This is a genomic window from Streptomyces sp. NPDC107454 (assembly GCF_055582885.1).
Window position 1 is genome coordinate 229327 of record NZ_JBVJPA010000012.1, and the last position, 57355, is coordinate 286681.

The 57355-nt window shown below is 70.2% G+C and carries 46 protein-coding genes and 2 pseudogenes (2 of these 48 running past the window's edge); 29 read left to right on the top strand and 19 right to left on the bottom strand.

Annotated features, from left to right (window positions below):
* A protein-coding gene (helR, locus tag ACZ69M_RS30275) for an RNA polymerase recycling motor ATPase HelR (protein ID WP_470054733.1) crosses the window boundary here: on the bottom strand, positions 1 to 1166 show its 5' portion. 1003 nt of this gene lie to the left of the window's left edge; only the first 1166 of its 2169 coding nucleotides appear in the window; it begins with the start codon at positions 1164 to 1166; the stop codon falls past the left edge of the window.
* Between the two features lie 411 nt (positions 1167 to 1577).
* Between helR and ACZ69M_RS30280 the strand changes: the two are divergent.
* Both ACZ69M_RS30280 and ACZ69M_RS30285 read left to right on the top strand, forming a co-directional pair.
* A pseudogene (locus ACZ69M_RS30280) lies at positions 1578 to 1745 on the top strand (SigE family RNA polymerase sigma factor); the annotation flags it as partial.
* Positions 1711 to 2190, top strand: coding sequence for a hypothetical protein (locus ACZ69M_RS30285; RefSeq protein ID WP_470054735.1), 480 nt, complete (start codon positions 1711 to 1713; stop codon positions 2188 to 2190). The pseudogene ACZ69M_RS30280 and the gene ACZ69M_RS30285, both read left to right, overlap by 35 nt.
* Here ACZ69M_RS30285 and dapA read toward each other — a convergent pair whose 3' ends face one another.
* Positions 2191 to 3117 carry a 4-hydroxy-tetrahydrodipicolinate synthase gene (gene dapA / locus ACZ69M_RS30290; protein ID WP_470054737.1) on the bottom strand — a complete coding sequence of 309 codons (927 nt, stop codon included), beginning with the start codon at positions 3115 to 3117 and terminating at the stop codon, positions 2191 to 2193.
* A 168-nt stretch (positions 3118 to 3285) separates the two neighbouring features.
* Here dapA and ACZ69M_RS30295 point away from each other — a divergent pair, with 168 nt between their 5' ends.
* The 4 genes from ACZ69M_RS30295 to ACZ69M_RS30310 all read left to right on the top strand — a co-directional run bounded on the left by ACZ69M_RS30295 (position 3286) and on the right by ACZ69M_RS30310 (position 5589).
* Complete coding sequence (locus ACZ69M_RS30295) at positions 3286 to 3432, top strand: hypothetical protein (protein ID WP_470054739.1); 147 nt, start codon at positions 3286 to 3288, stop codon at positions 3430 to 3432.
* The gene (locus ACZ69M_RS30300) at positions 3429 to 4097 is read left to right on the top strand and encodes a hypothetical protein (RefSeq protein ID WP_470054741.1); all 669 of its coding nucleotides are present in this window, start codon (positions 3429 to 3431) and stop codon (positions 4095 to 4097) included. Before ACZ69M_RS30295 ends, ACZ69M_RS30300 begins: the two co-directional genes overlap by 4 nt.
* Before the next feature lie 77 nt (positions 4098 to 4174).
* Positions 4175 to 4834: an ArsR/SmtB family transcription factor gene (locus ACZ69M_RS30305; RefSeq protein ID WP_470054743.1), complete on the top strand. Its 660-nt coding sequence runs from the start codon at positions 4175 to 4177 to the stop codon at positions 4832 to 4834.
* 20 nt (positions 4835 to 4854) lie between these two features.
* A complete protein-coding gene (locus tag ACZ69M_RS30310) occupies positions 4855 to 5589 on the top strand; it encodes an SRPBCC family protein (protein WP_470054745.1) in 735 nt (244 codons plus the stop codon).
* A 99-nt stretch (positions 5590 to 5688) separates the two neighbouring features.
* Here the strand turns inward: ACZ69M_RS30310 and ACZ69M_RS30315 are convergent, their stop codons facing one another.
* Entirely contained in the window at positions 5689 to 7515 is a 1827-nt protein-coding gene (locus ACZ69M_RS30315; RefSeq protein ID WP_470054747.1) for an endonuclease/exonuclease/phosphatase family protein, read from the bottom strand.
* Positions 7516 to 8476: 961 nt separating this feature from the next.
* Here ACZ69M_RS30315 and ACZ69M_RS30320 point away from each other — a divergent pair.
* The 5 genes from ACZ69M_RS30320 (at position 8477) to ACZ69M_RS30340 (ending at position 16024) form a co-directional block, all read left to right on the top strand.
* A complete protein-coding gene (locus tag ACZ69M_RS30320; protein ID WP_470054749.1) occupies positions 8477 to 9904 on the top strand; it encodes a hypothetical protein in 1428 nt (475 codons plus the stop codon).
* A gap of 811 nt (positions 9905 to 10715) precedes the next feature.
* The gene (locus tag ACZ69M_RS30325; protein WP_470054751.1) at positions 10716 to 12167 is read left to right on the top strand and encodes an alkaline phosphatase PhoX; all 1452 of its coding nucleotides are present in this window, start codon (positions 10716 to 10718) and stop codon (positions 12165 to 12167) included.
* A 508-nt stretch (positions 12168 to 12675) separates the two neighbouring features.
* Positions 12676 to 14259, top strand: coding sequence for a TROVE domain-containing protein (locus ACZ69M_RS30330; RefSeq protein ID WP_470054753.1), 1584 nt, complete (start codon positions 12676 to 12678; stop codon positions 14257 to 14259).
* A gap of 84 nt (positions 14260 to 14343) precedes the next feature.
* On the top strand, positions 14344 to 14994 hold the full coding sequence (locus tag ACZ69M_RS30335; RefSeq protein WP_470054755.1) for a GntR family transcriptional regulator: 651 nt from the start codon (positions 14344 to 14346) through the stop codon (positions 14992 to 14994).
* A gap of 13 nt (positions 14995 to 15007) precedes the next feature.
* Positions 15008 to 16024: a 1-aminocyclopropane-1-carboxylate deaminase gene (locus tag ACZ69M_RS30340; RefSeq protein WP_470054757.1), complete on the top strand. Its 1017-nt coding sequence runs from the start codon at positions 15008 to 15010 to the stop codon at positions 16022 to 16024.
* Here ACZ69M_RS30340 and ACZ69M_RS30345 read toward each other — a convergent pair.
* A complete protein-coding gene (locus ACZ69M_RS30345; protein ID WP_470054759.1) occupies positions 16021 to 17463 on the bottom strand; it encodes an MFS transporter in 1443 nt (480 codons plus the stop codon). The two genes, ACZ69M_RS30340 and ACZ69M_RS30345, sit on opposite strands and share 4 nt — an antisense overlap.
* A 137-nt stretch (positions 17464 to 17600) precedes the next feature.
* On the opposite strand from ACZ69M_RS30345, the gene ACZ69M_RS30350 reads away from it, so the two are divergent.
* Positions 17601 to 18167 carry a TetR/AcrR family transcriptional regulator gene (locus ACZ69M_RS30350; protein ID WP_470054761.1) on the top strand — a complete coding sequence of 189 codons (567 nt, stop codon included), beginning with the start codon at positions 17601 to 17603 and terminating at the stop codon, positions 18165 to 18167.
* Here the strand turns inward: ACZ69M_RS30350 and ACZ69M_RS30355 are convergent.
* The 9 genes from ACZ69M_RS30355 to ACZ69M_RS30395 form a co-directional block, all read right to left on the bottom strand.
* Complete coding sequence (locus ACZ69M_RS30355; RefSeq protein ID WP_470054763.1) at positions 18085 to 19557, bottom strand: TIR domain-containing protein; 1473 nt, start codon at positions 19555 to 19557, stop codon at positions 18085 to 18087. The two genes, ACZ69M_RS30350 and ACZ69M_RS30355, sit on opposite strands and share 83 nt — an antisense overlap.
* Positions 19554 to 22880, bottom strand: coding sequence for an FxSxx-COOH system tetratricopeptide repeat protein (fxsT, locus tag ACZ69M_RS30360; protein ID WP_470054765.1), 3327 nt, complete (start codon positions 22878 to 22880; stop codon positions 19554 to 19556). The genes ACZ69M_RS30355 and fxsT overlap by 4 nt, the downstream gene beginning before the upstream one ends.
* 72 nt (positions 22881 to 22952) lie before the next feature.
* A complete protein-coding gene (locus ACZ69M_RS30365) occupies positions 22953 to 24158 on the bottom strand; it encodes a TerD family protein (protein ID WP_470054989.1) in 1206 nt (401 codons plus the stop codon).
* Between the two features lie 103 nt (positions 24159 to 24261).
* Positions 24262 to 25251: a zinc-dependent alcohol dehydrogenase family protein gene (locus ACZ69M_RS30370; RefSeq protein WP_403692992.1), complete on the bottom strand. Its 990-nt coding sequence runs from the start codon at positions 25249 to 25251 to the stop codon at positions 24262 to 24264.
* Positions 25248 to 26099 carry a carbohydrate ABC transporter permease gene (locus tag ACZ69M_RS30375; protein ID WP_067364318.1) on the bottom strand — a complete coding sequence of 284 codons (852 nt, stop codon included), beginning with the start codon at positions 26097 to 26099 and terminating at the stop codon, positions 25248 to 25250. Before ACZ69M_RS30375 ends, ACZ69M_RS30370 begins: the two co-directional genes overlap by 4 nt.
* On the bottom strand, positions 26096 to 27034 hold the full coding sequence (locus ACZ69M_RS30380; RefSeq protein WP_470054768.1) for a carbohydrate ABC transporter permease: 939 nt from the start codon (positions 27032 to 27034) through the stop codon (positions 26096 to 26098). Before ACZ69M_RS30380 ends, ACZ69M_RS30375 begins: the two co-directional genes overlap by 4 nt.
* Complete coding sequence (locus ACZ69M_RS30385) at positions 27031 to 28398, bottom strand: ABC transporter substrate-binding protein (RefSeq protein WP_470054770.1); 1368 nt, start codon at positions 28396 to 28398, stop codon at positions 27031 to 27033. Before ACZ69M_RS30385 ends, ACZ69M_RS30380 begins: the two co-directional genes overlap by 4 nt.
* Positions 28399 to 28476: 78 nt before the next feature.
* The gene (locus tag ACZ69M_RS30390; RefSeq protein ID WP_060902183.1) at positions 28477 to 29238 is read right to left on the bottom strand and encodes a DeoR/GlpR family DNA-binding transcription regulator; all 762 of its coding nucleotides are present in this window, start codon (positions 29236 to 29238) and stop codon (positions 28477 to 28479) included.
* Between the two features lie 403 nt (positions 29239 to 29641).
* Positions 29642 to 30466, bottom strand: a complete 825-nt coding sequence (locus ACZ69M_RS30395; RefSeq protein ID WP_470054772.1) for an NAD-dependent epimerase/dehydratase family protein — start codon at positions 30464 to 30466, stop codon at positions 29642 to 29644.
* Between the two features lie 253 nt (positions 30467 to 30719).
* Between ACZ69M_RS30395 and ACZ69M_RS30400 the strand changes: the two genes are divergently transcribed.
* Positions 30720 to 31739 carry a 5-dehydro-4-deoxyglucarate dehydratase gene (locus ACZ69M_RS30400; RefSeq protein WP_470054774.1) on the top strand — a complete coding sequence of 340 codons (1020 nt, stop codon included), beginning with the start codon at positions 30720 to 30722 and terminating at the stop codon, positions 31737 to 31739.
* Positions 31736 to 32908, top strand: coding sequence for a hypothetical protein (locus tag ACZ69M_RS30405; RefSeq protein ID WP_470054776.1), 1173 nt, complete (start codon positions 31736 to 31738; stop codon positions 32906 to 32908). The genes ACZ69M_RS30400 and ACZ69M_RS30405 overlap by 4 nt, the downstream gene beginning before the upstream one ends.
* On the opposite strand, the gene ACZ69M_RS30410 is transcribed toward ACZ69M_RS30405, so the two are convergent.
* The gene (locus ACZ69M_RS30410) at positions 32842 to 33402 is read right to left on the bottom strand and encodes an MFS transporter (RefSeq protein ID WP_470054778.1); all 561 of its coding nucleotides are present in this window, start codon (positions 33400 to 33402) and stop codon (positions 32842 to 32844) included. The two genes, ACZ69M_RS30405 and ACZ69M_RS30410, sit on opposite strands and share 67 nt — an antisense overlap.
* Positions 33403 to 33852: 450 nt before the next feature.
* On the opposite strand from ACZ69M_RS30410, the gene ACZ69M_RS30415 reads away from it, so the two are divergent.
* From ACZ69M_RS30415 to ACZ69M_RS30480, 14 genes are all read left to right on the top strand, one after another.
* Entirely contained in the window at positions 33853 to 34509 is a 657-nt protein-coding gene (locus ACZ69M_RS30415; protein ID WP_099940729.1) for a GntR family transcriptional regulator, read from the top strand.
* Positions 34506 to 35414, top strand: coding sequence for a dihydrodipicolinate synthase family protein (locus ACZ69M_RS30420; RefSeq protein WP_470054780.1), 909 nt, complete (start codon positions 34506 to 34508; stop codon positions 35412 to 35414). The genes ACZ69M_RS30415 and ACZ69M_RS30420 overlap by 4 nt, the downstream gene beginning before the upstream one ends.
* On the top strand, positions 35411 to 37162 hold the full coding sequence (araD, locus tag ACZ69M_RS30425; RefSeq protein ID WP_470054782.1) for an L-arabinonate dehydratase: 1752 nt from the start codon (positions 35411 to 35413) through the stop codon (positions 37160 to 37162). Before ACZ69M_RS30420 ends, araD begins: the two co-directional genes overlap by 4 nt.
* 162 nt (positions 37163 to 37324) lie before the next feature.
* On the top strand, positions 37325 to 38260 hold the full coding sequence (locus tag ACZ69M_RS30430; RefSeq protein WP_075026190.1) for a carbohydrate ABC transporter permease: 936 nt from the start codon (positions 37325 to 37327) through the stop codon (positions 38258 to 38260).
* A complete protein-coding gene (locus tag ACZ69M_RS30435) occupies positions 38257 to 39159 on the top strand; it encodes a carbohydrate ABC transporter permease (RefSeq protein ID WP_470054785.1) in 903 nt (300 codons plus the stop codon). Before ACZ69M_RS30430 ends, ACZ69M_RS30435 begins: the two co-directional genes overlap by 4 nt.
* Positions 39156 to 40361 (top strand): Gfo/Idh/MocA family protein, encoded by a 1206-nt coding sequence (locus tag ACZ69M_RS30440; protein ID WP_470054787.1) that lies wholly within the window; start codon positions 39156 to 39158, stop codon positions 40359 to 40361. Before ACZ69M_RS30435 ends, ACZ69M_RS30440 begins: the two co-directional genes overlap by 4 nt.
* Entirely contained in the window at positions 40358 to 41212 is an 855-nt protein-coding gene (locus ACZ69M_RS30445) for a DUF6807 domain-containing protein (protein WP_470054789.1), read from the top strand. Before ACZ69M_RS30440 ends, ACZ69M_RS30445 begins: the two co-directional genes overlap by 4 nt.
* Positions 41212 to 42786, top strand: coding sequence for a glycoside hydrolase family 43 protein (locus ACZ69M_RS30450; RefSeq protein ID WP_470054791.1), 1575 nt, complete (start codon positions 41212 to 41214; stop codon positions 42784 to 42786). The genes ACZ69M_RS30445 and ACZ69M_RS30450 overlap by 1 nt, the downstream gene beginning before the upstream one ends.
* Before the next feature lie 45 nt (positions 42787 to 42831).
* Complete coding sequence (locus ACZ69M_RS30455; protein WP_470054793.1) at positions 42832 to 44169, top strand: ABC transporter substrate-binding protein; 1338 nt, start codon at positions 42832 to 42834, stop codon at positions 44167 to 44169.
* A 143-nt stretch (positions 44170 to 44312) separates the two neighbouring features.
* Positions 44313 to 45104: a rhamnogalacturonan acetylesterase gene (locus tag ACZ69M_RS30460; protein WP_470054795.1), complete on the top strand. Its 792-nt coding sequence runs from the start codon at positions 44313 to 44315 to the stop codon at positions 45102 to 45104.
* 40 nt (positions 45105 to 45144) lie between these two features.
* Positions 45145 to 46479 (top strand): pectate lyase family protein, encoded by a 1335-nt coding sequence (locus ACZ69M_RS30465; protein ID WP_470054797.1) that lies wholly within the window; start codon positions 45145 to 45147, stop codon positions 46477 to 46479.
* Positions 46480 to 46693: 214 nt separating this feature from the next.
* Positions 46694 to 47851, top strand: a complete 1158-nt coding sequence (locus ACZ69M_RS30470; protein WP_470054799.1) for a pectinesterase family protein — start codon at positions 46694 to 46696, stop codon at positions 47849 to 47851.
* A 1-nt stretch (position 47852) separates the two neighbouring features.
* Positions 47853 to 48869 carry a pectinesterase family protein gene (locus ACZ69M_RS30475; RefSeq protein ID WP_470054801.1) on the top strand — a complete coding sequence of 339 codons (1017 nt, stop codon included), beginning with the start codon at positions 47853 to 47855 and terminating at the stop codon, positions 48867 to 48869.
* Positions 48870 to 48930: 61 nt separating this feature from the next.
* Entirely contained in the window at positions 48931 to 50043 is a 1113-nt protein-coding gene (locus ACZ69M_RS30480) for a right-handed parallel beta-helix repeat-containing protein (RefSeq protein ID WP_470054803.1), read from the top strand.
* A 24-nt stretch (positions 50044 to 50067) separates the two neighbouring features.
* On the opposite strand, the gene ACZ69M_RS30485 is transcribed toward ACZ69M_RS30480, so the two are convergent.
* The 4 genes from ACZ69M_RS30485 to ACZ69M_RS30500 form a co-directional block, all read right to left on the bottom strand.
* Positions 50068 to 50349, bottom strand: a complete 282-nt coding sequence (locus tag ACZ69M_RS30485; protein WP_470054805.1) for a hypothetical protein — start codon at positions 50347 to 50349, stop codon at positions 50068 to 50070.
* A 73-nt stretch (positions 50350 to 50422) separates the two neighbouring features.
* Entirely contained in the window at positions 50423 to 50884 is a 462-nt protein-coding gene (locus ACZ69M_RS30490; protein ID WP_470054807.1) for a hypothetical protein, read from the bottom strand.
* 5 nt (positions 50885 to 50889) lie between these two features.
* On the bottom strand, positions 50890 to 55203 hold the full coding sequence (locus ACZ69M_RS30495; RefSeq protein ID WP_470054809.1) for a DUF6531 domain-containing protein: 4314 nt from the start codon (positions 55201 to 55203) through the stop codon (positions 50890 to 50892).
* Positions 55193 to 55570, bottom strand: coding sequence for a hypothetical protein (locus ACZ69M_RS30500; protein ID WP_403692954.1), 378 nt, complete (start codon positions 55568 to 55570; stop codon positions 55193 to 55195). The genes ACZ69M_RS30495 and ACZ69M_RS30500 overlap by 11 nt, the downstream gene beginning before the upstream one ends.
* Before the next feature lie 231 nt (positions 55571 to 55801).
* On the opposite strand from ACZ69M_RS30500, the gene ACZ69M_RS30505 reads away from it, so the two are divergent.
* Positions 55802 to 56596 carry an HAD family acid phosphatase gene (locus tag ACZ69M_RS30505; RefSeq protein WP_470054811.1) on the top strand — a complete coding sequence of 265 codons (795 nt, stop codon included), beginning with the start codon at positions 55802 to 55804 and terminating at the stop codon, positions 56594 to 56596.
* A 15-nt stretch (positions 56597 to 56611) separates the two neighbouring features.
* Here ACZ69M_RS30505 and ACZ69M_RS30510 read toward each other — a convergent pair.
* Positions 56612 to 57355, bottom strand: a pseudogene (locus tag ACZ69M_RS30510) (glycoside hydrolase family 43 protein) (it continues 1476 nt past the right edge of the window).

A 57355-nucleotide genomic window follows, 5' to 3' on the forward strand; every position in this document is an offset into this window, starting at 1 on the left:
GACGTGCGGAGCAGGTCCGCCGAGACGTCGTCGTCATGCGCCGAGGCGTCGTCGTGCCTGTCCACCAGGATCGCGAGCAGCTCCTCCCAGACCTGGTCGCGGGCCTCGTTGTGCGGAGTACCGGGTTCCGCCGCTTCGAACGCCATGGCCCAGTCGTCGGCGCTCAGCCAGATGTCGGACCAGTGGGTCGTGACCGTCATCCCCTTGGCGGGCGGCTCCTCGTAGAACCTGACGGCCGTCTCGATCGCCTTCACCAGGTTCGCGGACGACTTCAGGGCGGCCACGTCCGGGTCGGCCTCGATCGTCGCCGCGGCCCCCTCGGCGACCAGGTCCCGCAGGACGCATGTCTGCACGCCCTCCTCTCCGAGGCTGGGCAGGACGTCGGCGACGTAGGCCAGGTAGGGCCGGTGCGGGCCGACGAACAGCACGCCGCCCCGGCGGTGACCGAGGCGCGGGTCGGAGTGGAGGAGGTAGGCGGAGCGGTGCAGGGCGACGACCGTCTTGCCTGTACCCGGGCCGCCGTCGACGACGAGAGCGCCGCGTGATCCCGCGCGGATGATGGCGTCCTGGTCGGCCTGGATGGTGCCGAGCACGTCCCGCATCCGCCCCGACCGGTCGCCGCCCAGGCTGGCGATGAAGGCGGACTGGTCGTCGAGCGCGGCGTGCCCGGCGAACCCGTCAGAGGTGAACACCTCGTCCCAGTAGTCGCCGATCCGGCCGCGCGTCCAGCGATACCTGCGGCGGCTCGCCAGCCCCATCGGGTTGGCGTGGGTGGCTCCGAAGAACGGCTCGGCGGCGGGGGAGCGCCAGTCGGTCAGCAGCCGACGACCCGTGCTGTCCGTGAGGCCGAGTCGTCCGACGTACAGGGGCTCGGGGCTGTCCGCGCCGACCATGCGCCCCAGGCACAGGTCCAGACCGAAGCGACGCAGAGCGCGCAGGCGGGCGGTCAGCCGGTGGATTTCCATGTCCCGGTCCATCGCCTGCCGGCCGAGGCCGCCGGGCGCCCTGCGCGCGGCGTCGAGGTGTTCGGTCAGCTCGGCGATCGACTGCTCCAGGCACTCCGCGAGGGCCGCGAAGTGCCGCTCGTCGCCGGCGATCAGTGTCGGGTCGGCCTTGGCAGAGAGGCGGCCGGGAAGGTCGAACGCGCTGGTGGTCAGGGGGTTCACGTCGTTGGCTCCGAATGCTGCGAAGGTGAGGTCGCTCGTGACCCTTGCGCGTGGCAAGGCGTGTGGACCGGCGTGTGCGGGTTCTTGTGTGCGGGGTTCTGACGGGGCGGTCCCGTGGGGTTCATGCGGACATGCGGCGCTACGGACTCCTCGTCGATTCCGGCCTCGGCCGGAGATTCTGCGGCACGACGGGGGCCTTGCCGCAAGCCCCCCGGTGCGCTATAAGTTGAGAGTGGCAAGGAGTGGGTCATCACCTCCTTGCCTTTTCTCTTGTCGCCTTTCTCTTTCATCCGCGTGGAATTGATCGTGGCCCCGGGGCATAGCGGCGGGCGGTCACACGCGTCACAAGGGGGTACAGGGGCGGGCCGTGAGGGCCGTCGGAGCAGACCCCCGGGGAAGACGCAGGTGACGATGGATGCCGAAGCGCGGAAGAGCTTCCGGGAGTTCGTGGCGAATCGGTCGTCCACGCGGTTGAGGACGGCCGTGCTGCTCAGCTGCGGCGACCGGCACGCCGCCGAGGATCTGCCGCAGAACGCCCTGCGAGGTGCCGCCCGGCGACGGCCGCGGCCTCAACGACCGCCAGGACTTCGGCTTCAGCCACGACGGAAGCCTGGTCCACACCGGGTTCACCACGACACCGGGCCAGTACTTCTACGACTTCCGGGGCCACCAGGTTCCGGCACCCGCGAACGAGAAGCACCTGCCCTGGTACGTCGACGCGCGGCTGTCCCCGGACGGCAGGCGCGCCGCGGGCGACTTCGCGGGCGGCAAGAAAGCCACCGCCTCCGCGATCCTGGACCCCGTCACCGGCAGGCGGATCACGACCGTACGCGGGCAGCAACTGCTCGCCTGGGTCGACAACAAGCGCCTGATCGCCTGGGACATCACGCCGGGCTCGAACGAGTTCCACAACCGGCTCGTGGTCGTCGCCCCGGGCAGCGGCAAGGAGGTACCGCTGAGCGGATTCCGGGGCGGCCAGGACGGTGCCGCCGGGCGCTGGACACCGGTCTTCGCCAGGCGCTGATCAGGCGGCCGCCAACTCCTCGTACGCCGCCAGCAGTCCGTCGGCCACCTCTCGGCCGGCGGGCCGCAGCGGCGGGCGGACCGGACCCGCGGGCAGGCCGAGCCGGGCGAGCAGGGCCTTGGCCGTGACCGTGCCGGGCAGGCCCGACGCCATCATCGACTCGATGAGCGGGACAGCGCGTTGTTGCCGGCGGGCCGCCTCCGCCGTGTCCCCCGCCTCGAACGCGTCGAGGATCGCGCGCAAGGGGCCCGGGGCGGCGTTCGCCACCGTGCTGATGTACCCGGTTCCGCCGACCGCCCGCAGCGCGAGCACCTGCTCGTCGCAGCCCGCGTAGTACGCCAACTCCGTGCGGGCCAGCACCTTCTGGGTGCCGAGGAGGTCGTACGCGCAGTCCTTGACGGCCACGATCCGGGGGTGCTCGGCGAGCCGGATCAGGGTGTCGGGCTCGATGCGGGTGCCGGTGCGGCCGGGAATGTCGTACAGCGTGAGCGGCAGTCCGGTGGCGTCGGCGATCTCCCGGAAGTGGGCCTCGACGGCGTCCTGCGGAGGCCTGCTGTAATACGGCGTCACGACCAACAGGCCGTCCGCGCCCGCCTTTTCGGCCGCCAGGGCCAGTTCGACGGTGTGCCGCGTGTCGGCGGTGCCGACCCCCGCGACGATCACGGCCCGGTCGCCGACCGCCTCGCGCACGGCGCGTACGAGCGCGGACTTCTCGGCGTCGGTCGTGGTCGGGGACTCGCCCGTGGTGCCGGACAGGACCAGGCCGTCGCAGCCCGCGCGGACCAGCCGGTCGGCGAGCCGCCCCGCCCCGTCGAGGTCGAGCGCGCCCGCCTCGGTGAAGGGCGTGACCATCGCACAGAGCGCACGGCCGAAGGGAGGAGTGGGGGAAGAAGCGGGCGGAGGGGCGGAGGGGGCCGAGGTCGTCATACGCGTTAGTCTCGGCAACTCCACTGTGAAGCTCCACTTAATTCTTCTACGAGGTAAAGAGAAGCGCTGCTACCATGTGGCCGCTTTCGCGAGGCCCTGGTGCCAACCCGGCCCCTCATGGGTCACCATGGCGGGGACGGAAGTCGACGGCAGATCGCGGGAGGCGTCATGAGGCTGGGCAAGGCACTCGCCACCGGAGTCGCGGAAGAGCGGACTCGCGCGGACGAAGACAATCCCCACCTTCCCGAGGAGCTTCCCGAAGCGATCGAGGAGCTGGAGGCGTCCGCGCCCGAAGAGGTCCCGGTCGCCCGATGAGGCTGCGGCTCCCCGAGGAACGCCCGACGGAGCCGCCGACCGGATACAAGATCGCCCACCCGGTGCTGTCCCAGGACGGCACCCGGGCCGGGTTCACCGGCGTCTCCCTGGGCGGCGCGGTGCCGTACGGAGTGCTGGACGAGGCGCGCTGCGTCTACGGACTGCGGCACCGGGCGCCGCACCGCCGCTGCGACTGCGGCTTCCACTGCGTGCACGACTCGGCCACGGCCGAGGCCATGCTCTGTACCGCCGAGCACCGGGCGGCCGTCCTCCTGGAGGTCTCCGTCCTCGGCGCCTACATCCGCTTCGAACAGGGGTTCCGCTACGCCCGCCAGCGGGTGCGGAGCGCGACGGTCGGTTCCTGCGCCTGCGGCGCGGTGGCCGCCGCGCTCGCCGACGCGGGCTGGGGGCGCCCCGGCTGGCGCGCCCTCGCGGCGGCCTGCGCGGGCTGCGTACGCGGTCGTACGTCCCTGTCGTTGGCGGGGTTCGTGCGGCTGGCCGGTGACGGGCTGCGGGTCCGCGCCGGGAGCGGGGCCGTGGTCGGGGATCTGCCCGCCGGGCTCGGGGTGTCCGAACTCGTGGCCGAGGCGGCACTGCTGCAGGCCCGGCTGGACTGGTTCCAGACCCAACTGGCACGTCTCGACGAGGGCGGGCCGCAGGGCTGAGTCGCCTTCTCCGACGACTGTTCCCCGACGACTTGACTCGTCTGGACAGAAAAAGTTTTCGGTGGGACGGTGGAGTCATGTTGGACGTGACCGTGATCGAGGACGCCGAGGCAGCCGCCGTCTCGCTTGACCCCATACGGGCCCGGCTGCTGGCCGAGCTGGCCACCGGGCCGGCGTCGGCCGCCATGCTGGCCGGAAAGGTCGGACTGCCGCGGCAGAAGGTGAACTACCACCTGAAGGCGCTGGAGCGGCACGGCCTGGTCGAGCTCGCGGGCGAGCGCCGCAAGGGCAATGTCACCGAGCGGCTGATGCGCGCGACCGCGGCGTCGTACGTCATCTCGCCGCTCGCCCTCGCCGCCGTGCAGCCCGACCCGGACCGCTTCCGGGATCAGCTCTCGGCCCGCTGGCTGCTCGCCGTCGGCGCCCGGCTGGTCCGGGACGTGGGGGCGCTGATCACCGGCGCGGCGAAGGCCCGCAAGCGGCTCGCCACCTACGCGCTCGACGGTGAGGTGACCTTCGCCTCCGCCGCCGACCGGGCCGCGTTCATCGAGGAGCTGACGCAAGGCGTCGGCGCGCTCATCCGCAAGTACCACGACGGGAACGCGGAGGGCGGGCGCGACCACCGGATCGTCGTCGCCGTCCACCCGACGCTCAAGCCGGAAGCCATCGCCAAGCCGGAAGTCACCGCCGAGCCGGAAGCCATCGCGGTGGACTCGACCCCGCCCGGCCAGGACTGAACCACAGGAGAACCACCACCATGTCCAAGGAATTCGAGATCGCCCGCGAGTTCGAGGTCGACGCCACCCCGGAGCAGATGTGGGAGGCGATCACCACCGGTACCGGCGGCTGGCTGTGGCCGATGGAGTTCGAGCCGCGCCAGGGCGGGAGCGGGCCTTTCGGCTCCACGCTCACCAACTGGGACCCGCCGCACCGCCTCACCAGCCTGGTCGAGAACGTCGAGGGCATCTCCCAGCAGACCCTCAACCAGATCGACGAGACCATCGAGCCGCGCGACGACGGCCGAGGGTCATGGATGCGGTACGTGCACAGCGGAATCTTCGTCGAGGACTGGGACAACCAGTACGACGGCGCGAGCAAGCACACGGACTTCTACCTGCACACCCTGCGCGAGTACGTGACGCACTTCGCGGGGCGCCCGGTCGCCTTCGCCACCTTCGACGGGCCCGGCGCGTCCACGGCGTCCGACGCCTTCGCCGCCGTCGGGCGGGCGCTCGGCCTCGCGGACGACACGGCCGAGGGTGCGCGGGTGCAGGCGCGGGGACCCGAGGGGCAGCTCCTCGACGCCGTGGTCGACTACCGCAACCCGTACTTCATCGGGCTGCGCACCGACAACGCCCTCATCCGCTTCTTCGGGCGCAACCACTGGGGCGCCCCGGTCGGCATGAGTGTCCACGACTTCGCGTCCGACGCCGACGCCAAGCACAACGAGACCGCCTGGAAGGGCTGGCTGAACGAGGCGTTCGCCGCCTGACCTCGGGCAAGGGAAGAGCCCGGCCCCCCGGACGACGGGGCCGGGCTCTTCGCTCTCAGGGGCTGTGGCCTCATCCACAGCCCCTACAGACCTGCAGACCTACGGCCGGAACCGCAGTACCTGCGGGTCGTGGTCGCTGATCTGGTCGGAGAACTCCGAGTTGATGTGCACGCTGTCGTAGTCGAAGTCGCAGCCCTTGCGAATCGACGGGCTGACCAGGATCTGGTCCAGGACCTGCTGGTTGCCCTGGTAGTCGTACGTGTAACGCTCGCTCTTCGGCAGCGACTTGATCGCCGACCAGAGCTCGCCGTCACCCTCGAGGATCTTGGTGGTGTCCGAGAAGTCGAAGTCGTTCATGTCGCCGAGGGCGAGCACGTCGGCGTTCTTCTGCGCCTTGAGGATCTCGTTGACGAAGGAGTTCACCGCCGTCGCCTGCAGATGACGCTGGGTCTCCGAGCTGCGGGCCGGGGGCTGGTACTGCGCGGTCAGCCCCTGGTCACCGCCCTTGGAGTTGAGGTGGTTGGCGATCACGAAGACCGTCTTGCCACGGAAGACGAACTCGCCGGCCAGCGGCTTGCGGCTGGACGTCCAGGCCGTGTTGGCCGGGTCGATGCGGCCGGGCGAGGCCGTCAGCTGGGCCTTGCCGTGCACCTTGGTGACACCGACGGCGGTCGTCGAGTCGCCGCCCGCGCGGTCCGTGAAGGAGACCCGCTCCGGGTTGAAGAGGAAGACCTGGCGGATGTTGCCGCCGGGCTCGCCGCCGTCCTTGTCGTTGACCGGGTCTATCGAGCGCCAGTCGTACTTCGGGCCGCCCGCCGCGACGATCGCGTCGATCAGCTTGTTCACCGTCTGGTCGGCGGCGACCGTGCCGTCGTCCTTCGCGCCGTTGTTGTCCTGGATCTCCTCCAGGGACACGATGTCGGGCGACTGGAGGTTGTTCACGATCGCGGCCGCGTGGGCGGCGAACGTGCCGTCGCCCGGGTCCAGGTTCTCGACGTTGTACGTCGCCACGGCCAGCTCGCTCCGCGACTGCTTGCGGGTCGTCTCGCGCTTCAGGTCGCCCTTCTCCAGGGTGCCCAACTGGCTCGCGACGAGCGTGTAGCCGCCGAACTGGTTGTAGTCGAGCGGGCCCGCGGTGGTGCCGGCGAGCTGGTCGCCGACGTTCGCGACGGGGAAGTCGGCGGTCGAGCCGAGGGACTGGATCTGCAGGCGTCCGGTGTTCTGCGAGGTGTACGCGCCGTAGATCGTGCCGCCGCGGCGGGTGGCGTTCTCGTGCGGCTTCACCGTGACCCACAGCTCGCTGTACGGGTCGGTGGCGGTGACCACGCGGGTGTCGGCGACCTGGACGTTCATGCCCTCCAGGGACTCGTAGTAGTCCAGGGCGTACTTGGTCGGCTCCAGGGCGAGCGCGTTGATCGAGCCGCTCGCGGCCGTGTCACCGGCGGGGGCGTAGGCGGCCGGCACGGAACGGCTGTCGATGACGGTGGGCGCGGGGACCGCGTTGCCGGACGACAGCACCGTGATCGTCGGCTTGGTGATCTCCGTCAGCGACTGGTTGCCGGAGGAGGCGCCGCCGGGCACGTACTCCGAGACGGTGCCCGTGACGGTGACCGAGTCGCCGACGGCGACCTTCGGGGTGGAGCTGGTGAAGACGAAGACGCCCTCACTGGTGGCCGGGTTGTCGTCCGGGGTCGGGTCCTGGATCCAGAAACCCCGGGACGAACCGTAGGTCCGCAGGGCCGTGACGATGCCCGCCACGTCCGTGACCTTCTGGCCCGCGTAGGGGGACGTCCGGGTGGTGCCCTGGATGTCGTGGATGTGGACGGTGTCCGCGTGGGCGGGTGCGGTCAGCACCACGGCGGAGACGGTGGAACAGACCGCGGCTACGGTCAGCGCGCCGATGCGCGCGGTTCTCTTGCTCGGCAAGGGAATCCCTCCGGGGACTTACATGAGCGCCGGGACGAGGGTGGAACGTGTGGGGGTAGCGCGACCTGTGTGCGGGTCGGTGACGCGCGTAGAAGCTGGTGAGACGGGTGCCCCGCTGAACTTCTACGCGCGTCAATCTCGTGTGTGGGAAGGGGAGTTGTCAAGGATGGAGTGATGTACAACTCCTGACAGGGACATGAACCGGGCGGCATGGGTGGAAATCCGTCTAGGCTGAGCCGTCGACGCGACTTTCCGGTGCGGCGTCCGGATCCTCGGGTCCGGGGGCGGTCCACGGGCGCGCCGGATCCTGCGGGGCGATGTCCTTATGGGCTCGGTGGGTGTCCTGCGGCTCGGGTGGATGTGTTGCCGGGCTCTGGTGGGCGTTCTGTCTGGGTCGGGTGGATGTGTTGCCGGGCTCGGTGGATGTACTGCTGGGCCGGGTGGATGTGCTGCCGGGCTCTGGTGGGCGTTCTGTCTGGGTCGGGTGGATGTGTTGCCGGGCTCGGTGGGCGTACTGCTGGGGCAGGCGGGTGTGCTGCCGGCCCTGGTGGGCGTCTTGCCGGGGCTGGGTAGTGCGTTGCCTGGCCCTGGTGGGTGTGCCGCCGGAGCCGGGGGTGTGCTGCCGGGGTGTGGTGGTGATCCGCTGGTTCCGGGGAGTGCGCCGCCTGGTCGCGGTGGTGATCTGCCGGATCCGGCGGGTGTGCCGCCGGAACCGGGGTGCGTCGGCGGGGCGCGGTGGTGATCCGTCGGATCCGGAGGGTGTGCTGCCGGGTCCGGTGGATGGTCTGCCGGACCCCGGTGGATGTCACGCTTGTTCCGCTCGTCATGCTTGTTCTGCTTGTACTGCGTTTCCTGCTTGTCATGCTTGGTCGGTCCCGCCGGTCGGGTCGCCCGGTTCCGCTCGTTGGGGCCGTTCGATCCCGCTGTTCGGGTCCTGATTGTTCGGAGGAGAACCCAGCCGATGTCAGAGAGCTCCCCCTTGCCGCCGGTGCGGCTGACTTCCGAAGCGGAGCTGGCGCGGGACGCGCTCGCCACACCGCTGCTCTCCCGCGCCGCACGGCTGGCCCGCTGGGCCGGCCCGGACACGCGGGTCGGCGCCGGGGGCGAACTCGTCGAGGACCAGCTTCCCGGGGCGGCCGACGCGCTCGGGCTCACCGGCGACGACGCGGCGGCGACGGCCAGCGAGGCCTGGCGGGTGGCCGTCGACACCGGGCTCGTCGAGATCGTGGACGAGGAGGAGGGCGCGGTCGCCGCGGGCGCGGACCTCGCGCTGCTCACCTCCGGAGCGCCGCGGGACGTCCTCGGGGTGTGGCTGACCGCCCTGGAGACCGTACTGGCCGACGCGAGCGTGCCCGACCTCGACGACCTCGTCGACGCGGTGGATGGCGGCGGGGAGATCGACTTCTCCTCGCTGGACTGGGACCCCGAGGCCGAGGCCGAGTTCCTGGACGGAGTGCTCGCCAATCTGTACCTGCTGACCGTGAGCGAGGGCGGCGCCGGCGAAAGCCCCGTACCGCTGCCGGCCCTCGCCGCGTCCATGATCGTGCCGGACGACATGGGGGAGCCCACCAACGACGTACTGGAACAGGTGTCGGACGCGATGATGCGGCTCGACGACCAGTTCCGGCTGCTCGGACCCGTCGGCCTCGTCGACTTCCAGCCGGTCGACGAGACCCTGATGGCGGACACCGACGAGGAGTCCTCGGCCGCCGCCGACGACGCCGACGTGTCGCGGTACGGGATGGTACGGCTGACACCGCTGGGTCTGTACGGGCTGCGGGCACGGCTGCTGGAGTCCGGTCTCACCGCCCCCGCGGTGGGCGACCTGGCGGACAAGGGCGCGGACGCGCTGCTGGACGGCACCGCCGCGTTCCCGCCGACCGCCGCCCGGGCCGAGACCGAGCAGTGGCTCGCCCGGCGTGAACCCCTGCCCGCCGCAAGGGAATTGCTCGCCGCGGCGCGCGGTGGCGACGCGGGGGCGCCGCTGCGCAGGCTGCACTGTCAGCAGGCGCTCTCGCTCGTCGGCCTGGAGGCCGAGCCCGCGCTGCGCGAGGTCCTCGACGACGCCGAACTGGGCGGACTCGCCCGGGTCTGGCTCTCCGAACACGGCGCCGCCGACGTGCCCCCGCCGTCCGAGGCGATGATCTTCTGGCTCACCATCGACACGATCGCCGCGCAGCTCGCCGCCGAGGGCAACTCCGCCGAGTTGCAGGGGCTGGTCGAGGGGCTCGCCCAGCAGCACGGCGGCTTCTTCGCCGCGGCCTGGCGCGTCGACCACCCGGCCACCCCGGACGTCCTGGAGGCGATGGGCCGCCTCCACCCCGACAAGAAGGTCGCCAAGGAGGCCCGCAAGGCCGCGTTCAAGGCACGCTCGCAGCAAGGGGGTTGAGCGGGCCGGGACCGGCCGAGGGACTTCCCTTGCCCCCGGCCCCGACGGGCACCCGTTCCTCGGCTCCGAGGGGGCTTCGCCCATTCCTTGCCCTCGGTGGGCTTCGCCCGTTGTCCAGTCCCGGTGGGGTTTCGCCCGTTCCCCGGTCCCGAGGGGGCGCCCGTTCCTCGGCTCTGACGGGGCGCTCGTTCCTCGGCCCTGGGAGGAGCGCCCGTTCCCCAGCCCCGGTGGGGGGCTTCGCCCGATCCCCAGCTCCCGGGAGGGGCGATTCCCCCGGCGGTGGGGGCTTCGCCTCTTTCTCGGCCCCGGTGGGGTGTCGCCTGTTCTCCGGCCCAGAGGAGGCGCCCGTTCTCCAGCCCCGGTAGGGGCTTTGCCCGTGCCTCGGCCCGGTGGGCTTCGCCCGCTCTCCAGCCTCGGGAGGGGCACGCTTCCCCGGCCGGGGGTTTGCCTGTTCCTCGCCCCGGTGGGGTGTCGCCCGTTCCCCGGTCCCGAGGGAGGGGCGCCCGTTCTCCGGCCCCGGGGGCTTCCCCCGGTCCCCCGGCCTCGGCAGTGGCGCTTGATCCCGGGCCCGGAGGGCTCCGCCCGTTCCCCGTCCCCGGGAGCGGCGCTCGTTCCCGGCCCCGGAGGGCTCTCCCCGTTCCCCCGTCCGGAGGGCTTTTGGTTTCTGTGGGTGGGGCCTTACGGATTCATGGAACCGAGTGCGGTGAAGTCGCCCGGTGTTCAACCGGCGTTCAGGCGTGGGCGGGACGGTGTGGCCGCAATGCCCTCGGCCACCCTCCACGGTCATCCTCCACCGTCACGGGAGACACCCATGTCGCTCACCCGCAGGGACTTCGCCGGTCGATCCGCGCTGACCGGCGCCGGTATCGTCCTGGCCGGCAGTGTCGGCGCCCTCGCCACCGCTCCGAACGCCCTCGCGTCCACCGACACCGAGAGCGTGGGGGAGGACGGCGAGCCGACGGACCGGCACGGCGGTGTCGGCTACGGACCGCTGGTCCCCGACCCGAAGGGCCTGCTCGCGCTGCCCGCCGGATTCTCCTACCGTGTCATCACCTACAGCGGCCGTACGAAGCTGGACTCGGGTGAGTTCACGCCGTCCAACCACGACGGCACCTCCACCTTCGACGGACCGCGCGGCGCCACCCTCCTCGTCAACAACCACGAGCTCAAGGGCCCCCGCGCCAGTTGGAAGTACCCCGTGCCGCTCACCGAGGGCCTGGTCTACGACCCGGCCGCGTCCGGCGGCTGCACGGTCGTCGAGGTGCGCCACGACAAGGTCGCCGAGTGGGTCGGCGTCGCGGGCACCTCCACCAACTGCGCGGGCGGCAACACCCCTTGGGGCACCTGGCTCACCTGCGAGGAGACCGAGGACAAGGCCGGCCAGAACGGCATGACCAAGGACCACGGCTACGTCTTCGAGGTCGACCCCGTCGACCGCCGCCGCAACCGGAACCCCAAGCCGATCAAGGCACTCGGCCGGTACGCCCACGAGGCCGTCGTCGTCGACCCCAAGCGCGGCCGCCTCTACCTCACCGAGGACGCCTCGGGCCCCAACGGCCTCCTCTACCGCTGGACGCCCCCGCAGGGCTTCGAGCACGGCCACGGACAGCTCGCCACCCTCGCCGACGACGCCGGCGCGCTCCAGGCCTTCAAGTGCTTCGACTCCGGCGGCCGGTTCATCGACGACCTCTCCCGCGCCACCAAGATCGGCACGGTGTACGGCGTGGACTGGGTCGACGTCCCGGACCGTGACGCGAAGACCGTCTCCGTCCGCAAGCAGTTCACCGACGGCCAGGTCACCCGCGCCCGCAAGCTCGAAGGCATGTGGTGGGGCGACGGCGGCACGTACATCGTCTCCTCGTACGCCCGCGGGGAGAGCCCCGTCCAGCACGACGGCGCCGTCTGGTTCTACGACCCCAAGCGCCGCACCCTGACGCTCAAGGTCCTGCTCGGCGTGAACCCCGACCCGTCCAAGGACGGCGCCTTCGACGGCCCCGACAACATCACCGTCTCCCCCTACGGCGGCCTCGTCATCGCCGAGGACGGCGAGGGCGTCCAGCACCTCTTCGGCGCCACCGACAGCGGCCGTACCTACCCGATCGCCCGCAACGAACTGAACATCGGCACCGAAGCCGAGCCGGCCTACAGCGAGTTCACCGGCGTCACCTTCTCGCCCGACGGCAGGACCCTCTTCGCCAACATCCAGGAGCCCGGCATCATGCTCGCCATCACCGGCCCCTGGAAGCGCCAGAAGCGCGGGTAGTTAATTCAATGGCTCGAACCGCGGCCGCCCTCCTAAGGTGGTGCACGTCCAGGTGCGAAGGCAGGACCTACTTCCACTGATAATGGGGCGGCCGCGGGTTCGAGTCCCGTCACCGGTACAACGCGCCGGTGTAGCTCAGGGGTTAGAGCACCTATGTCGGTTCCGCCGGCCTTGAACTCTGGACACCACAACTTCATGCACCTCCCGGTGCGCAGGCTGCGGCTACTTCTCTCCAACAGAATCCATGCCGCCGCCGACCTGATCTCGGGAGGCGCAGCTCATGGTGGGTGCCCGGTGCGCAGGCAACGGTTACTTCATTGGATCGGACGGTTGCGGGTTCAAGTCCCGTCATCGACTTCGGGTCGGTGTAGCTCAATTGGGTAGAGCATCTGGCTAAGTCCGTCGCCGACCCCTGAACTCGGGCCCCCTCCATTTGCTGCGCCTCCCTCCGAAACACGACTTCACCGTCGCGGAACGAAGTCGTAGAACGAATTCGGGGGAATTCATCATGGCGCGATTCAACACCAAGGCGGCCAAGGCGCAGCCCACTTCCCGTGTGACGTCGACCGGCCGCGTGCTGCGCACCCACCAGGGCGGCCGCGGCCAGGAGCGCGACGCACGCTCCGAGCTCTTCCTGCTGGCCATCGCCAACTTCGTCTCGCAGAACACCTTCTACGAGACCGGCGAGGCCCGCGACGACCGGTTCGCCGCGCTCGTGCGCGAGCTCGCCGTCGCCGACCCCTCGTGGACGGCCGCCCTGCTGGGCTGGCTGCGCGGCGAGGGCAACCTGCGGACGGCCTCACTCGTGGGCGCCGCCGAGTACGTGAAGGCACGCCTCGACGCGGGCGCCACCGACGGCCCGGCCAACCGCCAGGTCATCGCCTCCGTGCTGCGCCGCCCGGACGAGCCCGGCGAGCTGCTCGCCTACTGGACCGCCCGGTACGGCCGCAACGTGCCCAAGCCCGTCAAGCGGGGCATCGCCGACGCCGTACGCCGGCTCTACGGCGAGAAGTCGCTGCTGAAGTACGACACGGCGGCCAAGGGCTACCGCTTCGGCGACATCCTCAACCTGGTGCACGCGGCACCCGATCCGGCGAAGCCGTGGCAGGGCGACCTGTTCCAGTACGCCCTCGACCGGCGGCACCACCCGGACACGGCCGTGGTGCCCAAGTCGCTGCCCGTCGTGGTGGCCCACCGTGACCTGATGGAGCTGCGGCCCGCCAAGCGGCGCAAGGTCGTGACCGGCGCGCACGGTGCGCGGCGCCTCGCGGAGGCGGGGATGACGTGGGAGGCACTGGCCGGCTGGCTGCAGGGCCCGATGGAAAAGGCGGCCTGGGAGGCCGTCATCCCGTCCATGGGCGCGATGGCGCTCGTACGCAACCTGCGGAACTTCGACGAGGCGGGAGTGAGCGACGAGGTGGCGGCTCAGGTCGCCGCCAGGATCAGCGACCCGGCGGAGGTGGCGCGCTCGCGGCAGTTCCCCTTCCGCTACCTCGCCGCGTACCAGCACGCGCCCTCGCTGCGCTGGTCGTACCCGCTGGAGCAGGCGCTCGGCCACTCGCTGGCGAACGTGCCCGCGCTGCCCGGACGCACGCTCGTGCTCGTCGACCGGTCCGGCTCGATGTTCTACTCGCGGCTGTCGGAGCGCTCGGAGCTCAACCGGGCCGACGCGGCGGCGATCTTCGGCACGGCGCTCGCGCTGCGGGCGGCGGACGCGGATCTCGTCGAGTTCGGCACGAGCAGCAACCAGCTGAAGGTCAAGAAGGGCGAGTCGGTGCTGAAGGTGCTGGAGCGCTTCGGCGACCTCGGCGGCACCAACACGAGCGAGGCGGTGCGCGCGCACTACAGGAAGCACGACCGGGTGCTCATCGTCACCGACGAGCAGGCCACCTACAGCCACTACGGCGACCCGACCGAGCAGGTCCCGGCGCACGTCCCGGTCTACACCTGGAACCTGGCCGGCTACCGGGCGGGCCACGGCCCGTCCGGGACGGGCAACCGCCACACGTTCGGGGGGCTCTCGGACGCTGCTTTCCGGATGGTTCCTCTGCTGGAGTCGGCGCGCGACGCCGACTGGCCGTGGGCCGGATGACCGATCGCGCGTGAGTGCGGCCCGTACTTCGGTGCGGGCCGCACTCTTGTGCGCAGCGGGAACTGATATCTAACATTTCAGTTCATGGAGGCGATACGACCCGTGCGCCGGACCCTGTTGAGGGACCGCGCGTACGAAGCGATACGGGACGCCATCGTGGCCGGTGAGCTCGCACCGGGCGCGGTGGTGCGCGACGCCGGGCTCGCCGAGCTGCTCGGGCTGTCGCGGGCGCCGGTGCGCGAGGCCTTCTCCCGGCTGGTCGACGAGGGGCTGCTGGAGTCCAAGCCGCAGAGCTACACGCGGGTGACCCCCCTGGTGGCCGCTGATGTACGGGACGCGGCGGCCGTGGTCGGCGCCATGCACGAGCTGGCCGCGCGCACGGCGGTGCCCCGGCTCGAAGCGCCGCACATCGAGGTGATGCGCGAGGCCAACGTGCGCTTCGCGGACGCTGTGCGCGCCGGTGACGTGGACGCCGCTCTGACGGCCGACGACGCGTTGCACGACGTGCTGGTGCGGGTGAGCGGCAATCGTGCCGCCGCTGCCACCGTCGCCCGCTACACCCCGCTGATCCGCCGTCTGGAACGACGCCGCTTCGGTGAGGGCGGCAACTGCCGTTCGGCGGGCCTGCACGACGAGCTGATCGACGCCTGCGCCGAAGGGGACGTGGCCGCCGCCGTCCGCGTCACCGCGGAGATCTGGGGCGCTCTCGAAGACCTGGCCGATGCCGAACCCTGATGCGGGAGGACCCATGTCCCTTTCCTCGTACGAGCGTTACCCCCTGCTCTTCGGGCCCTCGCCCGTGCATCCGCTGGAGCGCCTGACGAAGCACCTCGGCGGTGCCTCCCTGTGGGCCAAGCGGGAGGACTGCAACTCCGGTGTCGCCTACGGCGGGAACAAGACCCGCAAGCTGGAGTACCTCGTCGCGGACGCGCTCGCCCAGGGCTGCGACACCCTCGTCTCGATCGGTGGCGTGCAGTCCAACCACACCCGCCAGGTCGCGGCCGTCGCCGCCCGCGCCGGGCTCAAGTGCGTGCTCGTGCAGGAGAGTTGGGTGGAGTGGCCCGACTCCGTGTACGACAAGGTCGGCAACATCCTCATCAGCCGCCTCGCCGGGGCCGACGTACGGCTCGTGCGGGCCGGGTTCGGGATCGGTTTCAAGGAGAGCTGGGAGCAGGCGCTGCGGGAGGTCGAGGAGGGCGGCGGCAAGCCGTACGCCATTCCGGCGGGGGCGTCGGACCATCCGCTGGGAGGCCTGGGGTTCGCCGGGTGGGCTTATGAGGTGGCCGAGCAGGAACGGGAGTCGGGTGTCTTCTTCGACACCGTGATCGTGTGCTCGGTGACCGGGTCCACGCAGGCCGGTATGGTCGCCGGGTTCCGGGCGATCGAGGAGGCGGGCGGGCGCGAGCGGCGGGTGATCGGGATCGACGCCTCGGCCAAGCCTGCCGAGACCCGCGAGCAGGTGGCCCGCATCGCTCAGCGGACAGGACAGCTGATCGGATTGAAGCGGGAGTTGACCGTCGACGACGTCGAGCTGGACGAGCGTTACCACGCCGGTGTCTACGGCCTCCCTGACGAACCCACCCTGGAGGCGATGCGGCTCGCCGCACGCACCGAGGGGATGGTCACCGACCCCGTGTACGAGGGCAAGTCGATGGCCGGGATGATCGACCTGGTCGCGCGCGGGGAGATCGGCGCCGACTCCACCGTGCTGTACGCGCACCTGGGCGGGCAGCCCGCGCTGAACGCGTACAGCGCGCTGTTCTAGGCACCCCTCTGGGGTTTCCTGCCGGTGATCACGAACGCCGACACCAGCAGGGCGGTCAGCGCGATCAGCGAGCCGATGCCGAACGCGCGGGCGGCACCCTCGGTGAGGATGTCGGACGGGGAGCCGTGCGCGTGCCGGGCCGCCGTGCCGAAGACCGTGACCAGGATGGAGAGGCCGAGGGTGCCGCCGAGCCACTGCAGGGTCTGCAGCAGGCCGGAGGCGGCGCCCGCCTCGCGTGGCTCGATGCCCGCGAGGATCGTCGCGTTGAGCGGCATGAAACTCAGGCCGACGCCCACGCCCATCAGCACCAGCGGGCCGAACAGGCCGGTGAGGTAGCCGTCGTCGGGTCGCAGCCGCCACAGCCACGCGGCCGCGACGACGAGCAGGGCCATGCCGGTGAGCAGCACCGGTTTGGCGCCGAGCCGCGCGAGCAGGCGGGGCACGAAGCGTACGACCGTGAACATCGCCAGGGTCATGGGCAGGAAGGCGAACCCCGCGCGGAGCGGGCTGTACCCCAGGACCTGCTGGCAGATCAGGGTGAGGAAGTAGAACGCGCCGAACATGCCCGCGGGCAGCAGCAGTACGCCCGCGTAGCCGCCCGCGCGGTTGCGGCTCACGAACAGGCGCAGCGGCATGATCGGCTGGTCCGCGCGGGACTCGATCAACGTGAAGCCCATCAGCAGCGCCGCCGCCGAACCGAAGCCCAGCAGTGCCTGAGTGTCGGACCAGCCCGCCTCCGAGACCCGGATGAACGCGTACACCAGCGAGGTCATCCCGGCCGTGCCGGTGAGTGCCCCCGCCGCGTCGAACCGGCCCGCGTGGCGCGGGGTCTCGGTGACGAAGCGGGGCAGGGCGACGGCGACCGCGATGCCGATCGGTACGTTGATCAGCAGGGCCCAGCGCCAGGACGCCCAGGAGGTGAGCATGCCGCCGAGGACGAGGCCGATGGAGGCGCCGATGCCCGCCATCGACGCGTAGATGCCCAGAGCGTGGTGGCGGCGCGGGCCGTCGGGGAAGTTCGTGGTGATCAGCGCGAGGGTGCTGGGCGCGGTGAGGGCGGCGCCGACGCCCTGGAGGGCGCGGGCGGTGAGCAGCCAGGCGCTTTCGGTGGCGAGACCGCCGAGCAGGGAGGATCCGGCGAAGAGCAGGACGCCGATGGTCAGGGTGCGGCGGCGGCCCGCGATGTCGCCGACCCGGCCGCCGAGGAGGAGCAGGCCGCCGAAGGTGAGGGTGTACGCGTTGAGCACCCAGGACAGGCCGGTCGGGCTGAAGCGAAGGTCCTTCTGGATGTCGGGCAGTGCGACATTGACGACCGTGGAGTCCACGCCGACCATCAGGTAGGCGGTGACGATGACGAACAGGACGGCGCCGAGCCTGGCGGGTTGGGGTGGTGCGGAGAGAGCGTCGGTGGTGATGGACGGCGTAGACGAGGTGGACACGGTGTTCTCCCGGTCTGGCGTCCCCGGACGAAGGTGCACACGGGCAGCACGGACTGCCCGCGAGATAAGCGGGGACTGTCTCCGTTTAACCCTCGCTAAGATACGGAGGGGGTCCCCGGTTCGCAAGGAGTATCTGAATGACGCAGGTCAAGCCCATGCGCGCGGACGCTCGGCGCAACTACGAGCGGTTGCTGAAGGTGGCGGCCGAGGCGTTCGCCGAGCACGGGGAAGGTGCGTCGCTCGACGACATCGCCAAGCGGGCGGGCGTCGGGTCCGGCACGCTGTACCGACACTTCCCGACACGGCAGGCGTTGCTGGAGGCGGCGTACGTCGACCGGGTCGAGGAGTTCGCGAGGCGGGCCGACGAGATCGCGAAGGAGCTGCCCCCGGGCGAGGCGCTGGTGGAGTGGCTGAACGAACTCTGCGTCGGAACGATCCAGGTGCGCGGCCTGAAGACCCTGCTGGGGTCAGCCGTCGCCGACGGCAGTTCCGCCGCGCTCACGGTCTGTGGCACCCATGTGAGGGGAGCGGCGACGCGGCTGGTCGAGGCGGCACAGCGGGAGGGGACCCTGCGGGTGGATGTCGAGCCGGTGGATCTGCTGCGCCTGGCCCACGGGGTGGCTACGGCGGCGGAGCTGGCGAGCGGGGACGGGGAGCAGATCCGGCGGTACCTGTCATTGCTGACGGAGGGGCTGCGGCCGTAGCCGCGGGTCGGCGGCTGTCGACGAGTCTGCGTACCTCGATGGTCTCCGGGGCGCCCTTGTCGAGGCCTTCCAGGGCGACGGCGAGACGTTCGTAGCCGTCTTCCCATTTCCTGGACGCCAGGATGACCGAGAGAACCCACGGACGGGTCCTCAACCGGGGATGGGGTCTCTGGGAGGCATCGAGTCCGGTGGCCTGGAACCAGACGTCCCGCAGGTCGTTGTCGAGCAGTGACGACGCCAGGGAAAGCTTGTCGGCGAGTTCGCTCTCGAACGGGCTGACGGCGTCGGACGGGAACTCCGGTTCGGACGTCTGGGCGACGGCCGGGGAGGGGACCGGGGCCGTGACCGCGGCCAGGACGATATCCCGGACGGCATCGGCGTCGGGGATGTCGTACAGGGCCTTGCCGTCCCTGGGAAGCAGTCTGTCGGGGACGATCTCCTCAGGGACGTCCTCGATGAACAGGGGGACGAGCCGTGGCAGGTCGTCGACGAGATCGGGATCGTCGTACATCGCCTCCAGCACCGTCTTGTTCGGGCCCTGTTCGGCGAGGCTGTGCCGCGAGATCAGTGCGACCACGCGGCGCGCGCGGGCCAGCGAGTTCCTGAGGAGCTCCGAGGGGACACGGCCCAGACACTCCGGGGGCAGGACGGAGACCTCGCGTCTCTCGGCAAGCAGGGCGTGCACCCAGTCTCCCCAACTGCGGTTCCGGTCGGAGTACGTGAGTACGACGTCGACGGACAGCGACGACTCGGGACCGAACGCCGACCGCGACCAGGCGGCGTCGTCGAGCCGGATGGACGGAAGGGGATTGTCGTGCGCGTCGACTATGACGTCGGCGACTTCCTGGACGATCTCGTGGTACTCCCGCGTGCCCGGGTCCTGCTCTTCGCGCGGTACGAGATGGATCAACCCTCGCCTTTCGTAGAGGGAGTTCGGATCACGGCGCACGTACTGGTACGTAGTCACCTCCTCCGGCCACGCCTGTTTGGTCCGCTGCCAGCGCACCCCGATCAGACACGGGATCTCGGCGCCGGTGCTCAGTCTGTACTGGCTGAGCCGGGCGGTGAAGACCGTCCACTCGTGGGCACACCAGTGGCTCTGGAAGTAGCTCGGCGAATAGAGGGCCAGCATCGCCCGGGTCGTGCAGATGCCGTTCTCGACGATGCGGTCCTCCCAGCGTTCGCCGGGCCTGATGTTCCGGAAGTCCACGAAGCCCTCGCCGGGGACGGCCTCGCCGAGACTCAGCCGGACCTCCCGCTCCACGTCCTCGTGGAAGCGTCTGACCCGGGGGAAGTTCGCCTCGCTGTCCGAGTAGCCGGTGAAGAACCAGTGCGGGATGCGGCCGGGCGGGCCCGCGGGGGCCGGGACCGGCGGGGGTGGGGCGCTCACCGCGCTGCCTGGCCGCGCTGGAACTCCGCGACGACGTTGCGCACCTCCGCGTTCGCGAGACTGTCCGGCTCCACCAGGTCCAGCGCTTCTACGAGGATCGAGAGCCCGTCCGGCCGAGACCGCAGGCTGCGGACGAGTTCGAACAGTGCCGTGCGCGGTGACACGGTCTCCCGGTCGGTGAGACCCAGGAGATCCCACAGGATGTTGCGGCTGTCCCTGCGCTGCAGGGCGGCCGAGCGCTGCAGGGCGTTGACGAGACGATGGGTCAGGAGCGCCTCGTCGCTGTCGGAGGGACTGGAAGCTCCGGGGAATGCCGGGGCTCCGTTCGGGCGCGCGGGTTCCTCCAGAGCGAACTGCAGGACGTCGCGGGCCGCGTCGGGATCGAGATCGTACAGGGCCGGAGCGGCCGGATCCCGTAGGGCACGCGGCAGTTGGCCGGAGTCGACGGGCTTGATGAGGAGCGGGATGAAACGCCGCGGGTCGTGTCCGTCGCTGTCCGGCAGCCCGATCCACTCCGCGGTGTCCCGGGGGGTGGAGACCACCGACGCCAGGTAGTCGGGGGACAGCAGGGCGAGGACGATGTCGTACTCCCGGAGCGGCCGGCGTCCGAGATGGGTGTCCTTGCTCAGCGTCGTCGTCTCGTAGCCCAGGCGATCCAGTTCGAACGTGACCCAGTTCGCCCAGCTGCGGTCCGCCTCCACATGGCTGACCAGCACGCTCCCCCGATCCGCGAACGACGCCGGGCGGCGCCTGGACCCGGACGGCCGGGGCGGCTTGGTGAGGCGGTCCGTCTTGAGGATGTCGGCGCCCGTGCGGAGCACTTCGGTGAAGAGGTGCTCGGCGATGAACTCCGGTGGAGTGTCGGAGATACCCCGTTCCCACCGCAGTCGCACCTTGGACGGCAGATCGGCCTCCCGCGCGTATCTGACCAGCACCGCGGGGTCCGGGGCGGCGCTGTCCGCGCGCAGGACGGCCAGCAGCGCGGAGGTGCGCAGCGCGTCGATGTGATCCGCTCCGAGTACCTGCCTCTGCTGGTCGAGGGTTTTCTCCAGGAGGCTCAAGGCCTGTGTCTTGAGGTTCACGCGGATCCTCAGCACGGCCAGGAGGACGGCAGCCCGCAGGGTGGTGACGTCGTCAGGACCCTTGCTGAGCCTCAGCCGGTGGTGGGTCTCCTCGCCCAGGGAACAGGCCCGGTCCAGCTCACCGAGGTCCACCAGCAGAACGGCCAGACGCGCCGCCGTGCGGAGGGTGTCCGGAGCATCCGGACCGAGTGAGCGCCGCTGCCGGGCGAGGGTGTCCTCGCCCAGTCTCCGGCCTTCCTCGGCCCTGCCCAATGCACGCAGCGGTGTGAGCAGGGTGGACGCCAGGGTGAGATGGGCGGGGTGGTCCGCGCCGAGGACCGACCGTAGCTGCTTCCGGGTCTTCTCGCCGATGTCCAGAGCCGCCGCCCAGTGCTCGGATTCGGTGAGCAGCGTGGCGAGTTGGGCGGCGGCGTGGAGTGTCACCTGCTCCTCGCCGCCGAAGGTGTACCGAAGCCAGTCGAGGAGGGTTTGCGCCAGTGGCCGGGCGGCTTCCGGTTCGCCTGCCGCCTGCAGCGCGTCGACCAGGTACGACTGAATCTCCATCGTGGTCGGATCGCTCGCACCGAGCAGCGCCGCCGAGGCCTCGCGCAGTTCCGTCAGCCTGGACGCGGCGGCCGGGGCCCCGCCGTCCTCCAGCAGGCGGACACACCCTTCGCACGCCGCCTTGAGGCCCTCGACCCGGGTCAGGTCCCGTGCCGCCACCGCGAGCAGGTGGGGCAGCAGGGAAGCCCGGGTCTCCGACGTCCCGCGCAGGGCGGGGAGAGCCGAGACCAGCAGGGCCTGGGCTCCGAGAGCCGCGTCGGCCCGTCCGGTCGCGGACATCTCGTCGCGCAGCGCGGAGTGGACGGCCGGGTGGATGCGCACGGTGTCGTCGGCCGTGTAGGCGAGGCTGAAGCGGCTGGCAGCGCTCAGCGCGGCCCTCCGCACCCTGCCGTCCCGCAGCACCGTGGCCAGGGGTTCCGGGGTCCAGTCCGGCACGTGCACACAGTCCCGGAGCCGGAAGGGCTCCGGCGCGAGCAGAGAGCAGGCCGAGAGGAGAACGACGGCCCCGGGGTTCCGTTCCGACAGCTGGGCCAGGCCGATGCGCACGGTGTGCGCGAGGCTGTGCGGCGGGCTGGTGGCGGGCTCCGTGGAGAGTGCTTCGCGGTACACATCGACGGAGACACCGCTGTTGATGGCCTCGGCCGCCATTCCCACGGTCAACGGGATGTCGCCGCCGGCCGCGACCCCGCGGGCGTCCTGCGCGCTCAGCTCAGGTGCCAGGCTGCGGAGCAGGGCCAGGGACTCCTCGGGCGTGAACGGGCCCACTTCGATCGGATCCCCGAAGCCGGCCTGCGACCGGTCGCGGGAGATGAGAAGGATCTGCCCGGTGCCGGTGTCCCGCAGCACCCTCTCGGGCAGTCGGGTGTCCTCTGCCTCCGGCACGTCGTCGAAGACCAGCAGCCAGCGGCTGCGGGTACGCAGCTCGGCGGCGAGGTCCTTGACCCTTTGGCCGATCGGCGCGTCGGATTCGGCGGCACCGATATGTGTCGCGAGCTCGGCGAGCTGAAGCAGGGCGGGATTGCCGCCGCCATGTCCGATCCACCAGACGAGCTCGTACTCGCCCGCGAAACGGTGGGCGTACTCGATGGCCAGCTGTGTCTTGCCCGCTCCCCCGACCCCGACGAGGACGGCCCGGGAATTCTCGGTCAGCGCCCCTCTGAGCTCCTTCAGCAGCTCGACGCGGCCCACGAACCGGTCGGAGCGCGGGGGCACACGCCATACCCGCGGCCGGCTCCCCGGCAGCCGGGGACTGGTCGCGCCGAAGCGACGCAGCCGGCCGCCGGTCGGCGGCCGCTCCGGGGCGACGGCGCGCAACAGGGCCTCACGCGCGGCCGTGTCGTCGCGACCCGCGAGCCGCAGGTACGGCAGGTCGCGAAGGTGGTCCAGGCCCGCCGGGAACGGACCGTCGTCCAACAGGACGGGGATCACCCTTGCTCGCCCGGCAAGGGCGGCCGCCAGCTCCGTTGCGGCGTTGACGCTGTGCGCGTACGACGATGAGACGAGCACCAGAAACTGCTGGGAGGTGCGAACGGCGGCCGACGCCTCGGCCCGCCAGTCGGCGCCCGGGGTGAGCGACCAGACGTCCAGCCATGCCTCGTAACCCGCGTCCTGGAGCTGCCAGGCGGCCCACTCGGCCCAGGCCTGGTCGTCCCGCGCGTAGCTGATGAAGCACGACCGGTTTCCGTCCCCAACGGCCATGTCCCCGCCCCCCGTTCACGCCTTCGCCATGAGACTAAGGCGTGATCCGGACCGAGGGAGGGTTTCCGCTGCTTACAACGCCTGCGCCGCCGGCTTCACCATCCCTCTCACCGTACGCGACTTCACGAAGTCGCCCATCGCCGTCATTTCCCACTCGCCGGAGAACTGCTTGATCATCTTGGCCATCATCACGCCGGTCTGGGCCTCGGCGTTGGTGAGGTCGAAGCGGACCAGTTCCTCACCGGTGGCGGCGTCCAGCAGGCGGCAGTACGCCTTGGCGACCTCGGTGAACTTCTGGCCGGAGAAGGAGTTGACCGTGAAGACCAGGCCGGTGACGTCCTGGGGGAGGCGGCCGAGGTCGACCACGATCACCTCGTCGTCACCGCCGCCCTCGCCGGTGAGGTTGTCGCCGGAGTGCTTGATCGCGCCGTTGATGATGGACAGCTTGCCGAAGTAGCAGCTGTCGATGTGGTTGCGCTGCGGGCCGTACGCGATGACCGAGGCGTCCAGGTCGATGTCCTTGCCGCGGTACGCCGGCTCCCAGCCGAGGCCCATCTTGACCTGGGAGAGCAGCGGGCGGCCGCCCTTGACCAGGGAGACGGTCTGGTTCTTCTGGAGGCTGACGCGGCCCTTGTCGAGGTTGATCTTCCCGGCGCCGAGCGGCGGTGCGGCGGGCGGGGCCGGGGGTGCGGCGGGCGGTGCGGGAGTCACCGCGACCGGCGGGGCCGGCGGTGCCACCGGGGCCTGCACCGGAGGGGCGGGCGCGGCGACAGGCGCGGGCGCCGGTTCCTCCACCGAGACGCCGAAGTCCGTGGCGATGCCCGCGAGGCCGTTCGCGTACCCCTGGCCGACCGCGCGGGCCTTCCAGGCGCCGTTGCGGAGGTAGATCTCCACGACCACCAGTGCCGTCTCGGTGCCGAGCTGCGGGGGTGTGAACGAGCCCAGGACGCTGTTGTCGTCCGCGTTGCGGATCGTGGCCGTCGGTTCGATGCCCTGGAAGGTCTGGCCCGCGGCGTCCGGGCTCGCGGTGACCACGATCTTCTCGATGCCGGGCGGGACGGCGCCCGTGTCGACGGTGATCGCGTCGGGGGCCGCACCGCCGCCCGAGCGGTACGTCACGCCCGGTCCCGTCGGCTGGTTGTAGAAGATGAAGTCGTCGTCGGAGCGCACCTTGCCGTCGGCGGTGAGCAGCAGGCCCGATACGTCGAGCCGCACGGGGGCGGCGACGTCCACCGTCACGCGCACGGCGGAGAGAGGGATGTTCGAGCCGGGGGTCATAGCTGTCATGACTCGTGAACGAGCGAGACCATTTTGCCGTTCCCTTACCTAGCGGCCAATTGGCCCAGCGCTGAAATCCCCGGCCCGGAACCCCTCCCGCGGACTACGGAACCACCACGATCTTCCTGCCCACCCCGGCCGCGAACTGCTCCAGCGCCTGCGGATACCGCTCCAGCTCGATCCGGTCGCTGATGAAGATCTCCGGGTCGAGCACGCCGGTCGCGAACAGCTCCGCCGCCCGCTCGAAGCTGTGCAGCACCGCCATCGAACCGGTGATCGTGATCTCCTGGTTGTAGATGCGGTACGGGTCGATCGTCACGCGGGTGGCGTAGTCGGCGACCCCGAACTGGAGGAACGTGCCCGCCTTGGCCACCCGGTCCAGGCCGTCCTGGATGGCCGCCGCGTTGCCGGTCGCGTCGATGACCACGTCCCAGCCCTGGGGGCGGTCCAGCTCGTCGGCGTTCGCCGCCGACCCCGAGACACCGAGCGTGCGAGCGGTCTCCAGTCGGGCCGCGTTCAGGTCCACCACGTCCACGCTCGCCGCACCCGTGCGCTTGGCGAGCTCCAGCATCATCAGGCCCATCGTCCCGGAGCCGTAGATCAGGACATGGGAGCCGAGACGGGAGCGCAGGACGTCGTAGCCGCGTACCGCGCAGGAGAGCGGTTCGACGAGGGCCGCGTCCTGGGTGCGGATGTGATCCGGGAGTTTGACGCAGTTGGCGACGGGGGCGGTCGCGTACTGGGCGGCACCCCCGGCCGTCGTCACGCCGATCGCGGCCCAGCGTTCGCAGAGGTTGTTGTGGCCCGTACGGCAGTAGCGGCACTCGTAGCAGTAGAGGGAGGGGTCCACCGCCACGCGGTCGCCGATCGAGATCTCCGTGACCTGGGCGCCGACCCCGACCACCTCGCCCGCGAACTCGTGCCCGGGCACGATCGGCAGCTTCGGCGCGAACTCGCCCTGGAGGATGTGCAGGTCCGTGCCGCACAGGCCGCAGGCGGCGACCTCGACGACGACCTCGCGCGGGCCCGGCGTCGGGTCCGGGACCTCGGTGACGACGGCGCGGCCCACGGACTCGATGACGGCGGCCTTCATTTGACGGCTCCCAAGGACAGGCCCTGGACCAGTTTGTCCTGGGCGGCGAACCCCGCGGCGAGCACCGGCAGGGAGATGACGAGCGACGCGGCGCACACCTTGGCCAGGAACAGGCCCTGGCTGGTGATGAAGCCGGTCAGGAAGACGGGGGCCGTCTCGGCGACCACACCGGTCAGCACGCGGGCGAACAGCAGTTCGTTCCAGCTGAAGATGAAGCAGATCAGGGCCGTGGCCGCGATGCCGGGGAGGGCTATGGGGGCTACGACCCGGGCCAGGATCGTCGGCAGTTTCGCGCCGTCGATCTGGGCCGCCTCGATCACCGCCACCGGTACCTCGGCGAGGAACGACTGCATCATCCACACCGCGATCGGCAGGTTCATGGAGGTGTAGAGGATGACCAGGAGCCAGATGTTGTCCAGCATTCCGGTGTTCTTCGCGAAGAGGTAGATCGGGAGGAGGCCCGCCACCACCGGCAGCATCTTCGTCGACAGGAAGAAGAACAGGACGTCCGTCCACTTCTTCACCGGGCGGATGGAGAGTGCGTACGCCGCAGGGAAGGCCAGCAGGAGGACGCAGAGGGTGGAGACCACCGAGGCCACCGTCGAGTTGAGCAGCGCGGGCCAGGGGCTCGCGCCGCCGCCCGTGCCGAAGAAGTCCCGGTAGCCGTCGAGGGTGAGGGCGGCTCCGAAGGACGGCGGGTTGGTCGCGGCGTCCGACTCCGAGTGGAACGACGTCAGGGCCATCCAGGCGATGGGCAGGAAGAACAGCACACCGAGCAGCCAGGCCAGCAGGCCCAGGCCCGTTCCCCGGGCACGCCGGGGTCGTACGCGGATCGTGGTGGCGCTCATGCGCGGGACACCTCCTCGCGGAACAGGGACGAGACCACGCGCAGCGCGAAGGTCGCGATGATGATCGAACCGATGACGACCAGGACGCCCGCGGCGGAGGCGAGGCCGTTCTCGTGGGCCTGGTAGAAGCTCTGGTAGACGGTGTAGGGGAGGTTCGCCGTCCCCAGGCCGCCGGACGTGAGGGTGAAGACCGCGTCGAAGTTCTGGACGATGTAGATCGAGCCCAGCAGGGCGCCCAGTTCGAGGTAGCGGCGCAGGTGGGGGAGGGTGAGGTAGCGGAAGACCTGCCAGTCGCTCGCGCCGTCCACCCGGGCGGCCTCGATCTGCTGGTGGTCACGGCTCTGCAGGCCGGCCAGGAGGATCAGCATCATGAACGGCGTCCACTGCCAGACCAGGGAGGCCTCGACCGCCAGCAGCGGCGTGTTCGAGATCCAGTCCGGCTGGGGGCCGCCCACGTAGTGCAGCAGTCCGTTCAGCAGGCCGTACTCCGGGTTGTAGAGCACGTGCTTCCACAGCAGGGCCGCGGCCACCGGGACCACCAGGAAGGGCGCGATGAGGAGCGTTCTGACGATGCCACGGCCGCGGAACCTGCGGTCCAGGAGCAGGGCCAGACCCAGGCCGATGACCAGGCTTGCGACGACCACGGCCGCCGTCAGGAGGATCGTCGTCCAGACGGAGTGACGCAGGTCGGGGTCGGTCAGGACGTCCGAGTAGTTGGAGAGGCCGGTGAAGTGGCGGGCCTTGGGGTAGAGCGCGTTCCAGTCGAAGAAGGAGATCACCAGCGTGGCCACGAAGGGGAGCTGGGTGACGGCGACCATGAAGATCAGGGCGGGCAGCAGCGGGGCGCGGGTGGCCCAGGCGCGTAGCCGGTTGGAGGGTTTTCCCAGGCTGCGTACGGGAGTGGCGGCCACGGGGGCCGTTGTCGTGGCGGTCATCGTCCCTCGTACTCCTTGGAGATCTTCTCGGCGAGTTTCTGGGACTTCTTCAGGGCCGAGTCGACGGACTGGCGTCCGGCGATGGCCGCGCTGATCTCCTGCGAGACCTTGGTGCCGAGGTCGGTGAACTCGGGGATGCCGACGAACTGGATGCCGGGCGCGGGGCGCGGCTGCACGCCCGGGTCACGCGGCCGGGCGCCCTCGATGGCCTCGCGGGTCATCTCCTGGAAGGCGGCGGCCTCCTTGGTGTACGCGGCGTTCGTGTAGGTGGAGGCGCGCTTGCCGGCCGGCACGTTGGACCAGCCGATCGTGTCCCCGACCAGCTGCTCGTACTGCTTGCTCGAGGCCCAGGAGATGAACTTCCAGGCCTTGTCGGAGTTGTGGGAGGCCTTCTGCAGACCCCAGGCCCAGGTGTAGAGCCAGCCGGAGGACTTGGTCTTCTCGACGGGCGCGGGTACGTAGCCGATCTTGCCCTTGACCGGGGAGTCGGACGCCTCCAGGGAGCCCGCCGCGGAGGTGGCGTCGTACCACATGGCGGTCTTGCCCTGGGTCATGTTGTTGAGGCACTCGGCGAAGCCGGACTGGGCGGCGCCGGACTCGCCGTGCGCCCGTACGAGGTCCACGTAGAACTTCGTCGCCTTCTCGAACTCGGGGGAGTCGAGACGGGCCTTCCAGTCCTTGTCGAACCAGGTGCCGCCGAAGGTGTTCACGACGGTGGTGAGGGGCGCCATGAGCTCGCCCCAGCCAGGCAGGCCGCGCAGGCAGATCCCCTTCATGCCGGACTGGGCGCCGTCGGCCTCGGCGGCCAGCTGTCCCACCTGCTCCCACGTGGGGTGGTCGGGCATCGTCAGGCCCTTCTGGGCGAAGACGTCCTTGCGGTACATCAGGAAGGACGACTCACCGTAGAACGGCTGACCGTAGAGCTTGCCGTCGGCGGCCGTCAGGGACTGCCGCATGGGGGCGAGGATGTCCTGCTCGTCGTAGCCGCTGTCCTGGCGTACGTAGGAGTCCATGTCGTGCAGCCAGCCGTTGCGGGCATAGATCGGTATCTCGTAGTTGGAGAGCGTGGCGACGTCGTACTGGCCGGCCTGGTTGGCGAAGTCCTGACTGATCTTGTCGCGGACGTCGTTCTCCGGCAACACGGTGAAGTTCACCTTGATGCCGGTCTCCTTGGTGAAGTGCGCCTTGGTGAGCTTCTGCAGCTCCACCATCTGAGGGTTGTTGACCATCAGGACGTTGATGGAGTCGCCGCCCGACCCCGACCCGCCCGCTCCGACCCAACAGCCGGAGAGCAGCGGGGCGAGCAGCGTCCCTGCGGCGACCGCGGCGAGTGCGCGCGGCCTCCGTCGGCTCTGGGTTCGCATGGATCGCTCCTGGACGTATAGGGAGATAAAGGGCGTTCTTGGGTGTGGCTGTGCCCTTGTAGTGGGTGAGTTGGGTTTTCAGACTCGGATGACCTGGGGGCCTTGCAAGGAGTACCGGTGTGCCTCCGACGTCGGAAGCAGCGTGCTGGTGACGATCGCTTCCAGGGCGGTGATCTCCGCGAAGCGGCAGAAGCTGACCGCCCCGAACTTGGTGTGCACGCCCGCGAAGACCGTGCGCCGGGAGGCCCTGATCGCCTGGGCCTTGACCTCGCTGACCGCCGGGTCGGGGGTGGTGAGGCCGTGTTCGCGGGAGATGCCGTTGGCGCCGATGTACGCCAGGTCGATGACGAAGCCGGCGAGCATCTTCGTCGTCCAGTGGTCCACGGTCGCGAGTGTGCCGGGGCGGACCCGGCCGCCGAGCAGCAGGACGCTGGTGTGGTCGGCCTCGGCGAGCGCGCCCGCCGTGGCCAAGGAGGCGGTGACCACGGTCAGTGGCCGGTCCTTGGGGAGTGCCTCGGCGATGAGCTGCGGGGTGAACCCCTCGTCGATGAACACGGTCTCGGCGTCGCCGAGCAGCTCGGCCGCGGCGCTCGCGATCCGGCGCTTCTCGGGTACGTGGCTGGTGGCGCGGAAGGCGAGCGTCGTTTCGAACCCGGCGCTCTCCACGGGGTAGGCGCCGCCGTGGGTGCGGCGGACCAGGCCGTGGTCCTCCAGGGCGCGCAGGTCGCGCCGTACGGTCTCCTTGGCGACGCCCAGTTCGGCGGCGAGCGCGGTGACGTCGACCGCGCCGGTACGGCGGGCGGCCCTGACGATCTCCCGCTGGCGTTCTTCCGCGGTCATGGCCGACACCTGCTCCCTGCGTCCTGTGCGTACTGCCCGTTCGGGCCCGGTGCGGGCCTTGGGGGAAGTTCTACAGCGGGTGCGCGGCACTGACCAGGCCTGTTGCGTGACCGATGGTGCCCGGCTGTGACCGTTTGGCGGGGCGGGCGCCCGTGCCGGACCTGGGGCGCAGCGGTGGGCGGGGTGGGATCGGGCAGGGTTCGTGCCCGAACACGGCGGCGGGCGGGCCCGTTCGGTGCCCGCCCGCCCTCTCGCGCCCTCGCCGCGGGGTCGTCTTCCGGCCGCCCGGTCGTCGCTACGGCCGCCGTCCGGTCGTCAATGCCGCCGTCCGGTCGTCAATGCGGCCGTCCGGCCGTCAGTACGGCCGTCTGATTGTCGGTCCGGTTGTCCGGTCGTCCGGTCGTCAGTACGGCCAGATCGGCGGATGCGTCGTGAAGTGGCCGCCCAGGTGGGCGTGGTCCGGGTTGGCCGGGTCGAGCTCGCCCTGTTCGGCGATGAGCTTCTCGGCGTACGGCTCGGAGTCGTCGTGCGGCTCGTAGCCCAGCGCCCGGGCCGTCGAGAGGTCCCACCACAGCCGGGTGTTGGCGGAGGAGCCGTAGACGACCGTGTGCCCCACGTCCTCGGCGGTCAGCGCCGCGTGGAAGAGACGGGCGCCGTCCTCGGGGCTCATCCAGACGGAGAGCATGCGCACGCTGGTGGGCTCCGCGAAGCAGGAGCCGATGCGGACCGAGACCGTCTCCAGGCCGTGCTTGTCCCAGTAGAACTGCGCCAGGTCCTCGCCGAAGGACTTGGAGAGCCCGTAGAAGGTGTCCGGGCGGTGCGGGGTGTCGATGGGGATCAGGGCGCCGTCGTCGAAGGGGGCCTCGCCCAGGGGGCGCGGGGTGAAGCCGACGGCGTGGTTGGAGGAGGCGAAGACGATGCGTCGTACGCCCTCTTCGCGCGCCGCCTCGTACAGGTTGTACGTCCCCTCGATGTTCGCCTTGAGGATCTTGTCGAAGGAGGCTTCCAGGGAGATGCCCGCGAGGTGGATGATCGCGTCGACGCCCCGCACGGCCTCGCGCAGGGCGGCCTTGTCCGCGAGGTCCGCGGTGAGCGCGTCCGGCTCGCCCTCGACGGGCAGCAGGTCGAGGAGGCGCAGCTCGTAGCCGTAGTCCGGCAGTAGCCCCCGCATCAGGGTGCCGAGTCCGCCGGCGGCGCCGGTGAGCAGAACGGTGCGGGGAGCGGGCATGCGGGTTTCTCCTCACGGCCACGCGGGTGGCCGTATTCGTGTACGGCATTCACATCCATGGACACGCTAAGGAGCCCCGACCTGCTGCGTCAAGTGTCGCGCGGCGGTGGCGAATCCGCTGCTGTGTCGCGGGTTTGCGCGCTTGACCGGCCCCAAGGTCGCGCTTTAGCGTGGTGGCGTTCAGAAATATGGACATGGATCAGAAACATGCACCCGCTGTTGTGTGCGTGAGCACCTGCCCCAGGGAGAGTCCGTGACGTCAGCCCCCCTTGCCGCTCGGCTCAGCGTCCCCAGCGGGCCGCTGTTCTTCCCCGTCACGGCGTACGGCCCCGACGGTGCCCTCGATCTGGACACCTACCGCGCGCATGTGCGGCGCGGCGTCGAGGCGGGTGCCGCCGCCGTCTTCGCCTGCTGCGGCACCGGGGAGTTCCACGCGCTCACGCCCGAGGAGTTCCAGGACTGCGTGCGGGCGGCCGTGGAGGAGACGGCCGGGCGGGTTCCGGTCGTCGCGGGCGCCGGGTACGGGACCGCGCTCGCCGTACGGTTCGCACGCCTCGCCGAGGAGGCCGGGGCCGACGGGCTGCTCGCGATGCCGCCGTATCTGGTGGTGGCGGGGCAGGAGGGGCTCCTGCGGCACTACCGGGAACTCGCCGCCGCCACCTCGCTGGACATCGTGGTCTACCAGCGCGACAACGCCGTGTTCACGCCCGAGACCGTGGTCGAACTCGCCCGCACCGAAGGGATCATCGGCTTCAAGGACGGGGTGGGCGACCTCGACCTGATGCAGCGGATCGTGAGCGCCGTGCGCAGCGAGGTCCCCGGTGACTTCCTGTACTTCAACGGGCTGCCGACCGCCGAGCTGACGGGGCTCGCGTACCGGGGCATCGGCATCACGCTGTACTCGTCGGCGGTCTTCTGCTTCGCACCCGAGATCGCCCTGGCGTTCTACGCGGCGTTCAACGCGGGCGACGACGAGACGGCGAACCGGCTGCTTGACGGCTTCTACCGCCCCTTCGTCGACCTGCGGGCCCACGGCCGCGGATACGCGGTCTCCCTGGTCAAGGCGGGGGTGCGGCTGCGGGGGCTGGACGTGGGTGAGGTACGGCCGCCGCTGCACGAGCCGACCGAGGACCATGTGAAGCAGCTCGCGCAGCTGATCGATCGGGGGTACGCGCTGCTGGAGCCGCCCGAGGGACCTGAGGGAGCGCTTGAGGGACCGGACGGAGCGCTCGAGGGGCCTGGCGGAGAAGGACGGCTGGGGGAGGGCGAGTGAAGGCGTCCGCTTTCGTCTATCCGTGGGACGTCGTCGGGGATCCGGGGGCCGCCGAGCGGATCGCCGGGCTCGGGGTGCGACAGGCGACGCTCGCCTCCGCGTACCACTCCACGCGCGCCCTGACCCCCCGCCACCCCCGCCACCGGATCGTGACGGCCGCGCACGCCGCCGTCCTGTTCCCCGTCGACGACGCACGGTGGGAGGGCCGCGCGCTGCGGCCGTACGCCGCCGGGGAGTGGGCGCCCGGGGACGCGTACGGGGAGGCGGCCGGCGCGCTCGCGGAGGCCGGGCTGGACGTCCACACCTGGGTGGTCCTCGCGCACAACTCGCGGATGGGTGCCGAGCATCCGTCCACCTCCGTCGTCAACGCCTACGGGGACCGCTATGCGTGGGCGCCGTGCATCGCGCAGGCCGACACACGGGCGTACCTCGTCGACCTCGCGGTGGAGGCGGCGGTGCGGCCTGGGGCGCTGGGTACGGAACTGGAGTCGCTCGGCTGGTACGGCCTCACGCATCTGCACGCGCACGACAAGATCGGCGGGGTGGGACTCGGGGACGCAGGCCAGTACCTGATGTCGCTGTGCTTCTGCGCGGCCTGCCGGGCCGGGTACGGGGGATACGGGCTCGACGCGGACGACCTGGCGTCGGCCGTCCGGGAGGCGCTGGAGCCGGTGTGGCGGGGGGACGTGCCGTCGGAGGGCGGCTGGCCGGTGGTCGAGAAGCTGCTCGGGGGTGAGACGGCGGCCGCCACGCGCGTGTGGCGTGAGGGCGTGGCCCGTTCGCTCCAGGAGACGGTGGTCGCGGCGGTGCGGGCGGCGGCGCCGGCCGGCTTCCAGGTGTTGCTGCACGCCGATCCCGTGTCGTACCACTGCGGGGCGAACGCCGGGGTCGATCCCGGGCACATTCTGTCCGTGGCGGACGGGGTGGTGGTGCCGTGCACGGGTGGGGTGGGCCCGCTGACGCCGTTCGCGCAACAGGGGCGGGACGCGGCCGTACTGGCCGCCAACTTCACGGTCGTGTCGGGGATGGGAGGCAGTCCGGGCACCTTGGCGGACGACGCGGCGGGGGCGGCTTCGGCGGGCGCGACCGAACTGCGGCTGTATCACGCGGGGTTGGCTTCGGACGGGGATCTGGACGCCGTGCGGGCGGTGCTGACGGGGCCGGCCTGAGTCCGGATCCCGGAACCCTGTGAGCCTCGGGTCGTCCGGCGTCGCAGGATCGGGGGCAGGGTCAGGAGGCGGGTCAGCCCGAGGGCGAGGAGCAGGGGCCGGTAGTCGACCAGTTCGATCAGGCCCGCGCCGACGGCCGCCCCGAGCGCGTTCGGGGCGTACATCAGGGTGTTCGCGGTGGCGGAGGCGCGGCCGGGGAGCGGGGCCGGAGTCTCGCGCTGGACGGCCGTGTACGCGGCGATCAGGACGCGGGGGAGGCCGAAGCCGATCGCCGCGCCGCAGACCAGGGCCACCGTGTCGGACGGGACCGCGCGGAGCGCGACCGCGACCGCCGTGAGGGCGATGCCGTACGCGGCGAAGCGGCGCTCGCCCAGTCGGCGCAGCAGGGGACCCGCGACCAGGCCGATCAGCACCGAGCCGACGCCCTGGGCGACGTGGAGGAGGCCGACGGGGTCTGTCGTTCGGATCAGGCCTGGGCCGCGGGGTCTGATCAAGCCCCGTCGCCCGAAGCGACCTGATCCAAACGACAGGCCCTGGCCCGGCCTCTCCTGCGACCACGGGTCCCGCCGAAGCGGGGTGCCGGAACGGGGATGTCCGGCACCTTCGCCGGGTTGCAGAGGCATACGGATCCCTGAAGCGCGGTGTGCGATCTGATCGGGCACGACATCGAGGCGTGCGGCCCGTGGGCCGAGTGCAAACGGGCCGCCGGCCAGGTGTGAGGAGAGGGTTTTCGCGCTCTTCTGCGGGGCGGACACCGACCGGCATCGCGAAAGCGAACACCGCGCACGGAACGCCCGGCGGCCCGGACCTCCTTGGTCGCTTCAACTTCTTTTGTCTGAAGCGTTGACGAAACATGGCTGCGCTCCTACCTTCAACGCGTCGTACTTCGTACGTCATATATGAGACGCGATACACGAGATCAGATACAGATCCGAGAGGCGCGCATGACCTCTGTGCCCATTCCGATCCCGTCCCGCACGCAATTCGTGCTGGAGGGGATCAAACACCGCATCCTCACCGGGCAGTTGACCCCGGGACAGGCCCTGGTCGAGACCGAGCTCGCCGCGCAGTTCGGGGTGTCGAAGACGCCCGTGCGCGAGGCCCTCAAGACCCTGGCCGGTACCGGACTCGTCGTGATGAACCAGTACAAGGGCGTCACGGTACGCATGGTGGACGCGGACATGGCGCGCGAGGTGTACGACGTGCGGCTGCTGCTGGAGCCGGAGGCGCTGCGGCGGACCGTACGGCGCCAGGCGTCGCTCGACGCCGCACGCGACGCGCTGACCCGCGCCGACGACGCCTCCGACACCGCCGAACGCTCGCTCTCCAACCGGGAGTTCCACCGCGCCCTGTACGTCTCCTGCGGCAACCCGCTGCTCGGCCGGATGCTCGACGAAGTGCGTGACCAGGCCGCTCTCGTGTCGGCGGTCGCCTGGGCCGCCGACCCGTCCTGGGAGCGCGAGGCCAGCGAGCACCGGGAGATCCTGCGCCTCGCCCTGGACGGTGACGCCGACGGCGCGGCCCGCGCGCTGCACGCCCACATCGAGTCGTTCGTGCGACGGGCCTTCCCCGAGACCCAGGAAGAGGTTGGACAGGAATGACAGCGACGTACGAGACCCAGCGGGCGGCGCTCGCCGAGGTCGTGGCGATCCCCGTGACCCCCTTCACGGAGGACGGGACGATCGACGGCGACACCCACCGGGCCCTGCTGCGTCGGCTGCTCGACGGCGGCATCCGCACCCTCACGCCGAACGGCAACACCGGTGAGTTCTACGCCCTGACCCCCGAAGAGCGGAACCTCGTCAACGAGTTGACGATCGACGAGGTCGGCGACCGCGCCGCCGTCCTGGTCGGCGTCGGACACGACGTGCCGACCGCCGTCGCCTCCGCCCGGCACGCCCGGGAGCTCGGGGCGCAGATGGTGATGGTCCATCAGCCCGTGCACCCCTACGTCTCGGAGGGCGGCTGGGTCGACTACCACCGGGCCATCGCCGAGGCCGTGCCGGAGCTGGGCGTCGTGCCCTACATCCGCAACCCGGTGCTGCCCGGCGCCCGGCTCGCCGACCTCGCCGACGTCTGCCCGAACGTGATCGGCGTGAAGTACGCCGTCCCGGACGCGGCCCGCTTCGCCGCCTTCGCCCGGGACGCGGGGCTTGACCGGTTCGTGTGGGTCGCGGGCCTCGCCGAACCGTACGCCCCGTCCTACTTCTCGGCCGGTGCCACGGGCTTCACCTCGGGCCTCGTGAACGTCGCCCCGGCCGTCTCCCTGAACATGATCGAAGCCCTTCGAGCCGGTGACTACCCGGCCGCCATGAAGGTCTGGGAGCAGATCCGCCGCTTCGAGGAGCTGCGCGCGGCGAACACCTCCGCCAACAACGTCACCGTGGTCAAGGAGGCCCTCGCCTCGCTCGGCCTGTGCCGCCGCGAGGTCCGCCCGCCGAGCAGGGAACTGCCCGAGTCCGAGCGCGCGGAAGTCGCCGCCATCGCCGCGGGGTGGTCCATATGAGCCAGGGCGGAAGGGAGCCGAAGCGCCCCGAGGAGCTCCGGAGCCATCAGTGGTACGGCAGCGGCGTCTCGTCGGGTCTGCGCTCCTTCAGCCACCGGGCCCGCACCCGCCAGCTCGGCTACCTTCCCGAGGAGCACCTCGGCAAGCCGGTCATCGCGATCCTGAACACCTGGTCCGACATCAACCCCTGTCACGTCCATCTGCGCGACCGCGCGCAGGCCGTGAAGCGGGGCGTGTGGCAGGCCGGGGGCTTCCCGCTCGAGTTCCCGGTCTCCACCCTCAGCGAGACCTTCCAGAAGCCGACCCCGATGCTCTACCGCAACCTGCTGGCGATGGAGACCGAGGAACTGCTGCGCTCGTATCCCGTCGACGGCGCGGTGCTGATGGGCGGCTGCGACAAGTCCACGCCCGCCCTGCTCATGGGCGCCGCGTCCGTCGACCTGCCGGCCGTCTTCGTGCCCGCCGGGCCCATGCTGCCCGGTCACTGGCGGAGCGAGGTCCTCGGCTCCGGCACCGACATGTGGAAGTACTGGGACGACAAGCGCGCCGGACTCATCGGCGACTGCGAGATGACCGAGCTGGAGAGCGGGCTCGCGCGGTCTCCGGGCCACTGCATGACCATGGGTACGGCGTCCACGCTGACAGCCGCCGCCGAGGCGCTCGGGGTGACCGTGCCCGGCGCGTCCAGCATCCCCGCCGTCGACTCCGGGCACGACCGGATGGCGGCCGCGGCGGGCCTCAGGATCGTCGAACTCGTCCGCCGGGACCGGAAGCTGTCCGACATCCTCACCGCGGACGCGTTCGAGGACGCGGTGACGACCGTCCTCGGGCTCGGCGGCTCCACCAACGCCGTGATCCATCTGATCGCCATGGCGGGCCGGGCGGGCGTCACCCTCACGCTCGACGACTTCGACCGGATCGCGCGGACCGTGCCGGTGCTCGCGAACGTCCGGCCCGGCGGCCAGAAGTACCTCATGGAGGACTTCCACTTCGCCGGCGGTCTGCCCGGGTTCCTGTCGCGGATCACCGATCTGCTGCACCTGGACCGGCCGACGGTGTCGTACGACAGCATGCGCGAGCAGCTGGCCGGCGCCCGGGTGCACGACGACGACGTCATCCGCACCCGGCACAACCCGGTCGCGGCCGAGGGCGGAGTCGCCGTACTGCGTGGCAACCTCTGCCCCGACGGCGCGGTCATCAAGCACATCGCCGCCGAGCCGCAGCTGCTCAAGCACACCGGTCCCGCGGTCGTCTTCGACGACTACAAGACCATGCAGCGGACCATCAACGACCCCTCGCTCGGCATCACGGCCGACAGCGTGCTGGTGCTGCGGGGCTCCGGGCCCAAGGGCGGTCCCGGCATGCCGGAGTACGGGATGCTGCCCATCCCCGACCATCTGCTGAAGCAGGGGGTACGGGACATGCTGCGGATCTCCGACGCCCGGATGAGCGGCACGAGTTACGGCGCCTGTGTGCTGCACGTGGCGCCCGAGTCGCACGTCGGCGGACCGCTCGCCCTGGTGCGCACCGGGGACACGATCACCCTCGACGTCGAGGCACGGTCGCTCCAGCTCAATGTGGACGACGCGGAGTTGGAGCGGCGCAGGGCCCAGTGGACGGCGCCGCCCGAACGGTACGAGCGCGGGTACGGGGCGCTCTACAACGAGCAGATCACCCAGGCGGACACCGGCTGCGACTTCGCGTTCCTGGCGCGGCCGGGGAAGGTGCCGGACCCGTACGCGGGCTGAGCATGCCCCCGAGGGCCGCCCCTCTTTGAGTCTCACCTGATCGACATCGCGAACAGCAAGCAGTGATCAGCAAACAGCAAGCGCTTCACCCATGTGTACGTAGCAAGCGCTTCCTGTCGTACAGCAAGCGTTCCACGGCACCCGCCAGAACGGAGAACAGTCATGGCCCAAGCCGCAGTCGTGGCGAAACAGCCCGCGCCACCCCGGCGGCGCCGCGGCTCGGCGACGCCCCGCAAGCTCCCGTATCTGCTGATCGCCCCGGCGGGCCTGCTGATGCTGGGCTTCATCGCCTACCCGGTCATCAGCGTCTTCTACTACAGCCTGCAGAACTACAACCCCACCAAACCGTGGCGCAACGGCTTCGCGGGCTTCGACAACTTCACCCACGCCTTCACCAGCGACCCCCAGTTCTGGGACACACTCACCTTCAGCGCCAAGTGGGTCTTCGTCGAGGTCGGCCTGCAACTGCTCTTCGGGCTCGCGCTCGCGCTGATCGTCAACCAGACCTTCGTGGGACGGGCCGTCGGCCGCGCGCTGGTCTTCTCGCCCTGGGCCGTCTCCGGAGTGCTGACCTCCGCGATCTGGGTGCTGCTCTACAACTCCCAGACCGGCATCACCCGTTACCTGGCCGACGCGGGCATCGGACAGTACGGCACCAGCTGGCTGTCGGACACCTCCACCGTCTTCCCGGCGGCCGTGGTCGCGGACCTGTGGCGCGGTGTCCCCTTCTTCGCGATCCTGATCCTCGCCGACCTCCAGTCCGTCTCCAAGGACCTGTACGAGGCCGCCGAGGTCGACGGCGCCAGCCGCTTCAAGCAGTTCCTGCACATCACGCTGCCGCACCTGAAGGACGCGATCATCCTGTCCACGCTGCTGCGCGCGGTGTGGGAGTTCAACAACGTCGACCTGCTCTACACGCTGACGGGCGGTGGTCCCGCGGGCGAGACGACGACCCTCCCGCTCTACATCGCCAACACCAGCGTCGACGCCCACAACTTCGGCTACGCGTCCGCCCTCACCACGGTCGCGTTCGTGATTCTGCTGTTCTGTTCGGTCGTCTATCTGCGGCTGAGCAAGTTCGGAGGCGGGGACAAGTGATCACCGAGGACGCCACGATCAGCGCCCCCACGGCGCCCGCCCCGCCCGCCGAGGAGCCCCGGCAGCGCCCGCGAAAGAAGCGCCGCGCCTGGGACGAGGTCCCGCGCTGGCACATCTACCTCCCGCTCTCCCTCTACCTCCTCTTCACCCTGATCCCCTTCTACTGGATCCTGCTCTTCGCGCTCCGCCCGGCCGGCTCGACCTCGCTCGTGCCGTGGCCCATGACCTTCGACCACTTCGACAAGGTGTGGAACGACCGCAGCTTCGGGACCTACTTCCAGAACAGCGTGCTCATCGCCGTCGCCACCCTGGTGATGACGACCCTCGTCGCCCTCGCCGGCGGCTACGCCCTGGCCCGCTTCGACTTCAGGATCAAGCGCGGCTTCATGCTGGCGCTGCTCTGCTCCCAGTTCGTGCCGGGCGCGCTGCTCCTCGTCCCGCTCTTCCAGATCTTCGCCAAGCTCCAGATGATCAACTCGCTGGGCAGCGTCATCATCGCCGAGACGGTCTTCCAGCTGCCGCTGTCGATGATCCTCATCAGCGGGTTTATCAGGAACGTCCCGTACTCGCTCGAAGAGGCCGCCTGGGTCGACGGCTGCGACCGCTTCACCGCCTTCCGGATCGTCGTCCTGCCCCTGCTGCGGCCCGGGCTGATCGCTGTCGGCTCCTTCGCCTTCGTGCACGCCTGGAACCACTTCCTGTTCGCCCTGATGTTCCTCAGCGACCAGAGCAAGCAGACCATCCCCGTCGGACTCAACACGCTGATGAGCTCCGACAGCGTCGACCTGGGCGCGCTCGCCGCGGGCGGCATCATCGCGGCCGTCCCCGTCGTCATCGTCTTCGCCTTCATCCAGAAGTGGCTGATCACCGGGTTCAGCGCGGGGGCGGTGAAGGGATGAGGCCCGTCGAGCAATTCCCGTCGAGCACGCTCACCGGACAGCTGCCGCTGCCCGTCGTTCTCGCGGGTGCGCGCGGCCACGGCCGCTGGCACCTGGAGAACATCCGCCGGCTCCAGGACAAGGGGCTTCTGCGGCTGGCGGGCATCTGCGAGCTGACCCCGCTCGACGCGGAGGAACTGAACGGGCAGACCGTCGAGCAGTCGGCCGACTTCGGCGCCCTCCTCGACTCCACCGGCGCCGCGATCGCCGTGATCTGCACGCCCATCCCCACCCACACCGACCTGGCGCTGATCGCCGCGGGCAAGGGCGTACACCTGCTCCTGGAGAAGCCGCCCGCGCCGTCGTACGCGGAGTTCCGCCGGATGGCCGACGGGGTCGCCGCGGCCGGGGTCGTCTGCCAGATCGGCTTCCAGTCGCTCGGCTCGCACGCCGTGCCCGCGATCCGGAAGCTGATCGCGCAGGGTGTGATCGGCCAGGTGGCCGGGATCGGCGGGGCGGGCGCCTGGGCACGCGACGAGGCGTACTACCGGCGGGCGCCGTGGGCGGGCAAGCGCCGTCTGAACGGCGTGGACGTGATCGACGGGGCGCTCACCAACCCCCTCGCGCACGCCGTCGCCACCGCCCTCGCGCTGGGCGGGTCCACCCGCGCAGAGGACGTCACCGCGATCGAGACCGAGCTGCTGCACGCCAACGACATCGAGTCGGACGACACGTCCTGCGTACGGATCACCACCCCGCGGGGCCGGGTCACCGTCGCCGCCACGCTCTGCGCCGAGCGGCCCGGCGAACCGTACGTCCTGGTGCACGGCACCAGCGGCCGGATCACCTTCTGGTACAAGCAGGACCGCGTACTGGTGCAGCGGTCGGGGCACGGCCCCGAGGAGATCGAGTACGGCCGTACGGACCTGCTGGAGAACCTGGTCGCGCATCTGACGGAGGGCGCCGAACTCCTGGTCGCGCCGGATACGACGGGTGCCTTCATGAAGGTGGTGGAAGCGATCCGGCAGGCGCCGGACCCGCTCGCACTGCCCGCCGACGCCTGGAAGCCGCTCCCCGAGGAGAACCGCAGGGTCGTGCCCGGCATCGACGGACTCGTCGCGGCCGCCGCCGACACCCTCGCCCTCTACTCCGAGCTCGGCGCCTCCTGGGCCCGGCCGAACCAGGCCGCGAACAAGGTGGGAAGCGAGGTCAGCACCCCATGAACCACACGCAGAGCACCGACTCGCTCGTCCTGCGCGTCGCGGGCCGCCCGGTCGGCCGGTACGTCACCCGGCCCGAACTCGCGCCCCGGTTCTCGCCGCGCCCCTACCTCCACCCGGTCACCACCCTGGCCGGCACGGCTGTCACCGAGCTCAGCCCCGCCGACCACACCCACCACCTCGGCGTCGGTGTCGCCGTTCCCGACGTCGAGGGGCACAACTTCTGGGGCGGCCGCACCTACGTCCGCGACCAGGGACCCACCGAGCTGGCCAACCACGGCGCCCAGCGGCACTCCGGATTCCAGCTGCGCGACCCCGACGGCTTCGTGGAGGAGCTGCGCTGGGTGGCCGCGGGCGGCGAGCTGCTGCGCGAGCGCCGCACGGTCGCCGCCACCGAACTCACCGACTCCGCCTGGGCGTTGGACTTCACCTTCTCCCTGACGAACACGACCACGCACCCCCTGTCGATCGGCAGCCCGGCCACCAACGGGCGGCCCGGAGCGGCCTACGGCGGCTTCTTCTGGCGGGCCCGCAAGGAAGCGCGGGCGCCGCGTGTCTTCACCGCCGACACCGAGGGCGAGGAGGCGGTCCACGGGGCCCCCGCCGACTGGCTCGCCCTCGTGGGCGCGGGCTGGACCCTCGTCTTCGCCGGGGCCACCGCGGCGACCCGCCGCGACCCGTGGTTCGTGCGCACCGCCGAGTACCCGGGCGTCGGATCCTCCCTCGCGCACACCGAACGGCTGCCGATACCGGCCGGGGAGACGGTCGTACGCCGGGTCGTCACCGTCGTCGCGGACGGCACCCTCGGCAGCAGCGAGGCCGCGGCGCTGGTACGGAAGGCGGTGAGCCCCTGATGGCGCTGATCTCCGCCGACCTCGGCGACGGCACCTACCGCAACCCCGTCCTCGACGCCGACTGGTCCGACCCCGACCTCCTGTGCGTGGGCGACGACTTCTACCTCACCGCCTCCAGCTTCGGCCGCGTGCCCGGCCTGCCGCTCCTGCACTCCCGCGACCTGGTCAACTGGACGCTCGTCGGACACGCCCTCCAACTCCTCGAACCCGCGGGGGACTTCAGGAAGCCCCGGCACGACTGCGGGGTGTGGGCGCCGTCCCTGCGGCACCACGACGACCGCTTCTGGATCTTCTGGGGCGACCCCGACCACGGCATCTTCCAGGTCAACGCCCCGGAGATCCGCGGTCCCTGGACCCGGCCGCACCTGGTCAAGGAGGGCAAGGGACTCATCGACGCCTGCCCGCTGTGGGACGAGGAGACCGGCGAGGCCTATCTCGTGCACGCCTGGGCCAAGTCCCGCGCGGGCGTGAAGAACCGGCTCACCGGCCACCGTATGCGCCCCGACGGCACCGGACTCCTCGACGAGGGCAAGGTGATCATCGACGCGGACCGGATCCCGGGCTGGTTCACCCTCGAAGGGCCCAAGGCCTACCGGCACGACGGCTGGTTCTGGATCTTCGCACCCGCCGGGGGAGTGGAGACCGGCTGGCAGGGCGCCTTCCGCTCGCGCGGCTTCTTCGGCCCGTACGAGGAGCGGGTGGTGCTGGAACAGGGGGACACCGAGGTCAACGGCCCCCACCAGGGCGGCTGGGTGCGCACCGGGGCCGGCGAGGACTGGTTCGCGCACTTCCAGCAACGCGGGCCCTACGGGCGTGTCGTCCACCTCCAGCCGATGCGCTGGGGCGACGACAGCTGGCCGGTGATCGGTGACAAGGGTGTCCCCGTCGCCGTACACCGCAAGCCGCGACTGCCGCCGCAGCCGCCCTCCGCGCCCGCCACCGACGACGACTTCCCCGGCGGCCGGTTCGGACCGCAGTGGCAGTGGACCGCCAACCCTCCCCCAAGTTCTCGGCTCCGCTCGAGCAGGGGGGACCCCCATGACGGCTGGGCCGCCCAGCACTCGGGGGACGGGCTGCGGCTGAGCTGCGTACGGACGGTGGACGCGCACGACCTGCGCAGACTCCCGAACGTCCTCACCCAGCGGTTGCCCGGCACCCCCGCCACCGTGGAGGTGGAGCTGCGTCTCGACAGCGAGGAGCCGGGGGCGCGGGCGGGACTCGCGGTGCTCGGCGACGCCTTCAGCTGGATCGGGCTCCAGCGGGAGGCGGACGGGTCGGTGCGGCTCGTGCACCGGTTCGCCGAGTCGGTCGCCGAGCGGGAGCGCGACGCCGCGCATCCGCGAGAGGCGCCCGAGGGGCGGGCCCGGCTGTGGATCGAGAGCGGGGCGGGGGCGCGCTGCCGGTTCTCCTACGACGTCGGGGGCGGCCGGCAGCCCTCCGGCCAGGTCTTCGCCGCCACCCCCTGGCGCTGGGTCGGCGCCCTGCTCGGACTTTTCGCACTCGCGCCCGTCGGCGGGGGACACGCCGGCACGGCCTCGTTCACGCAGTTCCGCATCACCAGTTCCCTCCGCTGACAAGACCCCACAACCCCGTTGGATCCAGAAGAAGAGAGCCGATCAATGAAGATCAACATCCACAGAACCGGGCGTGCCGCGACGGTCGTCGCCCTGGGCTCCGTGCTCGCGCTCACCGCCACCGCCTGCGGCGACAACGGCAGCGGAGCGGCGGGCGACAAGGGCACCGAGGGCTCCGGCAAGGGCGAGATCACCTTCTGGGACAACAACGGCGGTGTCCGCACCGACATCTGGAAGCAGATCATCGCGGACTTCGAGAAGAAGTACCCGGACATCAAGGTCAAGTACGTCGGCATCCCGGCGGCGAGCGCCCAGTCGAAGTACGACACCGCCATCCAGGGCGGCGGCCTGCCCGACGTCGGCGGCGTGGGCACCGCGATGCTCGCCGAGGTCGCCGTCCAGGGAGCGCTGGAGCCGCTGGACAGCCGGCTCAAGGGGAGCTCGCTGGACGGCAAGCTGAGCCAGAACCTGCTCGACGTCAGCCGGTCCGCGGGCGGCGGTGACGCCCTGTACCAGGTGCCGACCTCCGCCAACAACGGCACGCTGTGGTACCGGACGGACCTGTTCAAGGCGGCGGGAGTGGACGCCCCGACCACCTGGTCGAAGTTCTACGACGCCGCCGACAAGCTCACCGACAAGGGCAAGAACAAGTTCGGCTTCACCATCCGGGGCGGCGAGGGCGCCATCGCGCCGGCCCTCGACGCGGTGTACGGCCAGACCGGCATCACCTCGTTCTGGAACGGTGACAAGACCACCGTCAACGACCCGAAGAACGTCGCGGCCCTCGAGAAGTACATCGCCCTGTACAAGAAGGACACCCCGTCCGCCGACGTCAACAACGACTTCACCAAGATGGTCGCCCAGTGGGACAGCGGCACCATCGGCATGCTCAGCCACAACCTCGGCTCCTACCAGGACCACGTGAAGGCGCTGGGTGCGGAGAAGTTCCGCGGCATCCCGAACCCGACGCAGGACGACGGCACACGTGTGCAGGTGTCCAACCCGGTCGACGGGATGAGCCTGTTCAAGTCCAGCAAGAACAAGGCGGCCGGCTGGAAGTTCATCGAGTTCGCCCTCTCGGCGGCGGAGAACTCCAAGTTCAACGAGTCGGCGGGACAGGTCCCGGCGAACACCGACGCGGCGAAGGACGCGTGGATCCAGAAGGCCGAGCCCACCAAGCTGGCCGCGGAGGCGCTGAACGGGGCCGGCACCAAGATCGTGCAGCTGCCGTACTACCTGCCCGACTGGAACACGATCTCCAAGTCCGACAACGAGCCGAACTTCCAGAAGCTGCTGCTCGGGAAGATGAGCGCGAAGCAGTTCCTGGACACGCTGGCCGAGCAGTTGAACAAGGCGCAGGCGGACTGGAAGGCGAACCACTAGCTCCGCTGGTCGGGCCGGGTGCGGTCGGTTCGTGGTCTTCGAGGTTGTGTGGCGACCGCGGGCCGGGCGTGGCTGGTCGCGCAGTTCCCCGCGCCCCTGAAGACGGGGCGCGGGTCCGCCCTCCGCTTGAAAGGCACACCTCTGTGTCCCTCACCCGCAGACAGATCACCTCGGCGGCGCTCGCCGCCGTTCCCCTCGCCTTCACGGCGAACGGCACCGCGCGGGCCGCCGACCGTCGCACCCTCTATGTCGCCGGTGACTCCACCGCCGCCCAGAAGTACACGGACGAAGCCCCCGAGACGGGGTGGGGAATGGCGCTCCCCTTCTTTCTCGGGAAGGGGCTGACCGTCGCCAACCACGCCGTGAACGGACGGAGTTCGAAGAGTTTCGTCGACGAGGGGCGGCTCGACGTCATCCTCTCCGCGATCCGGCCCGGCGACCTCCTGCTCGTCCAGTTCGCCCACAACGACGAGAAGGGCGCCGACCCCACGCGCTACACCGAGCCCTGGACGACGTACCAGGACTATCTGAGGCAGTACATCGACGGGGCGCGGGCCCGTGGCGCGCGGCCGGTGCTCGCCACCCCCGTGGAGCGCAGAAAGTTCGACTCGGACGGCAACGCCGTGCCGACCCACGGCGACTACCCGGCGGCGATGCGTGCCCTCGCCGAGGAGGAGCGCGTGGCGCTGCTCGACATCCAGGCCCTGTCGATCGCCCTGTGGCAGCGGCTCGGCGTCGAGGAGACCAAGAAGTACTTCAACTGGACCGCGACCGAGCAGGACAACACCCACTTCAACCCGCCGGGTGCGATCGCCGTGGCCCGTCTCGTCGCGGCCGAGCTGCTGCACCGCCGGGTGCTGGCACACCGGGACGTGCGCCGGCTGGACGAGGAAGTCCCCGAGTCCTGGATCACCTGGCCGGACGCGGCCGCGTAACCCCCTTCCACAGCACCTCCGCCAGAAGGAGAGCCGCACAGTGAACACACAGAGATGGCATGCCCATGTCACAGCAGCGCCGGTGACGACGGCCCTGCTGGTCGGTTGCACCGCCCTGGCCCTCGCCGTCACCGGCACCACAGCCCAGGCCCAGGCCCGGTCGGGCGACCTCGGCCGACAGACCCTCGCCGCCGGTGACGGCTGGGGCTCGTACGGCACGGGGACCTCCGGTGGTGCGGCGGCCGACGCCGCGCACGTGTACACCGTTACCACCTGGGCCGAGTTCAAGGCCGCGCTGAAGAACGGCGGCACCGCCCCGAAGATCATCCAGGTGAAGGGCACGATCGACGCCAACGCCGAGGGCTGCGACTCCTTCGCCGCGCCGGGCTACGACTTCGACGCCTATCTGCAGAAGTACTCGCCGGAGAACTGGGGATACGGCACCAACCTGGATGCCGAGCCCGACGACAGCCCCGAAGGCCTGCGCCGCGCCTCCGCCGCCAACCAGGACACCGTCATCAAGGCGGAGATCCCCGCCAACACCACCCTCGTCGGCCTCGGCAAGGGCGCGGGGTTCAAGGGCGCCAGCCTCCAGATCAAGGCCGTGGACAACGTCATCGTCCGCAACCTCACCTTCGAGAGCCCGCTCGACTGCTTCCCGCAGTGGGACCCGACCGACACCTCCGTCGGCAACTGGAACTCCGAGTACGACAGCGCGGTGGTGTACGGCTCCACGCACGTCTGGCTGGACCACAACACCTTCACCGACGGGGACCACCCCGACAGCACGCTGCCCACGTACTTCGGCCGGATCTTCGAGCAGCACGACGGCGAGCTGGACATCGTCAAGGGCGCGGACTACGTGACCGCTTCCTGGAACGTCTTCGCCGACCACGACAAGACGATCCTCATCGGCAACAGCGACAGCGCGTCCACCGCGGCGGTCGACCGGGGCCACCTCAAGGTCACCTTCCACCACAACCTGTTCTCGAACCTCGTCGAGCGCGCGCCGCGCGTCCGCTTCGGCCAGGTCGACTCGTACAACAACCACTTCGTCGCGGGCGACGGCTACTCCTACAGCTACGGCATCGGCATGGAGTCCCAACTCGTCGCCGAGCACAACGCGTTCACGCTGCCCGCCGGGGTCAGCGCGGCGACCGTCCTGAAGAAGTGGAAGGAGGCGCCGCTCACCGCCGCGGACAACTACGTCAACGGGGCGGCAACCGATCTGATCGCCGTGCACAACGCGGAGATCCCGGAGGAGACGCTGCGGTCCGGGGCCGGATGGACGCCGACCCTGCGCACGAAGGTCGACTCGCCCAGGGCGGTGCCGCGGATCGTGGACCACGAGGCGGGCGCCGGAAAGATCTGCTGACCGGCTGATCCGGCCGACCAACTCATCCGGCCGACCAACTCATCCGGCCGACCGGCTGATCCGGTCGAACCGGCTCCGTTCGTTCCAGCCCTCCCGGTCAGGCCGGAGCGGCTCCGCACCGCCCGTCATCCAGGGCGTGCCGCTCCGGCCCCTCGTCCCTCCCGCAGAGCCCGCGAGGCCTCTGAGCCTCGCGGCACAGCGAAGGAGCATCGCCATGCTCTCCCGCACCACCACACCCGGCACCACCACACCCGGCCCTGCGGTCCCCGACCGGAGAACCTTCCTCGTCGCCAGTGTCGGAGCCGCTCTCGCGCTCGGCCTCGCGACACCCGCGCGGGCCCAGGCGCGACCCCAGGAGAATTCCCCCTTCGGGCGCTACGGTTCGCCGTCCGCCCGGCTCACCGAACGGACCCTGTACGTCCATCCCGGCGGCCTCGGCGACCACACCACCGTCCAGGCCGCCGTGACCGCCGCGAGCGGGGCCGGATACACCCTGGTCATCGCACCGGGAACGTACCGGGAGACCGTCGCCGTCAGCGTCGCCCGTACGGAGATGACGTGGATCGGCGCCTCCGGGGACCCCCGTGATGTCGTCGTCGTGTACGACAACGCCAACGGCACCCCGAAGCCCGGCGGCGGCACCTACGGGACCACCGGATCGGCCACCACCACCGTGCAGGCCGACGGGTTCACCGCCCGCTCGATCACCTTCGCCAACGACTTCCTGCGCGCCGACCACCCCGAGATCACCGGCACCCAGGCGGTCGCCGTCAAGGTGCAGGGCGACCGCTCGGCCTTCGTGGGGTGCCGGTTCCTGGGCCACCAGGACACGCTGTACGCCGACTCGATCGCGCTCGGCGCCTTCGCCCGCCAGTACTACCGCGACTGTTACGTCGAAGGTGACGTGGACTTCGTCTTCGGCCGGGCGACCGCCGTCTTCGAGCGCTGCCACTTCCGCGCCCTGAACCGCACGGACCTGGCGACCGCCCCGTACGGCTTCGTCTTCGCCCCCTCCACCGCGCTCGCCAACCCGCGCGGCTACCTGGTCACCCACGGCCGTGTCAGCAGCGAGGCCCCGGACGCGTACTACAAGCTCGCCCGTCCCTGGGTGCCCGGCTCGGACACCACCGCCCGGCCCATGCTGACCGTCCGCGACACCCGCCTGGCCGCCGGGATCGACGCTGTCGCGCCCTACACCAACATGGCGGACGCCTACCCGTGGCAGAGCCAGCGCTTCGCCGAGTACCGGAACACGGGGCCGGGCGCGGTGATCAGCGTTCCGCAGAACCGTCCCCAACTGAGCCCCAACGAGGCCGAGTCGGCGACCCGGGAGGCGTATCTCGGCGACTGGACACCGTGGAAGGGGTGCTGAGATGCGCCGACGCGCCTTCCTCGCCACGGCCGGTGCGCTCACCGTCCTCGGCGCGAGCCCCGCCTTCGCGGACGGACGCCGGGTGCTGCACGTCCGACCCGGTGACTCCGTCCAGGCCGCCGTCGACGCGGTGACCGGCGCCGGCTGGACGATCGTCGTGCACCCGGGCACGTACCGCGAGGTCGTGAACATCCCCGCCGACAAGGCCGGCCTGACGCTGCTCGGCGCCGGCCGCGACCCGCGCGACGCCGTCATCGTGTACGACCACGCCAACGGCACGCAGAAGCCGGACGGCTCGGGAACGTACGGCACCGCCGGCTCCGCCACCTTCACCTCGGCGGCGCCGGGGCTCACCGTGCGCGGGCTGACGCTCGCCAACGACTGGCTGCGCGCCGACCACCCGGACATCACCGGGACCCAGGCGGTGGCGGCGTACGTCACCGGGGACCGCTCGTCCTTCAGCCACGTCCGCCTGCTGGCACACCAGGACACCCTGTTCGCGGACACGACGGCCCTGACCGCCTTCGACCGCCAGTACTACCGCGACTGCTATATCGAGGGCGACGTCGACTTCGTCTTCGGGCGGGCCACCGCCGTCTTCGAGCGCTGCCACTTCCACACCCTCGACCGGGACGTCCCCTTCACGCCCGAGGGGATGGTCTTCGCGCCCTCCACGGCCCGCGCCAACCCGCACGGTTTCCTGGCCCTGCGCGGCCGGGTCACCTCGGGCGCGCAGGACGGCGCGTACAAGATCGCGCGGCCGTGGGTGCCGTCGTACGAGACGACGGCCTGGCCCTCCCTGGTCGTACGGGAGACGGAACTCGGCCCCGGCATCGACGCGGTGGCGCCCTACGTCAACATGCGCGAGGCCTACCCCTGGCAGTCCATGCGCTTTCGCGAGTACCGCAACACCGGCCCCGGCGCGGAGATCACCGTGCCGGAGAACCGTCCCCAGCTCACGGACACGGAAGCCGTGTCGCACACGCGTGCGGCGTATCTCGGCGACTGGTGCCCGTGATGTCCCCGCACCGATCACCGCAGTAGCTCCCCCACCCGCATCGACGAAAGGACCGCACTCCATGTCTCGTCGAACCGCTCTCGCCCTCGGCGCCGCCCTGACGCTCGGCGCCGGACTCGCCGTCCTGCCCACCCAGGCCCAGGCGGCGACCGTCGTCGTCAGCACCACGGCCGACCTCACCAGCGCCATCAAGAACGCCACCGCCGGCACCGTCATCCAGGTGCGCGCCGGCACGTACTACCCGACGGCCACCCTCCAGTCGACGGCCAACGGCACCTCGTCGAGCCCGGTCACCCTCCAGGCGTACGGCACGGAGACGGTGAAGATCGACGGCTCGTCGCTGCCCGCCGGGGACTGGATCTTCAAGCTGACCGCCGACTACTGGAACGTCTCCAACCTCACCTTCCAGAACTCCCCGGACAGCGCGGTCGTCTGCCAGTCGTGCACCGGCACGAACTGGAACAACATCAAGACCATCAACGGCGGCGACTCCGGCTTCACGCTCACAGGTGATGGCACCGTCAACAACACGGTCAAGAACATCGACTCGTACGGCAACTACGACGCCGCCACGCACGGCCAGAACGCGGACGGCGTGGCCATCAAGTTCGGCTCCGGCACCGGCAACCTGGTGACGGGGGCCCGGCTGTACAACAACTCGGACGACGGCATCGACCTGTGGTCCTTCGCCTCGCCGGTCACCATCGAGCACACCTGGTCCTTCGGCAACGGCAAGAACCGCTGGGGCGACTCCGCCTTCGAGGGCAACGGCAACGGCTTCAAACTCGGCGGGAACGGTGTGACGGTCGCGCACGTCGTCAACAACTCCGCCGCCTGGGACGACGCGGGCAACGGCTTCACCGAGAACTCCAACACCGGCTCGATCGTCATCAACCGCACCACCGCGTACGCCAACGGCAAGTACGGCTACTACTTCGCCACCAGCTCCGCGAAGCTCGGCAAGAACCTGGCGGTGGGCAACGGCAGCGCGGCGGTCTCCAAGGGGTCCTCGGTCACGTCCGCCGGCAACAACTGGGACTCGGGCGTCTCCACCCCGTCCTTCGTCTCCACGGACGCGTCGACGACGTACAACTCCCGCAAGTCCGACGGCTCGCTGCCCGCGACGACGTTTCTGACGACGGGCAGCACGACGATCGGCGCCACGATGAACTGATCCGGAGGAACCGGTGCGGTGGGCTCAGTTGAGGTGCCACAGGGCGTAGGCAGCGGTCAGCAGCACAAGACCGGCGACCGTGAGAAACGCCCCGAGCATCCGGTGGTACCAAGGCTGGGCCCCCATCAACACCGAACCAGCCCTCAGCTGATGCCGGTCGCGGATGTTCGCAGCCCTCCGGACGGCGATCCCGCGCACGTTGAACGCCCAGCTCCCGCCGCACCAGACGGCTGCGAGGCCGCCCAGGGCGAAGAGGGCGATGATCACTGGGGACGGCCCGTGCGTCCCGGCAGCGAGATGGCGCACGTTCTCGTTGTTCCTTCCGTCAAGAGATCTCGTTGCGTGTTCGGGGGAGTTCGGCCAGACAGTCCCGGCTCCGTCATGGATTGACGTGTCCCATAAGTCTTGTCAACGCGTCGTCGTATCCCGGGGCGTTCCCGGGGAGCAATTCCTTCATCCTGGCGAAGAATTCCGTGCCCGACCGTTGCAGCGCCTCGACGAGTTCTCGCTCGTCGACGGAGGTGGCGCGCTTGACGTCATCGTAGGTGAGAGAGACGAGAACGAGTCCCCCGCCCAGGCGCTTGAACGAAAGCCTGACCGGCTGATCCGGGAAGTACGTCGCCGCCTCGTCCTCACGCTTGAGGCTCAGCACCATGTCGCTGATATAGGACCAGAGTTCGTCGACATAGTCCCACAGCTCCTGGTCCAGGATCCGTACGCCGTTGATCGTCAGTTCGATGGCGCCTTCGACGTATGAGGGATCCGAAGGTGCGGAGGTCGTGTCCGGTACGGGGGTGAATCCTCCTGACTTGGTGCGCAGGTAGGAGGTGATTTCAATCATGTGGCCTATTTCTTGGGGAGAGTTCCGGGATAGAACTGGCCGATATGGCCGTTCTTGATACCGAGGACGTAATCTACTCCGTTTACTTTTCCTTCTACCTGGTACATTCCCATGGGGCCGCGGGATGCCAGCTTGTCCCGGTTCTGATTCAAGGTCTCGGTAATGGCGTCCTCGACATCCTTGACGGACATCTTTCCGTCGAGGAAGGACTGCTTCTGCTTCACCGAGCCGTCCCAGTACTCAGGATGATGCCTTTCCAGGACGTGTGCCAGGTTCTTCTTGTCGAGCATGAACTGATCGCTGCCGAACTGGTATCTCCTGCTCTGCCAGTCCTTGAGCGCGTTCTCCACCTTGCAGGTGAAGAGACCGAGCGGATCGGACTCGACGAGGGGATTCCTCACGTAGGCGTGGTGATCGGGGGAGGGCGCGAGGCCCAGCGGGTCCGAAGAGACGTATCGTCCGGTCTCGGGGTCGTAATAGCGGAAGTGGTTGTAGCTGAGTCCCGTCTCGGGGTCGGCGTACTGGCCGGGGAAGCGTAGCGGGCAGTCCACGGCGGCTTCCTCGTCTGCCGGAGCCGGCAGGCCAGTGCCCCAGAGCGAGGTGCGCCGCTGCCAGACCAGGTCTCCGGACACCGAGACCAACTCCGCGGGGGTGCCCACGAGGTCCGTGACCACGGCGTGGAAGCGGGTCGTGTGCGAAGAGCCGGTCTCTTCGACCAGCCGGGCGAGGAACGACGCGCCGGACTCGACGACGGAGGTCTTGTGCTGCGTCTGGGCGACCGGACGATGGGAACCCGGAGCGTAGTCCCAGGTCGTCACCCTGCCGTCCTGGCAGGTCTGTTCGGCCAGGCGGGTGTCGTCCCAGGAGAAGTCGACGCGATCGGCCTGTGACCCGTCCTCGGTCACGCGGTGTTTGGACACACGGCGGCCCAGTGGGTCGTACGCGTATCGCCATCGCTCGCCGTCCGGCGTGACCGCTTCGGTCAGCCGGTCCTCGGTGTCCCAGACATATGTCCAGGTGCGCGTCTGCCCGTTGAGGAGCTTGCGCGTCCTGCGGACCAGACGGCCCTGGGCGTCGTGCTCGTAGACGGTGTGCCCTGCGCGGCGGACGAGCGTGCCCTCGAACTCGCGGTCACCCGGACAAGCATGGTCGGGCGCCGTCGCCCGGACCGGACTGCCTGCCGCGTCGTAGGCGTAGACCTCACGCCAGCCATGGGCGCGTACGCCCGTGACACGGCCCATGGCGTCCAGGTCGAAACGGCGCGTGCCGGAGGTGAGCTCGCGTACTTCGACGAGGTGGCCGTCCGCTCGGTAGGCGTAACTGCGGTGCTGGAGAAGACGATCCGCCTCCGACGAGTCCGCCGTCGATGTCAACGACTGCACGGCGAGGTGTCCTGTCGCGCTCCAGCTCTGAGTGAGCGTCGCGGCATTGCCGATCCGGCGCTCGGTCTCGCGACCGACGGCGTCGTACGAGAAGGCCAGCGAACCGGCTGCCGATCGCAGTTCGACAGGGCGGCCCACAGGATCGTAAGTCCAGTCGGATACCAGACCGGATGGGGCCACGCGGTGGGTGCACTGCCCGACGGCGTCGTACGTGAACGTCGTCGTGCGCCCGCCCACCGTCTCCGAGAGAATGCGGCCCACCGCGTCCCGATCCAGCACGACCTCGGCGTCCGCGTTGGCGGCGCGAGACATTCTGCCGTCGGGGCCGTACGCGTACGTCGTCACCTCACCCGAGTCGTCGTGCTGCTCCACGACACGGCCCTGCGCGTCCCGTGTGAAGCGCAGTGTTTCGTCGGCGCCGTTGGTGCGCGAGACCAGACGGCCTGCCGCGTCGTGCCCGTACGTGAGCGTGCGGCCGTTGAAGTCCGTCTCCGCAACGAGCCGGCCGGCCTGGTCGTACCGGTACGACCAGGCCAGGCCCTGGGGATTGGTGACCTTGGTCAGGCGCAGCTCGGTGTCGTACGTGAACGTGTACCGTGCGCCGTCCGAATCCGTGCGGGCCGCCAGGAGGTCGAAGTGTGTGGCGGTCTGGTGGGTGGTGTTGCCCACCAGGTCGGTGTGGGTGAGCAGGTTGCCCTCGGCGTCCCGGGCCCAGGACTCGCGGGTGCCGTCGGCGTACTCCCGCCACTCCGGCTTGCCCTCGACGGTCCAGCCCATGCGGGTGGTGTCGCCGAGCGGGTCGGTCACCGCGACGATCCGGCCGAAGGCATCCCGCCGCACGGTCGTCTCGTGCCCCAGCTCGTCGGTGAGCACGACGGGCAGCCCGGCGACGTTCGAGGTGATCCGGCGTGTGTGGCCGAGCGCGTCCGTGACCATGGCCAGATGGCCCGATGAGTCGTACTCGTACCGCGTTTCGGCACCCGCGGGGTCCACAGTGGACAGCAGGTTGCCGCGGTCGTCGTAGGTATGCCGCCAGGTCGCGCCGCCCGACTCCACGATTTCTGTGGGCAGGCCGAGGAGGTTGTGGACCGCACGGGTCACCGACGCGTCCGGCAGGGTGATCTCGCTCAGGTTCCCGGCGGCGTCATACGCGTGACGGGTCGTCCTGCCCAGCGGATCGGTCACTGCGACGGGCTGGGCACCCCACTCGTCCCACTCCGTACGCGTGACATGCCCCAGCGGGTCCGTCTCCTCGACGACAAGGCCCTCGGAGTTGTATCGATGGCTGGAGACACGGCCGAGCGAATCGGTGTACGTCGTCGTGGACGCGGCGTCGTCGTACGTCAGCGTGCCGGACAGGATGCCGTCGACGCCCTCGGTGCGGACGACGCGGCCGCGTGCGTCGTAGACGTAGGAGAACCAGGTCCCGTTGCGGTCGGTCCAGCGTGTCATCCGGCCCTGGTCGTCGTAGGTGAACCGGAGCGGCTCACCGCTGGAGTTGATGACCTCGGTGAGGTTGCCCGACGGGTCGTAGCCGTACCGCATGACGAGCGTGCCCTCGCCCACCGGGCCGTCGGGGCCGTAGCGGGAGGGGGGTTCGTCGAGCAGGCGCAGGGCGGTGACGCGGGGGCCCTGGGTGTCGACGGCCAGGTAGTAGCCGCCGGAGTGGCGGATGCCGAACGGGATGCCTTCGTCGTCGCGCTCGACGTCGATGCGAGCGCCGTTTCGGTCGCTCCAGGAGTCCAGGGGGAGATGGAAGACGCCGAAGGAGCCCGAGGAGAAGGGGGTGCTGAAGGTGCGGACGACTCCGGAGTCGGGGTCGGTGATGGTCATGACGCCGTCGGGCTTGCCGTCCCAGCGCAGTGGCCAGCGCGCGCCCTTCAGGGGGAGGGTCGGCACATCCGGCTCCGGCACGGGGTAGACGAGCCGCATGCCGTCCGCCGCCGCGAAGACGACCCCCTCGCCGTCGATCTGCACGCACTCGTCGAGGGTGGAGATCCAGGTCGGGCCGAAACAGACCCCGCCCCGGTAGGAGGACAGGTGGGTGCGCTGGAAGAGGAGGGGAAGGGAGGCCGGCAGTGTCAGGTCGGTCTGGGACATCAGCATGGCGCCCGTCGCCACGTCGATCGGCTCGCCGACGCACGGCGTGCGGTCCGCGTTGCGCGCGGCGGGTCCCAGATCGACCAGGTCGGGGCGGAGGGACGGCGGGCGCAGCAGGAGGGGAGTGGTGTCGCTGAACGCGCCCTCCACGCCCGCCTTCAGTACGCCGCTGCCCGCGCCCAGCGCGCCGCCGAAGATCATGCCGTCCTTGGCGGCCTGGTTGACCTCGTCCAGGCTGAAGCCCTGCTGCAGACCGGTGGCCATCTTCAGGGGTTGGGCCACGGCCAGGTCGACGGTGACCGACTCGATGCCGCCGAAGGCCGCCGCGACCAGGGTGCCCGCCGCTATCTCCGCGACGGTGGTGGTGACCGCGACGCCCATGGTGGCGCCGAACTCGATGATGGCGTCGGCCGCCGCGACGGCGGCTCCGGAGGCGAGGCCCGCCGTGAAGAAGGCCAGCGCCACCCCGCCCGCGATCACGGCGGCGTCGATGCCGATCTGCGTCCAGAGTTTGTTGATGGCGTCGTCGATGGCGTCCGCGAACTTGTCCAGGGCCTTCGCCATCGCCCGGGACGACTCCGCCAGGTCGCTCAGCCAGCCGGCGTCCTTGCCCTTGGCGTAGCGGTTCCAGAACTTCTCGAACGCGTCGATCGACTCGCCGGAGTTGTGGTGGATGAGGGAGGACGCACTCGTGTGCACCGGTCCCCGTACGTCGTCGACCGAGTCGGCGAAGGTGCGCCAGGCGGTCGCCGCGGCCCGCAGTGAACCGGAGTTGGCGTCCGGCCACCACAGGCCCAGCTTCAGCAGGATCTTCTTGGCCTCGTCCTCAACGCTCACCGGAACCGTCGCTCCCTGCCTTGTCGGTCCCGGCGGTCTTCACCTCGGTGAACATTCCCGCGATCAGCTGGTCGTTGTCGACGGTGCCGTCCGCCAGGTCGTTCATGGCCTCGTGGATGCTCACCAGGCCGAGTACGAGGGTGCCCGCCGCGCTCTCTATCTTCTTCTGCTGCGGTGAGTAGGCGTCCCCGAACTCCTTGCCCTGTTTGTCGTCGCCCCAGGGTTTTCCCAGGCTGTCCAGGGTGGTGACGAGGGTGGTGAGCGCCTTGCTGAGGTTCTTGGCCCCTTCGTGGAAGTCCGGCGCCGCGCGCTTCAGGTCGGCGGTGTGGATGTGCAGAACCATGCCGTCGCCATTGCCCTCACCCATGCGGCTCTCCCCGTCTGACGCATCGTTCGCATGTGCGTTCCGACCCTAGGAGAACCGGTTCAAGAGAAGGTCAAGTCGAGGCCACCTGCGGGCAATGCATCCGGGAGATGCCGCCCGCGGGTGAGGTCTCGATCGGATAAAGCCTCCCGCATGGCGTGCGTGATGCGCGTAGACAGTCCCTGACCTGGTGCGGAATGACCTGGTCACCCATCACCCAGATCCGGAGAATCCATGCGGAAGTCCCTCAGGGCGGCAGCCATCGCGGCCGCTTGTGCCGTCGCCGGCGGAGCCCTCTACGGCACGGGCGTCGCCACGGCCGGCCAGTCGACGGCCAACTCGACCCACGAGCCCTACAACATCGGGCTCCTGGTCAAGGACATCGACACCTACTACGGCGCCACGCTCGACAGCAACGGCGTGTACCAGGCGTCCAAGGACAGCCCGTACGCCAAGGACCTGTCGCGCCTGGAGTCGGACGCCAAGCGCTACATCGACAGGGCGGCGCACAAGGCGAAGCACCGGGGCGAGAAGCCCGCGGTCGTCTTCGACATCGACGACACGCTGCTGCTCTCCCTCGACTACGAGAAGAAGACCAACTACACGTACAACTCGGCCTCCTGGGCCGCGTACGTGGCCCAGGCCGACCGTCCGGCCGTCTTCGGCACCCCCGAACTCGTCGCGTACGCCAAGTCGAAGGGCGTCGAGGTCTTCTACAACTCGGGCCTGAAGGAGTCGCAGCGCGTCGACGCGGTCGCGAACCTGAAGAAGGTCGGCGCCGACATCAACCTCGACGCCGCCCACATGTTCCTCAAGGACGCTGCCAACCCGCCGGCCTACCTGAGCGCCTGCGCCACGGCCGCCGCCTGGAACTGCACCACTGTGCAGTACAAGTCCGGCACCCGTAAGCACATCGAGTCCCTCGGGTACGACATCGTCGCCAACTTCGGCGACCAGTACTCCGACCTCGACGGAGGCTACGCCGACAAGACGTTCAAGCTTCCGAACCCGACGTACTTCGTCAGCTAGTACCCAGGCAGCTACTCAGGACTTGGTCCGCACGGGGCGGATCGATTCCAGGGTCGGCACCACCGGTTCGATCGTTCCGTCGGCCGCGAACTCCATGCGGTCGATGGTGGTCTCCCGGTGCGTGCCGTCCCCGCCCGCCTTCCCGGGGCCGTTCAGGGCGAACCGGTGGTAGACGATGTACCAGTCGTCGGTGCCGGGGACGTTCACCACGGAGTGGTGTCCGGTGCCCTTGATGCCGTACTCCGGGCGCTTGGACAGGATCGTGCCCCGCTTGGTCCACGGACCGAGCGGGGACGGTCCGGTCGCGTACGCGACGTGGTAGTTCTCGCTGCGGGTGTCGTCCTCGGACCACATGAAGTAGTACGTGCCCCGCCGCTTGACGACGAAGGATCCCTCCCGGAAGTCGGGCTGCGTGATGTCCCGCACCTGCGAGGCGTCGAACGACACCATGTCGGCGTTCAGCGGCACCACGTATCCGTGGCCGTTGCCCCAGTACAGATACGACTGACCGTCGTCGTCCGTGAACACCGCCGGGTCGATCATCTGGCCCGTCAACCGGCCCTTGGCCACCAGGGGTCTGCCCAGCGCGTCCTTGAAGGGACCGGCCGGGGAGTCGGCCACCGCCACGCCGATCTGCTGCTCCGCACAGAAGTAGAAGTAGTACTTGCCGTCACGTTCGGCGATCGCCGGGGCCCAGGCGTTCTTGTCCGCCCAGGACACATCGGGTCCCAGGTCCAGGATCACACCGTGGTCCTTCCA

What these genes read in the sequence shown, in the direction of transcription:
- ACZ69M_RS30340 (WP_470054757.1), top strand. Translation starts at nt 15,008, where the DNA reads ATGTCCCTTTCCTCGTACGAGCGTTACCCCCTGCTCTTCGGGCCCTCG.
- ACZ69M_RS30490 (WP_470054807.1), bottom strand. Translation starts at nt 50,884, where the DNA reads ATGATTGAAATCACCTCCTACCTGCGCACCAAGTCAGGAGGATTCACC.
- ACZ69M_RS30310 (WP_470054745.1), top strand. Translation starts at nt 4,855, where the DNA reads ATGTCCAAGGAATTCGAGATCGCCCGCGAGTTCGAGGTCGACGCCACC.
- ACZ69M_RS30450 (WP_470054791.1), top strand. Translation starts at nt 41,212, where the DNA reads ATGGCGCTGATCTCCGCCGACCTCGGCGACGGCACCTACCGCAACCCC.
- fxsT (WP_470054765.1), bottom strand. Translation starts at nt 22,880, where the DNA reads ATGGCCGTTGGGGACGGAAACCGGTCGTGCTTCATCAGCTACGCGCGG.
- ACZ69M_RS30380 (WP_470054768.1), bottom strand. Translation starts at nt 27,034, where the DNA reads ATGACCGCCACGACAACGGCCCCCGTGGCCGCCACTCCCGTACGCAGC.
- ACZ69M_RS30300 (WP_470054741.1), top strand. Translation starts at nt 3,429, where the DNA reads ATGAGGCTGCGGCTCCCCGAGGAACGCCCGACGGAGCCGCCGACCGGA.
- ACZ69M_RS30325 (WP_470054751.1), top strand. Translation starts at nt 10,716, where the DNA reads ATGTCGCTCACCCGCAGGGACTTCGCCGGTCGATCCGCGCTGACCGGC.
- ACZ69M_RS30475 (WP_470054801.1), top strand. Translation starts at nt 47,853, where the DNA reads ATGCGCCGACGCGCCTTCCTCGCCACGGCCGGTGCGCTCACCGTCCTC.
- ACZ69M_RS30480 (WP_470054803.1), top strand. Translation starts at nt 48,931, where the DNA reads ATGTCTCGTCGAACCGCTCTCGCCCTCGGCGCCGCCCTGACGCTCGGC.
- ACZ69M_RS30390 (WP_060902183.1), bottom strand. Translation starts at nt 29,238, where the DNA reads ATGACCGCGGAAGAACGCCAGCGGGAGATCGTCAGGGCCGCCCGCCGT.
- ACZ69M_RS30505 (WP_470054811.1), top strand. Translation starts at nt 55,802, where the DNA reads ATGCGGAAGTCCCTCAGGGCGGCAGCCATCGCGGCCGCTTGTGCCGTC.
- ACZ69M_RS30470 (WP_470054799.1), top strand. Translation starts at nt 46,694, where the DNA reads ATGCTCTCCCGCACCACCACACCCGGCACCACCACACCCGGCCCTGCG.
- dapA (WP_470054737.1), bottom strand. Translation starts at nt 3,117, where the DNA reads ATGACGACCTCGGCCCCCTCCGCCCCTCCGCCCGCTTCTTCCCCCACT.
- ACZ69M_RS30320 (WP_470054749.1), top strand. Translation starts at nt 8,477, where the DNA reads ATGTCAGAGAGCTCCCCCTTGCCGCCGGTGCGGCTGACTTCCGAAGCG.
- ACZ69M_RS30335 (WP_470054755.1), top strand. Translation starts at nt 14,344, where the DNA reads ATGGAGGCGATACGACCCGTGCGCCGGACCCTGTTGAGGGACCGCGCG.
- ACZ69M_RS30295 (WP_470054739.1), top strand. Translation starts at nt 3,286, where the DNA reads ATGAGGCTGGGCAAGGCACTCGCCACCGGAGTCGCGGAAGAGCGGACT.
- ACZ69M_RS30305 (WP_470054743.1), top strand. Translation starts at nt 4,175, where the DNA reads ATGTTGGACGTGACCGTGATCGAGGACGCCGAGGCAGCCGCCGTCTCG.
- ACZ69M_RS30420 (WP_470054780.1), top strand. Translation starts at nt 34,506, where the DNA reads ATGACAGCGACGTACGAGACCCAGCGGGCGGCGCTCGCCGAGGTCGTG.
- ACZ69M_RS30415 (WP_099940729.1), top strand. Translation starts at nt 33,853, where the DNA reads ATGACCTCTGTGCCCATTCCGATCCCGTCCCGCACGCAATTCGTGCTG.
- araD (WP_470054782.1), top strand. Translation starts at nt 35,411, where the DNA reads ATGAGCCAGGGCGGAAGGGAGCCGAAGCGCCCCGAGGAGCTCCGGAGC.
- ACZ69M_RS30365 (WP_470054989.1), bottom strand. Translation starts at nt 24,158, where the DNA reads ATGACCCCCGGCTCGAACATCCCTCTCTCCGCCGTGCGCGTGACGGTG.
- ACZ69M_RS30500 (WP_403692954.1), bottom strand. Translation starts at nt 55,570, where the DNA reads ATGGGTGAGGGCAATGGCGACGGCATGGTTCTGCACATCCACACCGCC.
- ACZ69M_RS30440 (WP_470054787.1), top strand. Translation starts at nt 39,156, where the DNA reads ATGAGGCCCGTCGAGCAATTCCCGTCGAGCACGCTCACCGGACAGCTG.
- ACZ69M_RS30375 (WP_067364318.1), bottom strand. Translation starts at nt 26,099, where the DNA reads ATGAGCGCCACCACGATCCGCGTACGACCCCGGCGTGCCCGGGGAACG.
- ACZ69M_RS30385 (WP_470054770.1), bottom strand. Translation starts at nt 28,398, where the DNA reads ATGCGAACCCAGAGCCGACGGAGGCCGCGCGCACTCGCCGCGGTCGCC.
- ACZ69M_RS30445 (WP_470054789.1), top strand. Translation starts at nt 40,358, where the DNA reads ATGAACCACACGCAGAGCACCGACTCGCTCGTCCTGCGCGTCGCGGGC.
- ACZ69M_RS30350 (WP_470054761.1), top strand. Translation starts at nt 17,601, where the DNA reads ATGACGCAGGTCAAGCCCATGCGCGCGGACGCTCGGCGCAACTACGAG.
- ACZ69M_RS30370 (WP_403692992.1), bottom strand. Translation starts at nt 25,251, where the DNA reads ATGAAGGCCGCCGTCATCGAGTCCGTGGGCCGCGCCGTCGTCACCGAG.
- ACZ69M_RS30395 (WP_470054772.1), bottom strand. Translation starts at nt 30,466, where the DNA reads ATGCCCGCTCCCCGCACCGTTCTGCTCACCGGCGCCGCCGGCGGACTC.
- ACZ69M_RS30430 (WP_075026190.1), top strand. Translation starts at nt 37,325, where the DNA reads ATGGCCCAAGCCGCAGTCGTGGCGAAACAGCCCGCGCCACCCCGGCGG.
- ACZ69M_RS30330 (WP_470054753.1), top strand. Translation starts at nt 12,676, where the DNA reads ATGGCGCGATTCAACACCAAGGCGGCCAAGGCGCAGCCCACTTCCCGT.
- ACZ69M_RS30455 (WP_470054793.1), top strand. Translation starts at nt 42,832, where the DNA reads ATGAAGATCAACATCCACAGAACCGGGCGTGCCGCGACGGTCGTCGCC.